This window comes from Kitasatospora sp. DSM 101779 (assembly GCF_025655475.1).
Lineage (GTDB): Bacteria > Actinomycetota > Actinomycetes > Streptomycetales > Streptomycetaceae > Kitasatospora.
This window is the reverse complement of record NZ_JAHTIK010000001.1, coordinates 2784043-2838324: the sequence shown is the minus strand read 5'-3', so window position 1 is coordinate 2838324 and position 54282 is coordinate 2784043. Positions and strand designations below refer to the sequence as shown.

Sequence of the window (54282 nt, the reverse complement as noted above, 5' to 3'; positions counted from 1 at the left end):
CGTCCGGCACGGCGCCCGGCCAGCCGCGACCGCCGGCGCCACCGCGCACCCAGGCGGCGGCCGCCGCCCACGACCTGCTGTTCTGCGCGGCCGCCCCCGCCCTCGCCGCGTCCGGCCTCGACGGCCAGCTGCGCGGCCAGGGGCTGCAGGGCTTCTACCGGTCCGGCATCCGCACCCTGGCACGAATGGAGCTCCGCCTCGGCGGCATCGAGCCGATGCCGCTCCAGGGTGCGCTCACCTCCGCCGCCGAGGCGCGCTTCGTCGGCAGCGTCCGCATCCCCGGCGACCCCGATCCGGACCCGGCGCTCACCGTCGAACGGCTGCGCCACGCCGACGGGACGGAGACGGTCACCGTCCGCAACGCCGGCGGGCGGCCCGCCCGCCTCCCGCTGGAGATCACCTTCGGCACGGACCTCGGCCTGCTCGGCGACATCGCGGCGGGCCAGCGCAACGCCGACCTGCCGAGCAAGGTGCAGTCGGCCGGTCTGCGCTGGGCCGGCCACGGTCGCAGCGCCACCGTCTCGGCGCGACCCACGCCGCACGCCGTCCTGGCGGGCGCGGGCGTACTCCGCTGGGACCTGGAGGTGCAGCCGGGCGCCCGCTGGTCGGTCGACCTGCAGGCCGAGCTGGAGAGTGTCCCGCCCGGGGGCCGCCCGCCCACCGGACGCGGCCAGGGCGTCCCACTGCCCTGGTCCGAACCCGAGGTGCGGTGCGACGACGCCCGGGCGCAGCGCCTCGTCCCCGCCTCGCTCGACGCGCTGGGCGCCCTGCTGCTCGCCGACGCCGACCGTCCGACCGACCTCTACGCCGCCTCCGGTGCGCCCTGGCGGTTCGGCCTGACCGCCTCCGACGCCCTGTGGGCCGCCCGCTGGACGCTGCCCTTCGGCACCCGGCTGGCGGCGGGGACCCTCCGAGCGCTGGCGCGCCGTCAGCACATTGGCCGTCAGAGCGGATCCGCTGCCGCACCGTCATCGGGCGGCCCTGCCGCTACGAGCCCGGGGGAGGGGCTGATCCCCGGCCCGATGCGGCACGGCGGCCCCGAGCTCCCGCCGACCTGCACCGCGACCGAGGCCACCCTGCTGTTCGTCACCGTGCTGGCGGAGGCCTGGCGATGGGGCCTGCCACGGCACGAGGTGATAGAGCTGCTGCCGGCGATGGAGCGCGCCCTGGCAGCGCTCCGCGCCTCCGTCGCCGAGGCGCCGGACGGGCCCGAGGGCTTCGTCGTCGACCTCGGCCGAGCCCTGGAGGAGAGGTCGAGCCGTACTGCGGTGGCCCGCTGCGAGGTGCAGGCGCAGGCGTACCGCGCGGCACTGCACGGCGCGGAGCTGCTCGCGGCCTTCGCCCGGCCCGGCGCGGCCGAATGGTTGAGCTGGGCCGCGGCGCTCCGGGAGCGTTTCCGGGAGCGGTTCTGGATCGACGACCTGGGTGGCGGGCGTCCCGCGGCGGCGCTGCTCGGCGGCGGGCGGACGGTCCCCGCGGTCGCCTCCTCCTTCGTCCACCTGCTCGACGTTGGTCTCTCCCGAGAGGGCGACCTGCACGAGGGCCTGCTCGACCGGGAGCAGACCAGGCTGCTCGCCCAGCGCCTGACGGCCCCGGAACTCGACTGCGGCTGGGGGCTGCGGACCCTCAGCGCCAAATCGCCGAGGTTCAACCCGCTCGGCCACCGCAGCGGTGCCGTGCGGGTGCACGAGACGGCGCTCGCCGTGGCGGGTCTCGCCGACGCGGGTTTCGAGCGCGAGGCGGGTCTGCTGCTGGAGGGCCTGCTGGGCGCGGCCGAGCACTTCGAGGGCCGCCTGCCGGAGATGTACGCGGGGGAGCAGCGGGTGACGGGGTGTCCGCCGGTGCCCCATCCGGCGGCCTGCCGGCCGGCCGCGTTGTCCGCGGCGGCCGGTATCCATCTCGTCCTGTCGATGGCGGGCATCCGGCCGGACGCCCCCGGCGGACGGGTGGTGGTCCGCCCGGCCTCCAGCACACCGCTCGGCGAACTGCAGCTCACCGGCCTGCGGGTGGCGGGCGAGCCGTTCTCCGCCCGGGTCAGCCGGATCGGCGTGGCCGTCGTCGAGGAGGCCTCGCCCCAACTCCAGCTGGGCGCCGGCTGAACCGCACCGCCGTCGCCGTCGCCTTCACCGCGGAGCCACTGTAGGACCGGGCCCGTGACGGGACGGCCCGTCCCGGCCCGTCCCGTCCCGGCCCGGCCCGGCACCGAGGCGATCGATCGGTCGGTCGGGGTCAGCCGTGCACGGGCGGCGGACTGCGACCGATCCGTACCGGAGTTGCCCGGCCCACGCAGGCACTCTGTGTTTATCGTCAGAGAGACGACTATCATCATCGCCATGTCGCGCTATGACCCGTCGGCCTTCCCTCCGTTCGCCGTCACCGTGGACCTGGTGGTGCTGACGGTCCGGGACCACGAACTGTGCGCGCTGCTGGTCAGACGGGGCGAGCCGCCCTTCCAGGGGTACTGGGCGCTGCCCGGCGGGTTCGTCCGCCCGGACGAGGGCCTCGCCGAGGCGGCCTCCCGTGAACTCGCGGAGGAGACCGGACTGCGCGCGTCCGCACCCGGCCAGTCCGCCGCGGGCGTGCACCTGGAGCAGCTCGCGACCTACGGCCACCCCCAGCGCGACCCGCGGATGCGCGTGGTCAGCGTCGCCCACCTGGTGCTGGCACCCGACCTGCCCACCCCGCGTCCCGGCGGCGACGCCAGCAGCGCCCGCTGGGCTCCCGTCCACGAACTGCTCGACGACGGCCCTGCGGACGGCGTTCCGCTCGCCTTCGACCACGGCCGGATCCTCGGCGACGGTGTCGAGCGCGCCCGCTCGAAGATCGAGTACTCCTCGCTGGCCACCGCCTTCTGCCCCCCGGAGTTCACGGTGGGGGAGCTTCGCCGCGTCTACGAGGCGGTGTGGGGCGTCGTGCTGGACCCGCGGAACTTCCATCGCAAGGTGACCGGCACCCCCGGCTTCCTGCTGCCGTCTGGCGGTACGACGACCCGGCAGGGCGGGCGTCCCGCGCAGCTGTTCACCGCCGGCGGCGCGACGGTCCTCAACCCGCCGATGCTCCGCCCCGAGGCCTGACCACCGGTCCCGGGCGGGCATCCGGTCCGCGCACCGCACAGGTTGCACGTGCCGGCGCACACACCACCGCCCGCACCGTCGTGCGCACACGGGACGGCCCGGGAGCGTGCTCGCACCCGTTCAGCACCCGCCAGAACCGTTCCGCCCCGGTTCGCCCCGCTTCGACCTGCTTCGCTCCCCTTCGACCTGCTCCGCCCCGCGCCGACCTACTCCGACCTACACAGGGTCGGAACTCGTAAAGCCGCGACCGCACTGACGATCGGTCAACACGCCATTCCCGTCACCTGATCGAGTGAGGTCGGTGGGCGCGCTCCCCCCTGGCTTCCGCAATGCCCGGAATCCTCCCTGCTGGGGCCTAGGGTGCTGGGCGCGGGCAGGCGGAGCGCCGCGCTCCCCCAGGGCCGGCGCACCCGGTCGGCCGAGGCGTGGGAGCAGGCAGCGATGATCCAGATCACCGGACTGACCAAGGTCCATCGGCGGGGCGGCCCGCCGGCGCTGCTCGACCTGACCTTCGACACCCGTCCCGGCACGGTCACCGCCCTGCTCGGCGACGAGGGCGCGGGCAAGACCACCGCGATCAGGCTCATGGTGGAGCTCGAACGCGGCCGCGGAGCAGCCCTGTTCGACGGCCGTACCTACCGCAGGCTGCCCCGTCCCGAGACCCGGGTCGGCCTGGTGCCGGAGACCGCGCCGTCCTGCCCCGGCCACCCCGGCCGGAGGGCCGCGGACCACCTACGGATGCTCGCCGCCGCGATCGGCGTGCCCGCACGCCGCGCCGACGACCTGCTGGAGCAGACCAGGCTCGCGGGCGTCGCCGCCCACCGGCTGCGTTCCTTCTCGCCGGGCATGAACCGCCGGCTCGCCCTGGCCACGGCCCTGCTCGGCGATCCGCAGGCCCTGCTGCTGGACGACCCGACGGCCGGCCTCTCGCCGCGCAGCACCGAGTGGCTGCACTCCTTCCTGCGCTCCTTCGCCGCGGCAGGCGGCACGGTGCTGATGACCACCTGCTCCCCGCTGGAGGCCGGGACGGTGTCCGACCGGGTGATCACCCTGGTGCGGGGGCGCCAGGCGGCGGACCAGAGCGCTGCGGACTTCCGCGGGACCCGGCTCTGCCCCGAGGTGGTGGTACGAGGGCCGCAGATGGCCCGGCTCGCCGACCTGCTGCTCGCTCAGGGCGCGCGCGTCCGGTCGGACGGCCGCTCCGGCATCGCCGTCGGCGGCCTCGCCCGCGCCGAGGTCGGCGAACTCGCGCACCGTCACGGCATCCTGCTCCACGAACTCACCGACCGTGCGATCGGCCGCCCGATGCCCCACACCGCGCTGCCCATCGGCTCCGGCCGCTCCGGCGAGGTCGTCCGTCTGCACCGCACCCCGCCTCCGCCGTCCCCGGCGCCATCCCTGTCAGCGCAGTCGTCGCTGTCATCCCCATCACCGTTGCCGCCGTTGTCACCGCTGTTCCCGGACCCGCCGGACGACGTCGGGACCGCCCGGCACCGTCCCGGGGCCCTGCCCACCGTCGGCGCCCCCGCCGCAGGCCCGCGCCCACGGCCGGTGCCCGCATCGGCCGAGTGCCCGCCACCCCCACCCCCACCCCTGCCGCTACCCCTGCCCTCGCCCACTCGGCCATACCTCCGAACGGACCGCCCGTCGGCACGAACAGCTGCACGAACGGCTGCACCCGCAGCGGCAACCACCACAGGACCCGCAGCGGCAACCTCCACAGGACCCGCAGCGGCACCCACACAGCCACCCACGCCCGCCGACGAGGACCCGCCGACCCGCCCCCTACCGCCGGTCCGGCCGGAGCAGGTCCTTCCCACGGCGGCGACCCCAACCGCGTACCCGCACCCCCACCCCCACCCCCACCTCCACCTGAACCCGAACCCGAACCCGGACGGGCTCTCCCGTCCGGAGTCCTACGCAGACCACCACCGGAGCGAGGCCCCGTGAACGCGCAGCCGTTCCACGCGCTGTCGTACGAGGTCCGGCGACTGCGCGGTCTGCGGTCGACCTGGCTGATCGCGGCCGCCGTACTGGTCGCCGGCGCTGCGGCGGCCGCCGTGGCGGTCCGCCAGCAGCTGCCGGGCCCGCTGTCGGCGGAGGCCGGGCTGCGGACGGTCGCCGCCGTCGTTCCGCTGTCGCCGCTGCCGGTCGCCGCACTGGGGGCGTGCCTCCTCGGTGCACTCTCCTACGCGCACGAGGTCGGACACCCGGGTCTGCCGGCCTCCCGGGTCGCCCTCTCCCGCCGGGCGGCACTGCTCCTCGCCAAGCTGCTGGTGATCGGCGGAGCCGCCCTGCTGCTGACCGCCGCCACCGTGCTGGTGAACGCCGCGGTGGTGTGGCTCGCCCTGCCCGCCGGCGTGGACGCCGGCGCGCTCCTCCCGGGTGCGACCCCGGGCCCGACCGCACACCCGGAAGCCGCCGCCCCGGCCTGGGGGGCCGTCCTGGAGGCCGCCCCGACGGTGGCCGGCCGGCCGCTCGGGATCTTCGCCGCGGTCGTGGTGCTGGCCGGGTGGGCCGGGCTGGTCGCCACCTCCCTGGTCCGGCAGGCCCGGGCGGGCCTGGTCCTGCTGGGCACGGTCGTCGTGCCCGGGGAGCTGTTCGCGGGCCTGCTGCTGCGCCGGTCCCCGGTCGGCGGCACCGCCTCGCCCGGGGGCCTGCCTGCCGTTCGCGACCTGCCCGTCGTCCATGACCTGCAGACATTGCTGCCGCTGCACAGCGGACTGGCACGGCTGCGCGTCCGCGACGGGCGCGCGGTGGCCGACGTCCTGCAGCTGCCGCTGCCCCTGCTGTTCGCACTGCTGCTGGTGCCGCCCGCACTCGGTCTGGCGGCCGCGGTCGCGCTCCAGCTCCGGCGTCGTGAGCTGTGAGGACGGACCCGGTGCGGGCCGCCGGTCCGCCCCGCGGGGCAGGACCGGAAGTGGTGTCCGACTGATCGAAAGAGGACGGACTGCCTGATAAGAAGTCAATGATCCAGCCGCAGACGATCACCCTTTCGTGTGCTTTTCACGAGAATCCTCAAGCCGGGTGGGGCGATCGCCGACAAAGGACGTGTGAGTACCCTTGCGCACCCCGCCATGACCACCGCCCGTCCGGCCGACACCATCGCCGCCGCCGAGATCGACCGCTTCCCCTACGCCGAACGGCCCGTCCCGCCCGCCCCCCGCTGGGAGGGCGCCGAGTCCGAGCTCGCCCGGGTCGGCCGCAAGACCACCAGCAGCCGCGGCCGCGGCCTGCACGGCCAGCTCGTCCAGCAGCTCGGCCAGATGATCGTCTCCGGTGACCTCGGCGCCGACCGTCCTCTCGTCCCCGAGGAGATCGGCCAGCGGTTCGAGGTCTCGCGCACCGTCGTCCGCGAATCGCTGCGCGTGCTGGAGGCCAAGGGCCTGGTCAGCGCCCGGCCGAACGTCGGCACCCGGGTTCGTCCGGTCACCGACTGGAACCTCCTCGACCCCGACATCATCGAGTGGCGCGCCTTCGGCCCGCAGCGCGACGAGCAGCGCCGCGAGCTGTTCGAGCTGCGCTGGGCGATCGAGCCGCTGGCCGCCCGCCTGGCCGCCGGCCACGGCCGCGAGGACGTCCAGCACCGCCTGGTCGAGCTGACCGAGATCATGGCCCACGCCGCCACCCAGGGCGACGGCGTCGGCTACGGCCGGGCCGACGCGGAGCTGCACGGCCTGGTCCTGCAGATGGCCGGGAACCGCATGCTGGAGCACCTCTCCGGCATCGTCTCCTGTGCCCTGCAGGTCTCGGGCGGCCCCGGTTCGACCTGCGAGCGCCCCTCGGACGCCGCGATCGGCCTGCACGTCCGGTTGGTCGACGCACTCGGTACGGGCGACGGCACCGCCGCCGAGACGGCCGTGCGGGCGCTGCTCACCGTCCATCCCGACATCGAGCACGCCGTCCCGGCGCCGCGCGAGCACTGAGCGGCGCGCCCGGCGCGCCCGTGGTCCCGCCCGGCCGCACCCCCGAAGCACGTGAGCGGGATCGCGGCCGTACCTCGCTCCACCGTCGCCGCACGGCCCTTCCGCCGCCCGAGCCCCGTCCCCCGGGGCGGCCGGAGGGCCGTGTCGCCCGGCGCCGGAGGGGGTCGGCAGCGGTTCCGCCGGTGGTGTGACCCGCGCCACGAACAGGATGCGTAACACTTGAGGGGTGGCAGCGATGTGTACGGAGCGGAAGCAGCTCCGGAATACCACCACCATGTCAGAATGCTGTGTTGGTCTGCGGCGCTGCTGCCGTCCCGCAAACCCAGTCCTCGTCCTCAAGTCCGAGTCGGTCGGAGTCGACCCCGCACGTGATCGTGCGTGATCGTCTCCCGTCCTCTCGTACGGTCGGGTACGGGTTCGAGTCCACTCATCGTCCGAGAGGTTGTTCGTGTCGGCCAGCACATCCCGTTCGCTCCCCCCCGAGATCGCCGAGTCCGCAGCACTGCTCGCGCTCATCGAGCGGGGCAAGGCCCAGGGGCAGATCGCCGGTGACGACGTGCGTCAGGCGTTCGAGGCGGACCAGATCCCGGTCACCAAGTGGAAGAACGTCATGCGCAGCCTCAACCAGGTGCTGATTGAGGAAGGAGTGGACCTCATGGTCAGTGCGGCCGAACCGGCCGGCTCCAAGCGCAAGAGCGTCGCGGCCAAGAGCACCACGAAGCGCACCGCGACCAAGACGGTCACCACTCGGACCCCGGCCGCCCCGGCCAAGCCGCCAGTGCGCATCGCACCGGCCGCCACGCCGGCCGCCCCCGTGGCCGCCCCGGCCGTGGTGGCCGCGGTCGCCGCCGAGGTCTCCGTGGTCGAGTCCGCGTCCGTCGAGGCGAAGCCCGCCGCGAAGAAGGTCGCCGCCCCGGCGAAGAAGGCCGCGGCGAAGAAGACCGCCGCGCCCGCCAAGAAGACCGCCGCCAAGAAGACCGCCTCCACCAAGACCGGCAAGGCCGGCGAGGAGGAGCTGCTCGGCGAGGAGGAGCTCATCGAGGAGGTGGCGCTGCCCGGCGACAAGGCCGAGGGCGAGCCCGAGGAGGAGTCGGAGGGCTTCGTCCTCTCCGACGACGACGAGGACGACGCCCCGGCCCAGCAGGTCGCCGTCGCCGGTGCCACCGCCGACCCGGTCAAGGACTACCTCAAGCAGATCGGCAAGGTCCCGCTGCTCAACGCCGAGCAGGAGGTCGAGCTCGCCAAGCGCATCGAGGCCGGCCTGTTCGCCGAGGACAAGCTGAGCCAGGCCGACAAGCTCGCGCCGAAGCTCAAGCGCGAGCTGGAGATCATCGCCGAGGACGGCCGCCGGGCCAAGAACCACCTGCTGGAGGCCAACCTCCGCCTCGTGGTCTCGCTGGCCAAGCGCTACACCGGTCGCGGCATGCTCTTCCTGGACCTCATCCAGGAGGGCAACCTCGGTCTGATCCGTGCGGTCGAGAAGTTCGACTACACCAAGGGCTACAAGTTCTCGACCTACGCCACCTGGTGGATCCGCCAGGCGATCACCCGCGCCATGGCCGACCAGGCCCGCACCATCCGCATCCCGGTGCACATGGTCGAGGTCATCAACAAGCTGGCCCGCGTCCAGCGCCAGATGCTCCAGGACCTGGGCCGCGAGCCCACCCCGGAGGAGCTGGCCAAGGAACTCGACATGACCCCCGAGAAGGTCATCGAGGTCCAGAAGTACGGCCGTGAGCCGATCTCGCTGCACACCCCGCTCGGCGAGGACGGCGACAGCGAGTTCGGTGACCTGATCGAGGACTCCGAGGCGGTCGTCCCGGCCGACGCGGTCTCCTTCACCCTGCTCCAGGAGCAGCTGCACTCCGTGCTCGACACCCTGTCCGAGCGCGAGGCGGGCGTCGTCTCGATGCGGTTCGGCCTGACGGACGGTCAGCCGAAGACGCTGGACGAGATCGGCAAGGTCTACGGCGTCACCCGCGAGCGCATCCGCCAGATCGAGTCGAAGACCATGTCGAAGCTGCGGCACCCGTCGCGTTCGCAGGTCCTGCGCGACTACCTGGACTGATCCCCCGGGGCCGTACGGCCCGGCCGCAGCCCGCCCGAAGGGGCCCGGAGCACCACGCTCCGGGCCCCTTCCGCATACCCGGACGCTCTCCACCCGCCGCCCCGCGCAGGCCGCACCCCCGGCCGCACCTGCCGGCCCGTCCCGGCTGCACCCCCGGCCGCACCTGCCGGCCCGTCCCGGCTGCACCCCCGGCCGCGCCTGCCGGCCCATCCCGGCTGCACCCCCGGCCGCACCTGCCGGCCCATCCCGGCTGCACCCCCGGCCGCACCGAGGCCGTCCCTCGTACGGGTGGCTGCAGGCACGGTGACGACACGTTGGGTGACGGCTCGACTACGCTGTGCCGGTTGTCCGTCGTCGAGCCAGCTTGGAGATCCGGTGCCCTCCCTGGACGTCCCCGCCATCCGGCCCCGCCCCCGTGACCTCGCCAGCGACCCCGGACGGGCGGCCGCGGCCCGTGTCGGCGGCCGCCGCACCCGCCGCGCGGTGGCCGTGGCGCTGCTGGCCTCCCTGCCAGCCTCGCTGGCGGTGCTCGGCGCGGCCGGCCCCGCCGAGGCGCAGCGCAGGATCGTCGGTGGCGCAGCCTCCTCCACCGCCGACCACCCGTGGATGGTCGCCGTCGCCAGCCGGCAGCAGTTCGGCAGCGGCCGGTCCGGGCAGTTCTGCGGCGGCGTCCTCGTCTCGGCCACCAAGGTGGTCACCGCCGCGCACTGCTTCTACGACGAGCGCACGGGCCACCGTGAGGACCGGCCGGGGTTGCAGGCCGTGATCGGCCGTGACGACCTGCGCACCCGGGACGGCCGGGAGGTCACCGTGCGGAGCGTGTGGATCGACCCCGGGTACGACTTCACCCACAACCTGCGGGACGTGGCGGTACTCACCCTCGCCGAGCCGCAGGCCGGCCGGCCGGTGATCGGCATGGTCGGCCAGGGCGAGACCGAGCCCTACGCCGCGGGCACCGAGGCGCGGGTCTACGGCTGGGGCGACACTCGCGGGAACGGCAGCTACTCGCCGACGCTGCGGTCGGTCGCCGTGCCGGTCGTCTCCGACGACGTGTGTTCGCGCGCCTACCCGGCGGGCGGGGACAGCCCGTACGACGCCCGGGTCATGGTGTGCGCCGGTACCGAGCAGGGCGGTCGGGACGCGTGCCAGGGCGACAGCGGCGGGCCGTTGGTGGTGGCGGGCCGGCTGGCCGGGCTGGTGTCCTGGGGAACGGGCTGCGCCGAGGCGACGCACCCGGGGGTCTACACCCGGCTCGCCGCGGTGGCGGACGATGTGCGCTCCGCACTCTGACGGTCACCGTCCGACGTGGTGTCAGTCCGCCCGCGGGCGGTGGCAGTCCGTGCGCGGAATCTGCCGTTCCGTAGGCGCGCCCTCACGGAAGGCGACGCCGGGCACGCAAAAGGGCCGGGCGGCAGGTCGTTCGACCTGCCGCCCGGCCCCGTGCCCGGGTGGACCCGGCTCGCCGACGGGGCGCTGCGGTCAGCGCTCGTCGTCGGAGGCCGTTGCGGGCGTCGTGCCCAGACGACCCGTCTCGTCCTGTATCTCCACAGAGATCTTCTTGAGCTCGGGCTCGAACTTCCGGCCGTGGTGGGCACAGAAGAGCAGTTCTCCGCCGCTGGCGAGGACAACGCGCAGGTAGGCCTGGGCGCCGCAACGGTCGCAGCGGTCAGCCGCGGTGAGCGGGCTCGCAGGGGTCAGAACAGTAGTCACGTCGCCTCTTCTCTAGCTCGACGAGCTGTCGTACCAGGGTGAACATCCAACCAGGTCGATTTCGTTCCCGCTCGTGGCTTTTCTTCTCTGAGGATTCTGCTGTGTTGATGAGGACGTGCCCCGGGGCCCGGCGGTTCATGCGTGCCGATTCCCGTGGCGGCCACCCCTCCTCGAACGCCCGATCGAGGCGATGTCCGAGGTCCGCGTAGCATAATCCTCTGCTGGGTTGGAGCATAAGCCCCGTCCCGAGCACCGGTAGCCTGCATCGCAGCAGCTCCGCCGCCTGCGCCCGGTGCCACGGTCCGCCAGGAACCGTGGTGGCAGGAGGAGATGGCGTCCCGGGGCGCCGGTGCCCGGCCAAGGTCGTGTTCGCGCAGCGCGTACAGGCTGCGACGGGCGCCACACTCCGCCGTCTCGCCCTGTGAGAGCGCGTCGGGGGCAAGGGGCCGTCCGCGCAGACGAGTCAGAGAACTTCATTGAGGAGTGCAACGCCGCATGAGTGCCGAATCAGTGCCGTCCGCCCTGCTGGCCAAAGACGACGGGTCCAACTACACCGCTCGGCACCTGCTCGTCCTCGAGGGCCTGGAGGCCGTCCGCAAGCGGCCGGGCATGTACATCGGGTCCACCGACAGCCGCGGCCTGATGCACTGCCTGTGGGAGATCATCGACAACTCGGTCGACGAGGCCCTCGGCGGCTTCTGCGACCGGATCGAGGTCCTGCTGCACGAGGACGGCTCGGTCGAGGTCCGTGACAACGGCCGCGGCATCCCGGTCGACGTCGAGCCGAAGACCGGCCTGTCCGGCGTCGAGGTCGTGATGACCAAGCTGCACGCCGGCGGCAAGTTCGGCGGCGGCTCCTACGCCGCCTCCGGCGGTCTGCACGGTGTCGGCGCCTCGGTCGTCAACGCCCTCTCCGCCCGCCTGGACGTGGAGGTCGACCGCGGCGGTCACACCCACGCGATCAGCTTCCGCCGCGGCACCCCCGGCCACTTCACCGAGCTCTCCCCGGACGCGCCGTTCGACGCCGCCTCCGGCCTCACCAAGAAGGGCAAGGCCCCGCGCGGCCGCACCGGCACCCGCATCCGCTACTGGGCCGACCGGCAGATCTTCCTCAAGGACGCCCGGCTCTCCCTGGAGAGCCTGCACGCCCGCGCCCGGCAGACCGCCTTCCTCGTCCCCGGCCTCACCATCATCGTCCGTGACGAGCGGCTGACGGAGAGCGAGACGGTCGACGAGGCGACCTTCCGCTTCGACGGAGGCATCGCCGAGTTCTGCGAGTTCCTCGCCCCCGACAAGCCGATCTGCGACGTGCTGCGGCTGCACGGCGAGGGCAACTTCAAGGAGACGGTGCCCGTCCTCGACGACCTCGGCCACATGACCCCGACCGAGGTCACCCGCCACCTCGGCGTGGACATCGCGCTGCGCTGGGGCGCCGGCTACGACACCACCATGCGCTCCTTCGTCAACATCATCGCCACCCCCAAGGGCGGCACCCACGTCACCGGTTTCGAGCGCTCCCTCGCCAAGACCGTCAACGAGGTGCTGCGCAGCGCCAAGCTGCTGCGCGTCGCCGAGGACGACATCTCCAAGGACGACGCCCTGGAGGGCCTCACCGCGGTGGTCACCGTCCGGCTCGCCGAGCCGCAGTTCGAGGGCCAGACCAAGGAGGTGCTCGGCACCTCGGCGGCCAACCGGATCGTCGCCGCCGTGGTCGCCAAGGAGCTGAAGGCCTTCCTCACCTCGGCCAAGAAGGACGAGAAGGTCCAGGCCCGCGCCGTCCTGGAGAAAGTCGTCGCCGCCGCGCGCACCCGGGTCGCCGCCCGCCAGCACAAGGAGGCGCAGCGCCGGAAGACCGCGCTGGAGACGTCCTCGCTGCCGGCCAAGCTCGCCGACTGCCGCAGCGACGACGTCGACCGCAGTGAGCTGTTCATCGTCGAGGGCGACTCGGCGCTGGGCACCGCCAAGCTGGCGCGCAACTCCGAGTTCCAGGCGCTGCTGCCGATCCGCGGCAAGATCCTGAACGTGCAGAAGGCCTCGGTGGCCGACATGCTCAAGAACGCCGAGTGCGCCTCGATCATCCAGGTCATAGGAGCGGGCTCCGGCCGCACCTTCGACATCGACCAGGCCCGCTACGGCCGGGTCATCTTCATGGCCGACGCCGATGTCGACGGCTCGCACATCCGCTGCCTGCTGCTGACGCTCTTCCAGCGGTACATGCGGCCGATGGTCGAGCAGGGCCGGGTGTTCGCCGCGGTGCCGCCGCTGCACCGGATCGAGCTGACCAACCCCAAGCGCGGCCAGGGCAAGTACCACTACACCTACTCGGACGCCGAACTGCGCCGCACCCTGCTGGAGTTCCAGTCCAAGGGGCTGCGCTGGAAGGACCCGGTGCAGCGGTACAAGGGCCTCGGCGAGATGGACGCGGACCAGCTGGCGGAGACCACCATGGACCCGCGCCACCGCATCCTGCGCCGGATCAACCTCGGTGACCTGGACGCGGCGGAGAAGACCTTCGACCTGCTGATGGGCAACGACGTGGCCCCGCGCAAGGAGTTCATCGTGGACTCCGCGGCGACCCTGGACCGCTCGCGCATCGACGCCTGAACGGCCGCAGGACGCCCGGTCCGGCGGATCCGGCCGCAGGCGCCTGCCTGTGCCGCCCGCCGGCCCCGGGCCCGTCCGCCGGCCCCGGGCCCGTCCGTCGCGCCGCGCCCGTCCGTCGCGCCGGGGGTTCTCCACCCGAGGGTGGAGAACCCCCGGCGCGTTGCCGTCGTGGATCTCGACCCGCGCTCCGAGGTGCGCGGAGCTCCCGGTCCGTAGCGTCGGAGGGGTCAGCCAGCCTCTCCACGGGAGCCCGCCATGCCGTCCCTCGCCGCCCTCGCCAACGTGCTGATCGCCCTTGCGGTGGTCGTCCTGGTGGTCACCCGCCAGATGAAGGCGCGCCGGATCGACACCGGGGGCCGCTTCTGGCTGGTGCCGCTGGTGCTGGCCGTGGTCGCGCTGCGCAACCCGGCGCTGATCGACCGCGCCCACGAGGCGGCGGCGGTGGCCGTGCTGGCCGGTTCGCTGGTGACGGTGCTCGCCATGGGCTGCGTCTGGGGGTGGACGGTGCGGCTGTGGCAGGAGGCCGACGGCACGGTCTGGGCGAAGGGCACCCGCGCCACGGTGGCCGCCTGGGCGGGCATGATCGTGCTGAGGATCGGCTGGTTCGCCCTCGGCGGCGCACTCCACGTGCACCAGAGCACCGACGTGCTGCTGCTGTCGCTGGGTGTGCTGCTGCTGGTCCGCGGTGCGGTGCTGAAGCTGCGGGTGGCGCAGACCTTCGAGCGGGCCGCCGCCCTCTGACCGTCCGGCTGACCGTCCGTGAGGAGCCGTAGGTGACGCTGGAGTTCTGGACCGGATGGCCCACCGGGAGCGTCCCGCATAGGGAGTCGTCGACCTGGCCGCGACGGGTGATCACCGTCGGCGGCCGGGTGGTCCTGCTGGTCGTGGTGGTGTGGGGCACGTTCTCCGCGGGCGGCTTTACCGGGTGGGCGGCCGTCGTCGCGGGCGGCTGGCTGGCGGAGTCGGCCGCGCTGCTGGCCGGGTTCCGGCTCGCCTCCCGGGCCCGCCGGCTGTGGCCCGCGCTGGCCTGCGCGGCCGGCCTGCTGGTGGTGGCCGCACTGGCGAAGGACGGCGGCGCGGACACCCTCGCCGGGGTGCTCTGGGCCGGTCTCGGCATCCTTGCGCTCGTCCGCCTGCCGCTGGCCGCCGGGTCCGCGGTCGCCGGCACCGCCCTCGTCTCGTACGCGCTGATGAGCGGCGAGGCGCTGGTCGCGGGGCTGACCACGGCCGGCGGCCTCGGCCTGCTGGGCTACCTGCTGCGGCTGGACGCCGAGGCGCGCGGCACCCAGCGGCGGCTGCTCGAACAGGAGCGGGCGGCCCGGGCGGCCGAGGCGGAGAGCGCCGCCCTCGCCGAACGGGCCCGGATCGCCCGGGAGATCCACGACGTCCTGGCGCACAGCCTCTCCGCGCAACTCGTCCACCTGGAGGCGGCCCGGCTGATGCTGGACCGCGACGCGGACCGCGCGCAGGTCCGCGAGCGGGTCGTGGCGGCCCGCAGGATGGCGCAGGAGGGGCTGGCGGAGACCCGGCAGGCGCTGTCCGCGCTGCGCGGCGAACTCACCCCGGTCGGCGACTTCCTGGTCGAGCTGACGGGCCGTGAGCAGGCCTCGCTGGCGATCGAGGGCACGCCGCGGCCGCTGCCCGCCGAGGCCGGTCTGGCGGTGCGCCGGGTGGCGCAGGAGGCGGTCACCAACGCCCGCAAGCACGCGCCGGGCGGCCGGGTCGCGGTACGGCTCGTCTACCTGCCGGACGCCGTCGACCTGGAGGTGCGCAACACCCGCACGACGCGCGGCGGCGCCCCGGAGGGTCTCGCCGACAGTGGCTCCGGGTACGGTCTGCTGGGGATGCGGGAGCGCGCCGAACTGCTCGGCGGTGAGCTGTCCGCCGGTCCCGAGGACGGAGGTTGGCGGGTGCTGCTGAGGGTGCCGGCGTGAGCGCGGGGCCGCTCACCAGGGTGGTCGTCGCGGACGACCAGACCGTGGTGCGCGAGGGCATCGTGATGCTGCTCGGTCTGCTGCCGGGGATCGAGGTGGTCGGCGCGGCCGCCGACGGCGACGAGGCGGTGCGCCTGGTCGCCGAACTCGCGCCGGACGTCGTGCTGATGGACCTCCGGATGCCGCGCTGCGACGGTGTCGAGGCGACCCGGCGGATCCGGGCCGGGCACCCCGGCACCGAGGTGGTGGTGCTCACCACGTACGCCGACGACGACTCGCTCTTCCCGGCGCTGCGGGCCGGCGCCCGCGGCTACCTGACCAAGGACGCCGGGGCGGAGGAGATCGCCCGGGCGATCGCGGACGTCCGTTCCGGTGCGGCCGGGCTGTCGCCGCAGGTGCAGCGGCGGCTGCTGGAGAGCCTCTCCGGGCAGCCCGCCGACCCGCAGCGCACGGACCCGCAGCCGCCGGGGCCGGAGCGGCCTCCCGCACGGGCTGGGCTGTCGGACGGACTGCCGGCCGGACTGTCGGCAGGACTGCCGGACGGGCTCACCGCGCGGGAGGCCGAGGTACTGGCGCTGATCGCGGAGGGGCTCTCCAACGCGGAGATCGCGGCCGAACTGTTCGTCAGCCCGTCCACGGTGAAGACGCACATCAACAACCTCTTCGCGAAGACCGCGGTACGGGACCGCGCGCAGGCCGTGGCGTACGCCTATCGGCATGGAATTTCCCGGAGTTCGTGAGCGCGGACCCCGCTCATCAGTTTGGGTGAACGTTCCTGCGTCGATTGGCGCAGCCGCGGATGCCGGTCCCATTCTGGTCGGGTCAGCGGCCGGAGGCTTCCGTTCCGGCGCCGAGCCGGACGCCGTGCGTGCGTCCCCGTCCAGGAGCGTTCGTGGCGCAGCAGCAGAGCTTCGACTGGTGGGACGGCCGTCTGCCGGGCCGGCCCGCCGCCCTGTGGGCCGGGGTGCCGGCGCAGGCCACCCCGTCCCCGTCCGCCTCGTCCGCCGCGGCCGCCGCGGGCGCCGGCGACGCACCCGCACCGGCGGTCCCCGCCCCCGGAGCGGTGGACGCCGCCGAGGTGTACCGGGCGGTGCAGTCCAGCGAGGCCTTCGCCCGGATCCGCCGCGACCACCGGGGTTTCGCCCTGCCGGCGACGGCGCTGTTCCTCACCTGGTACCTGTTCTACCTGGTCGCCCAGGCTGCCGCGCCGGAGCTGATGCGACGTCAGCTGGCCGGGCCGCTGAACGTCGCCTGGCTGCTCGCCCTCGGCCAGTTCGCCTCGACTTTCCTGCTCACCTGGCGGTACGCCCGCAACGCCCGCACCAAGCGGGACCGGGCCGCGCTGGAGCTGCGCTGGGACACCCAGGACCGGCTCCGGTGAGCGCCCGCGCCGCCCTCGCCGCGGGCGCCTGGTCGTCCGGCCGCCACGGACTCGCCGTCGCGCTGTTCGCCGTCGTCGTCCTGGTCACCCTGGGCATCACGCTGTGGGCCGGCCGCCGCGGCCGGGCCGCCGAGGACTTCTATGCCGGGGGCCGCGGCTTCAGCCCGCTGCAGAACGGCCTCGCCCTCTCCGGCGACTACCTGTCCGCCGCGTCCTTCCTCGGCGTGACCGGGCTGATCGCGCTGTACGGGTACGACGGCGTGCTCTACAGCATCGGCTTCCTGGTGGCCTGGCTGCTGGTGCTGATGCTGGTCGCCGAACTCGTCCGCAACGCCGGCCGCTACACCCTGGCCGACGTGCTCGCGGTGCGGATGCGCGCCCGGCCGGTCCGGGCCGCCGCGGGCACCGCAGGGCTCGTGGTCTCGCTGCTCTACCTGGTGGCGCAGATGGTCGGCGCGGGCAGCCTGGTCGCGCTGCTGCTCGGCACCGGGGACGGTCCGGCGAAGACCTGGACGATCGTCGGCGTCGGCGCCCTGATGATCGTCTACGTGACGGTCGGCGGGATGCGGGCGACCACCTGGATCCAGATCGTCAAAGCGGTGCTGCTGGTCGCGGGTTCGGTGCTGCTGACCGTCCTGGTGCTGGTCCGCTTCCACGGCGACCTCGCCGGGCTGATGCGGACGGCGGCCGAGCGCAGCGGCGCCGGTGACGCGTACCTGGAGCCCGGACTGCGCTACGGGGCGAGCCTCACCAGCCGGCTCGACTTCGTCAGCCTGGGCCTCGCCCTGGTGCTCGGCACCGCGGGGCTGCCGCACATCGTCTGCCGCTTCTACACCGTGCCGACGGCGCGGGCCGCCCGCCGCTCCACGATCTGGGCGATTGGCCTGGTCGGCGGCTTCTATCTGATGGCCGTGGTGCTCGGCCTCGGCGCCGCGGCCCTGGTCGGCTCGGCGGCGGTGCGGCGCGCCAACCCGGCCGGGAACACCGCCGTGCCGCTGCTCGCGGCCGAGCTCGGCGGCGGCCCGGGCAGCACCCGAGGGGTGCTGCTGTTCGCGCTGATCTCCGCCATCGCCTTCGCCACCATCCTCGCGGTGGTCGCCGGGCTGACCCTCGCCTCGTCCGCCGCCTTCGCCCACGACCTGTACGCCGGGGCGTGGCGGCGCGGCGACGGCACGCAGGTGACGGAGCGCCAGGAGGTGCTGGCGGCCCGGCTGTCCGCGGTGGCGATCGGTGCGCTGGCGATCGTGCTGAGCCTGTTCGCACAGCGGCTGAACGTGGCCTTCCTGGTCGGTCTGGCCTTCGCCGTGGCCGCTTCGGCGAACCTGCCGACCCTGTTGTACAGCCTGTTCTGGAGTCGTTTCACCACCCGTGGCGCGGTGTGGGCGGTGTACGGCGGGCTGGTGCCGGCGGTGCTGCTGGTGGTGTTCTCGCCGGTGGTGTCCGGTACGGCCGCCTCCGTGCTGCCGGGCGTGGACTTCCACCTCTTCCCGCTGGAGAACCCGGGTCTGGTGTCGATCCCGCTGGGCTTCCTGGCGGGCTGGATCGGCACGGTGACCTCCCGCGAACCGGCCGACCCGGCCCGCTTCGCCGAGATGGAGGTCCGCTCGCTCACCGGCGCCGGGGCGGTCTAGAGCTCCCCCACGGACGCTCCAGGCCTGACCGCGGCGCCGGTGACGGTGCCTCAGAGCGTGCAGTTGGTGCTGTGCAGCTCGGGCGCGTCGGCGGGGCCGCCGGTGGCGCAGACGATGGTGCGGTAGTCGGTGCGGACGGCCGGAGTGGTCAGCGAGAGCGTCCCGGTGCTGGCGACCAGCGTGGAGCTGGCCACCGTCTCCCAGGGGCGGCCCCAGGCGCGCTGGATCCGCACCTCGACGCGGAGCATGGTGGGCCGGGTATGGTCGGCGGTGTCGAGGCGGGCGGCGCCCACCACGCCCTCGGTGCTCGGCTGCTGCCAGACGCACGGCCGGGTGATCGACGCGGGGCATGCGGGCTGGGGCGCAGCAGCCGCGGTACCCGAGGTCAGGGTGCTGATCGTTGCCACAGCTGCGGCCAGGCCTGCGATACGTGAAATCATGGCTCTCGTTCTCCTTTGAATCAGAGCCTTGTCGGGGTTGCTGTGGCGACTATGTCATGTCCGTGACAGAATCGCCACCGTGAGTGCCCGACAAATGACCGAACGTCAGACGGCCGCCGCCCCAACGGCGTGGGAGACCGCGCGCGCCGCGGCCGGCCGGCCCCGCGACAGACCACGGGCGGGCGGGGCGTGCCCCGGGGCTCGTCCGACGGTCCCTAACGCCCGGCGGGGAGCCCGTACCGGTGCTCCGGCCGACCCGTGTCGCCGTACCGCAGGCCCAACCGCAGCCGCCCGTCCCGGGCCAGCTGCTTCAGGTAGCGCTGCGCCGTCGACCGCGACAGGCCGGTGGCGTCCGCGACCTCCTGGGCGGACAGCGGCTGCCCAGCGGCGCGCAGCGCCCCGAGCACCAGGTCCGTGGTCGGCGCGGAGTGCCCCTTGGGCAGCGCGGCCGGCGCGGCGGCGCTCCGCAGGGCCGCGAACATCCTGTCGACCTCGTCCTGGCCGGCCTCCCGGGTGGCCGCGCCGGCCAGGGCGTGGCGCAGTTCGGCGTACCCGGTGAGCTTCTCCCGCAGCCCGGCGAAGGTGAACGGCTTCACCAGGTACTGCAGGGCGCCGTGCTGCATCGCGGCGTGCACGGTGGTCACGTCCCGGGCGGCGGTCACCATCATCACGTCGCAGCCGATGCCGCCCTCGCGCAGCCGCCGCACCAGGGCGAGACCGGTCTCGTCCGGCAGGTGGTGGTCGAGCAGCACCAGGTCCACAGGGGAGCGCTCCAGGCTGGCGAGGGCCTCGGCCGCGCTGTGCGCCCGCCCGGTGACCCGGAATCCGGGCACCTTGGCGACGTACGCCGCGTGCACCTCGGCGACCCGGAAGTCGTCGTCCACCACCAGTACGTCGATCATGCCGTCTCCACCGGGTGCAGGGCCTCGGGCAGCTCCACCGTGAACCGGGCGCCGCCACGCGGCCCGGTGCCGACCGCCAGCCGGCCGCCGGACCGCTCCACCACCCGGCCGACCAGCGCGAGGCCCAGGCCGCGCGGCCGGTGCGCCGGGGCGTCCTTGCTCGTCCAGCCCTCCTCGAAGACCAGCGTGCGCAGCTCCTCGGGCACGCCGGGGCCGCTGTCCGCGACCTCGACCAGCAGGGTCGCGCCGACGGGCCGCAGCCGCACGTCCACCGCACCGGGGCCGGCGCCGACCGCGTCCAGCGCGTTGTCGACCAGGTTGCCGACCACCGTCACCAGCGCCCGCGCGTCGACGGCGGCGTCCGGCAGGTGGCTGTCCGCGGTGACGGCCAGCTCCACGCCCCGCTCGGCGGCGACCGCCGCCTTGCCCGCCAGCAGCGCGCCGACGTGCGGGTCCTGCACCTGCTCGGAGATCCGTGCGGTCAGCGCGGAGTGCGAGCCGGACTGCTCGGAGATGAACGCCGCAGCCTGCTCGTGCCGGCCGAGCTCCAGCAGGCCGAGCAGCGTGTGCATCCGGTTGGCGTGCTCGTGGTCCTGCGCCCGCAGTGCCTCGGTGAGACTCCGCGTGTTGTCCAACTCCCGGACCAGCGATTCGAGTTCGGTGCGGTCGCGGAGCGTGGTGACGGCGCCGCCGTCCGCGGTGGCCATCCGGTTCACCACCAGCACCCGGTCGTCGCGCACCGCCGGCAGGTCGGTGCCGGTGATCCGCCCGGTCAGGACGTCCGCCAGGCGGCCCGGCGGCAGCAGCGCGTCCACCGTCCGGCCGGCGCAGTCCTCCGGCAGCGCCAGCAGCCGCAGCGCCTCGTCGTTGGCCAGCCGGATCCGGCCCGCCCCGTCGAGCGCCAGCATGCCCTCCCGGATGCCGTGCAGCATCGCCTCCCGCTCGACGAGCAGCGCGGCGATGTCGGCGACCGCGATGTTGTGGGTGCGCCGCTTGAGCCCGCGGGCCAGCAGCAGCGTCGCCGCGAGACCCGCGGCCAGACCCGCGCCCGCGCACAGCAGGATGCCGTGCGCCATCGACAGCAGCCGGCGGCGGATCGAGTCGTCGCTGATCCCGACGGAGACCTCGCCGACGATCCTCCCGTCCGCGAGCCGCAGCGGCACCTTGCCGCGGGCGGTGCGGCCGAGCGTGCCGTCCTGGATCGCGGTGACCGACTCGCCGCGCAGCGCCGGTTCCGGGTCGGTGGACACCCGCAGCCCGATCCGGGACGGGTCGGTGTGCGACAGCCGGATGCCCTCGGTGTCGGTGATCACCACGAAGCTCGCGCCGGTCGCCAGCCGGATCTGCTCGGCGCCCTGCTGCGCGGTCCGCGAGTCCCGGGCGGCCGCCGCCCGGGCGAGCGCGTCGTCGGCGGCGGTGGCCTGGGCGATCGACAGGGCCCGCTGCATCGCGTTCCGGTCGAGCTCCCGGCTGACCGGCGCGAGGAAGAGGCCCGCGGTCACCGCGGTGACACCGACCGTGACCACGGTCTGGCTGAGCAGCAGCTGCGCGAAGACCCTGCGCGGCCAGTGCGGGCGCCTCATCGCGGGCTCCTTCCGTGCTCAGCGGGGGCGGGGTGGACGGTCACCCTACGTTTCGTCCGTATTTCGTGCCAGCCCCGCCCAGTCGTTGTAGCGGAAGCAAAAGGAGCAGAACAGCCCTCAACGCGGCAAAGCCGCGTTACGCCCGCAAGCCTCCCGCCGCGGCCGGTGCCGCTCGTAGCGTCCCGGAGCACAGCACCGAGCCGGCGACGACGCCGGCCGAGGAGGTAGGTGGTTCACGTGAGCCCGCACAAGGCCGGCGCCGTCCCGGCGATCGAGTTGACCGGGGCGACCAAACGCTTCCGGACGCCCTCCGGCACCCTGCACACCGCCGTCCGGGACCTCGACCTGACCGTCGCCCCCGGCGAGTTCGTCGCCGTCGTCGGCCCCACCGGCTGCGGCAAGTCCACCACGCTGACCCTGGTCAGCGGCCTGGAGGAGCCCACCGAGGGCGAGGTGAAGGTCTACGGCGAGCACGTCGACGGGATCAACCCGAACGTCGGCTTCGTCTTCCAGCAGGACGCCGTCTTCCCGTGGCGCACCGTGCTCTCCAACGTCACCGCGGGCCCGCGGTTCCGCGGCGTCGGCGCCGACGAGGCCCGCGAGAAGGCCCGCGACTGGCTCGCCCGGGTCGGCCTCGCCGCCTTCGAGGACCGCTACCCGCACCAGCTGTCCGGCGGCATGCGCAAGCGCGTCGCACTCGCCCAGACCTTCGTCAACGACCCGAAGATCCTGCTGATGGACGAGCCGTTCTCCGCGCTCGACGTGCAGACCAGGGCCCTGATGTCCGACCAGCTGCTCGAACTGTGGGCCGGCACCGGCTCCTCCGTCGTCTTCGTCACCCACGACCTCGACGAGGCGATCGCCCTCGCCGACCGGGTCGTCGTGATGACCGCCGGCCCGGCCACCGTCAAGGAGGTCTTCACCGTCGACCTGCCCCGGCCGCGCACCGTCGAGGCCGTCCGCCTGGAGCCCCGCTTCGTCGAGCTGTACCGCGAGATCTGGGCCTCCCTCGGCGAGGAAGTCCGCATCACCCGTGAGAGAGGAGCGGGTCGTGCCGCTTGAGACCGTCCCCGCCGACCCTGTGGCCGCCCCCGCTGCCACCCGCACCGAGGTTCGCGAGCGCGCCGCCCGCAACCGCCGCAACAGCGTGTTCGCCGCGCGGGCCGGCGTCCTCGTCGCCTTCCTCGGCCTGTGGGAGGTCTGTGCCCGCACCGGCGTGATCGACCCGTTCAACTTCTCCCAGCCGTCGAAGATCTGGGCCCAGATCTGGCAGTGGATCACCCACGGCACCGCCCAGGGCTCGCTCGGCGAGCAGATCGGCTACACCCTGTACGAGGCGCTCAGCGGCTGGGTGATCGGCGTCGTCACCGGTGTCCTGCTCGGCATCGCCCTCGGCCGGATCCGTTTCCTCGCCGACGTGTTCGGGCCCTACATCAAGGTCCTCAACGCGATCCCGCGGATCGTCCTCGCGCCGATCTTCCTGATCTGGTTCGGTCTCGGGCCGGCCTCCAAGGTCGCCTCCGCCGTCGTGCTGGTGTTCTTCCCGGTGTTCTTCAACGCCTTCCAGGGTGCCCGCGAGGTCGACCGCAACCTGGTCGCCAACGCCCGCATCCTCGGCGCCGACAACCGCAGGGTCACTCTGCAGGTGGTCATCCCCGCCGCCACCACCTGGATCTTCACCAGCCTGCACGTCAGCTTCGGCTTCGCCCTGATCGGCGCCATCGTCGGCGAGTACATCGGCGCCACCAAGGGCCTCGGTCTGATGGTCGCCGCCGCCCAGGGCACCTTCAACGCCGCCGGCGTGTACGCCGCGATGACCATCCTCGCCGTCGTCGCCCTGCTCACCGAGGGCCTGCTGACCTTCGCCGAGAAGCGGCTCTTCCGCTGGAAGCCCGCCGACTCCGGCGACGGCCGCTGAGCCGCACCCCCAGCCGCAGACCACCGCAGCACCCACCGCACAACCCCCTGCAGGACCCACCCCCTCGCAGCACCCCCGCGCACCCAGGAAGGCCCCCACCCATGCGCAGAACCGTCGCCGCCGCCCTCGCCGCCACCCTCCTCCTGCCGCTGGCCGCCTGCGCCAACGACGCCGCCTCCACCTCGCACAACGGCGCCGCCCCGGCCGGCCCCACCGTCGAGGGCCCCAAGGTCAAGATCATGGTCGGCGGCCTCGACAAGGTCATCTACATGCCCGCCATGCTCACCCAGCGGCTCGGTTACTTCGCCGAGGCCGGCGTCAACGTCGAGCTGATGAGCGAGCCCGCCGGCGTCAACGCCACCACCGCCCTCCTCGCCGGGGACGTCCAGGGCGCCGTCGGCTTCTACGACCACACCATCGACCTGCAGGCCAAGGGCAAGAGCGTCGAGTCCGTCGTCCAGTTCTCCCAGGCCCCCGGCGAGGTCGAGGTCGTCTCCGCCAAGCAGGCCGCCGCCATCAAGAGCGGCGCCGACTTCAAGGGCCGCAAGCTCGGTGTCACCAGCATCGGCTCCTCCACCGACTTCCTCACCAAGTACCTCGCCGTCAAGAACGGCGTCGACACCAGCCAGTTCAGCCCCATCGCCGTCGGCGCCGGCCAGACCTTCATCGCCGCCATGCAGCAGGGCTCCATCGACGCCGGCATGACCACCGACCCGACCGTCGCCAACATCGTCTCCAAGAACATCGGCACGGTGCTGTACGACATGCGCACCCCCGAGGGGTCCAAGGCCGCGCTCGGCGGCCTCTACCCCTCGTCCTCGCTGTACATGAACACCGCCTGGGTGAACAGCAACAAGGACACCGTGCAGAAGCTCGCCAACGCCTTCGTCAAGACCCTCAAGTGGATGAGCACCCACACCCCCGAGGAGATCGCCGCGAAGATGCCCGCCGACTACGCGCAGGGCGGCGCCGAGCAGTACGCGGCCGCCATCAAGGCCACCCTGCCGATGTTCACCACCGACGGCGTCATGCCCGCCGACGGCCCGAAGACCGTGCTCGCCGTCCTCGGCGCCTTCCACCCCGACGTCAAGGGCAAGGAGGCGAGCATCGACCTCGGCAAGACCTACACCACCGAGTTCGTCACCAAGGCCGCCGGCTGACCCGGCCACGCGACCTGTGACGGCCCCCCGCCCTCCCGGACAGCGGGCGAGGGGCCGTCACAGCCGTTCCACCGGCCCCGCCACCATCCGCGACGGCAGCCCCGCAGCCTTCCCGCAGCTCTCCGGACGCGGCGGCTCCGACACCCCCTCCGACACCGGAACCCGCCAGCCGCGGCCGTCCACGTGCCGCACCTCCACCGACCAGCCGCCGTCCACCGCGGCCTGGCGCACCGTCAGCGCCTCCGCCGAGGTCTCGCCCACCGCCAGGCGCACCGCGTGCTCCGCCGCCTGACCCGGACGCTCCCAGCACGACCGGCCCCGCGAGAACTCCGGCACCGTGTGCCCCGCCGCCGTCGACGCCAGCACCTCCTTCGCCGCCGCCCCCGACAGCCGCCCGTACGCGTACCCGAACGGCAGCACCAGCATGGTCGGCGAGAACCGGTGACCGCCCAGATGCGTCACCTCCCACACCTCGCCCAGGCCCGACGCCGCCAACTCCGCGGCCAACGGCCGCCCCAGCAGCGCACAGCACCGGTCCCGGCGGCCGTTCGTGCAGACCAGCGCGATCGGGCCGCCGTCGTGCTCCACCCCCAGACCGCCGTGCACCCCCGCACCCAGCGCCGCGAAGTCCAGACCCAGCAGCTCCGCCGGATCCGCCACCGACCATCGCCGCACCCACGACCGGCCGGGCACCGTGTGCGCCACGACCACCTGGTGCCGCGCGTCCGGCCGGGCGTCCGCATGACGGCCCGGCGAACGCACCAGCGCCACCCGCACCCCCGACCCCGCCGCGGCCGCCTCCAGCGCAGCCCCCACCGCGGTGTCCAGATGGCTCTCCACCAGCGCCTTCGCCCCCCACGGCCCGGCCTGCTCGACCAGCAGCCAGGTCGACGCCGTCGCCGCGGTCGCGGCCAGCGGCTCGGACAGTTCCAGCGACAACGTCGCACAGGTGCTCACCCAGGCAAGCCTACCCTCGCCACCCCCGGCGGCCACGGCGGCGAAGCACCGCCCCGCCCGCACCACCGGCCCGCCGACAACGCCGACGGGGGCGCCGCCGAAGCAACGCCCCCGTCCACGAAAACCGGCCCTACATCCGGGCGCCGACCGCCGCGACCTGCCCCGACACCGGCGAACCCGAACCGTCCCGGCGCGGATCCCGCTCCGGCAGCACCACCGGCGAACCGTTCGCCGCAGCCGCCAACGCCGGAGCCGCACCCGCCCACGCGAACGCCAGCACGTCCTCACCCCGCAGGAACCGCTGGCAACGGACACCGCCCGTCGCCCGGCCCTTGCGCGGATAGACCTCGAACGGCGTCACCTTCCACGTCGTCTGCTCACCGCCCGACAATGTGCCCGACGCCGCCGCCACCGACAGCACCACCGCGTCCGCACCCGGATCCACCGCCGTGAACGACAGCACCCGGGCCCCCTCCGACAGCTTGATGCCCGCCATACCCCCGGCCGGGCGACCCTGCGGCCGGACCTGACCCGCCGGGTACCGCAGCAACTGCGCGTCCGAGGCGATGAAGACCAGATCCTCCTCACCCGTCGCCAACTCCACGGCACCGACGACCTCGTCACCCTCCCTGAGGGCGATCACCTCGAACTCGTCCTTGTTCGCCGGCCACTCCGGCACCACCCGCTTCACCACACCCTGCGCCGTGCCCAGCGCCAGACCCGGCGAGGACTCGTCCAGCGTCGTCAACGCCAGCGCCCGCTCCCCGGCCTCCAGCCGCAGGAACTCCGACACCGCCGCCCCACCGGCCAGCGACACCGCGCCGCCCGGCGGCAACTGCGGCAGATCGATCACCGGCAGCCGCAGCACCCGGCCCGCCGTCGTCACCAGACCCACGTCGGCCCGCGCCGTCGCAGCCACCGCCGACACGACCACGTCGTGCTTCGCCCGCTGCTCCGACACCTCCACCGACTCGCCGTCCGCCGTCCGCGCCAGCAGACCCGTCGACGACAGCATCACCCGGCACGGATCGTCCGCCACCTCCAGCGGCACGGACAGCGCCGCACTCGGCAGCGCGCCCGCCTCCAGCAGCACCGTCCGCCGCGGCGAACCGAACTGCTTCGCCACCGCACCCAGCTCGGACGACACCACGCTGCGCAGCCGGGAGTCCGACTCCAGGATCTCCGTCAGCTCCGCGATCTCCGCCGTCAGCTTCTGCTGCTCGTCCTCCAGCTCCACCCGGTCGAACCGGGTCAGCCGCCGCAGGGGAGTGTCCAGGATGTACGCCGTCTGCACCTCCGACAGCGAGAAGCGCTCGATCAGCCGCTCCTTCGCCTGCGCCGCGTTGTCGCTCGACCGGATGATCGCGATCACCTCGTCGATGTCGACCAGCGCCACCAGCAGGCCCTCGACCAGGTGCAGCCGCTCCTGGCGCTTGCGCCGCCGGAAGTCACTGCGCCGACGCACCACCTCGAAGCGGTGGTCGACGTAGACCTCCAGCAGCTCCTTCAGACCCAGCGTCAGCGGCTGCCCGTCCACCAGCGCCACGTTGTTGATGCCGAAGGTCTCCTCCATCGGCGTCAACTTGAACAGCTGCTCCAGCAGCGCCTCCGGCACGAAGCCGTTCTTCACCTCGATCACCAGGCGCAGACCGTTCTCACGGTCCGTCAGGTCCTTGACGTCCGCGATGCCCTGCAGCTTCTTCGCGTTGACCAGGTCCTTGATCTTCGCGATCACCTTCTCCGGCCCGACGCCGTACGGCAGCTCGGTGACCACGATCCCCTTGCGGCGCGCCGTCACGCTCTCGATCGACGTCGTCGCCCGGATCTTGAACGTCCCGCGGCCGTTCTGGTACGCGTCCCGGATCCCCGACAGGCCCACGATCCGGCCGCCCGTCGGCAGGTCCGGGCCCGGCACGAACCGCATCAGCGTGTCCAGGTCCGCGCTCGGGTGCTTGATCAGGTGCCGGGCCGCCGCCACGACCTCGGACAGGTTGTGCGGCGGCATGTTCGTCGCCATGCCGACCGCGATGCCCGAAGTACCGTTCACCAGCAGGTTGGGGAAGGCCGACGGCAGGACCAGAGGCTCCTGCTCACTGCCGTCGTAGTTCGGCCCGAAGTCGACGGTGTCCTCGTGGAGCGACTCCACCAGCGCCATCGACGCCGCCGTCAGCCGCGACTCCGTGTACCGCATCGCGGCCGGCGGGTCGTCGTTGCCCAGCGAACCGAAGTTCCCGTGCCCGTCGATCAGCGGCAGCCGCATCGAGAACGGCTGCGCCAGACGCACCACCGAGTCGTAGATCGACGCATCGCCGTGCGGGTGCAGCCGACCCATCACCTCGCCCACCAGACGCGCGCACTTCACGTGCCCGCGCTCCGGGCGCAGACCCATCTCGTTCGCCTGGTACAGGACCCGCCGTTGCACGGGCTTCAGACCGTCCCGCGCATCGGGCAGCGCGCGCGAGTAGATCACCGAATAGGCGTACTCCAGGAACGAGCCCTGCATCTCGTCCACCACGTCGACATCGAGAATCCGCTCCTCGAAGTCACCGGGCGGCGGGGTGGGCGAACTGCGGCGGGCCATCGCGGCGGGGCTCCTTGCGTGTCGGGCTTGCGTGTGTCGAACGGCGGCCGACCAGCGGCCGCCGCGTCGAACCCTACGGGGGCACGGCGCCCCCCATTGTGGACCCTCCCACCCACAGCCACGCCCACCCCCGCCGACCCGGACCGCACCGCCCCCGCCCGGCCCGCACTCCGTCCGCCCGCGTACCCGCCCCGCCGCGTCCGCCCCTGGCGAACGCCGCCCCTGCGCGGACACATCCCGGGCCCCCGCGCGTTGCACCACAATGGGGGCACGCACACAGCCCCCGACCTGCACAACCACCAGGGAAGGACCCACAGCGCATGGCCCAGCCGGCCCCCGCCTCCCACCGAGGCCTCGCCATCACCGAACACCGCCTGGCCAACGGCCTGCGCGTGGTGCTCTCCGAGGACCACCTCACCCCGGTCACCGCCGTCTGCCTCTGGTACGACGTCGGCTCCCGCCACGAGGTCAAGGGCCGCACCGGCCTCGCCCACCTCTTCGAGCACCTGATGTTCCAGGGCAGCCGCAACGTCTCCAACAACGGCCACTTCGAACTGGTCCAGGGCGCCGGCGGCTCCCTCAACGGCACCACCAGCTTCGAGCGCACCAACTACTTCGAGACCATGCCCGCCCACCAGCTCGAACTCGCCCTCTGGCTCGAGGCCGACCGCATGGGCTCCCTGCTCGACGCCCTCGACGACGCCTCCATGGAGAACCAGCGGGACGTCGTCAAGAACGAGCGCCGCCAGCGCTACGACAACGTCCCCTACGGCACCGCCTTCGAGAAGCTCACCGCCCTCAGCTTCCCCGACGGCCACCCCTACCACCACACCCCCATCGGCTCCATGGCCGACCTCGACGCCGCCACCCTCGAGGACGCCCGCGCCTTCTTCCGCACCTACTACGCCCCCAACAACGCCGTCCTCTCCATCGTCGGCGACCTCGACCCCGAGCAGACCATCGCCTGGGTCGAGAAGTACTTCGGCAGCATCCCCGCCCACAACGGCAAGCAGCCCCCGCGCGACGGCACCCTCCCCGACACCATCGGCCGCGAACTGCGCGAACTCGTCGAGGAGGACGTCCCCAGCCGCGCCCTGATGGCCGCCTACCGCCTCCCCCACGACGGCACCCGCGAGGCCGACGCCGCCGACCTCGCCCTCACCATCCTCGGCTCCGGCGAGTCCAGCCGCCTCTACAACCGGCTCGTCCGCCGCGACCGCACCGCCGTCACCGCCGGATTCGGCCTCCTGCGCCTCGCCGGCGCCCCCAGCCTCGGCTGGCTCGACGTCAAGACCAGCGGCGACGCCACCCTCGACGCCGTCGAGACCGCCGTCGACGAGGAACTCGCCCGCTTCGCCGCCGAAGGCCCCACCCCCGAGGAACTCGAGCGCGCCCAGGCCCAGATCGAGCGTGAATGGCTCGACCGGCTCACCACCGTCGCCGGCCGCGCCGACGAACTCTGCCGCTACGCCGTCCTCTTCGGCGACCCCGCCCTCCTCAACGAGGCCCTCCCCAAGGTCCTCGACATCACCGCCGAAGAAGTCCGCGCCGTCGCCGCCGCCCGCCTCCACCCCGAGAACCGGGCCGTCCTCGCGTACGAGCCCACCACCACCGGCCCCGACGCCGACGACACCACCGAGCAGGAGACGGCCGCGTGACCAGCCAGATGACCTTCCACCCGCAGCCCACCGCCGGCACCCCCAGCCCCTGGGCCTTCCCGGCACCGCAGCGGCTCACCCTCGGCAACGGCATCACCGTCCTGCACTGCCACCGCCCCGGCCAGCAGCTCGTCGCCGTCGACCTCGTCGTCGACGCCCCCCTCGCCGCCGAGCCCACCGGCCTCGACGGCGTCGCCAACATCCTCGCCCGCGCCCTCAACGAAGGCACCGAGCACCACACCGCCGAGGAATTCGCCGGTGAACTCGAACGCGCCGGCGCCACCCTCGACGCCCACGCCGACCACCCCGCCATCCGCGTCAGCCTCGAAGTCCCCGCCTCCCGCCTGGAACGCGGCCTCACCCTCCTCGCCGACGCCCTCCGCGCCCCCGCCCTCCCCGAGGACGAGATCGAACGACTGGTCGCCAACCGGCTCGACGAGATCACCCACGAACTCGCCAACCCCGCCCGGCGCGCCGCCAAGGCCCTCTACGCCGCCCTCTTCGACGCCACCGACCGGCTCTCCCGCCCCCGCAGCGGCACCGCCGACACCGTGCGCACCATCGACCGGGCCGCGGTCCACGCCTTCTACCGGGCCCACGTCCGGCCCGGCACCACCACCGCCGTCGTCGTCGGCGACCTCACCGGCACCGACCTCCCCGCCCTCCTCGAGAACACCCTCGGCACCTGGACGGCCGACGCCGCCGAGCCCTCCGTCCACGCCCCCGTCGCCGCCGACGACAAGGGCCGCGTGATCATCGTCGACCGGCCCGGCTCCGTCCAGACCCAGCTCCTGATCGGCCGCATCGGCCCCGACCGCCACGACCCCACCTGGGCCGCCCAGATCCTCGGCACCTACTGCCTCGGCGGCACCCTCACCTCCCGGCTCGACCGCGTCCTGCGCGAGGAGAAGGGCTACACCTACGGCGTCCGCGCCTTCGCCCAGCCGCTGCGCTCCGCCGCCGACGGCTCCGGCCGCGCGCTGCTCGCCATCAGCGGCTCCGTCGACACCGCCTCCACCGCGCCGGCCCTCGCCGACACCTGGACGATCCTGCGCACCCTCGCCGCGGAGGGCCTCACCGACGCCGAGCGCGACGAGGCCGTGCAGTTCCTCGTCGGCGTCGCCCCGCTGAAGTACGAGACGGCCGGCTCGGTCGCCGCCACCCTCGCCGACCAGGTCGAGCAGTACCTGCCCGACGACTACCAGGCCGAGGTCTACCGGCAGCTCGCCGAACTCGGCACCGAGGCCGCCACCGAGGCCGTCGTCGCCGCCTTCCCGCCGGACCGCCTGGTCACCGTGCTGGTCGGCGACGCCGCCGTGATCGGCGACGCCGTCCGCGACCTCGGCATCGGCGAGGTCACCGTCGTCGCCAACTGACGTACGGCGGCGCGGGCCCGGCGGAGCATCAGCTCCGCCGGGCCCGCGCCCTTTATTGCATTGCGCGGCACCGAGCCGGCGTGGGTAGATACTCCCGCAGCCGCACACCGCGGCCGAAGCACACAGCGCGAGAGGAGGCGGTCACCATGCGGGTCGAGCGCGACTACCGATGCTCCCCACGACCGTCCTCCGGCCGCACCACCGCCTGAGCGCGGCCCCACGGACTTCCCCGAGCCGCGCCGGGACCCATCGCGCGGCACCCCCCTACGCTGGAAACAAGCGACCTGTGGAGGTCGAACCACCATGTCGTACACCGAGGTACCCGGCATCCGCGTGCCCATCCGGATGTGGACCGACCCGGCCACCGTCGAGGGCCAGGCCATGCAGCAGCTGCGCAACATCAGCTCGCTCCCGTGGCTGCACGGCCTCGCCGTGATGCCGGACGTCCACCTGGGCAAGGGCGCGACGGTCGGCTCCGTGATCGCCATGAAGGGCGCCGTCTGCCCGGCCGCGGTCGGCGTGGACATCGGCTGCGGCATGACCGCGGTCAGGACCTCGCTGACCGCGAAGGACCTGCCGGACGACCTGTCCCGGCTCCGCTCCAAGATCGAGCAGGCCATCCCGGTCGGCCGCGGCCTGCACACCGACCCGGTCGACCCGGGCAAGCTGCACGGCCTCGCCACCGGCGGCTGGGACCGCTTCTGGGACGGCTTCGACGGCATCGCCCCCGAGGTCCTCTGGAAGCGCGAGCGGGCTGCGCAGCAGATGGGTTCGCTCGGATCCGGAAATCATTTTATCGAGGTATGTGTCGATGCGACCGGTTCGGTCTGGCTGATGCTGCACTCCGGATCGCGCAACATCGGCAAGGAGCTCGCCGAGCACCACATGGGCGTCGCCCGCTCGCTGCCGCACAACCAGGGCCTGATCGACCGCGACCTCGCGGTGTTCATCGCGGACACCCCGCAGATGAACGCCTACCGCCAGGACCTGTTCTGGGCGCAGGACTACGCCAAGCGCAACCGCGCGATCATGATGGCGCTCTTCCAGGACGTCGTCCGGCGGGAGTTCCCGAAGGCGAAGGTGGCCTTCGACCAGATGATCAGCTGCCACCACAACTACGTGGCGGAGGAGCGGTACGACGGCGTCGACCTGCTGGTCACCCGCAAGGGGGCGATCCGGGCCGGCTCCGGCGACTACGGGATCATCCCGGGCTCGATGGGCACCGGTTCGTACATCGTCCGTGGTCTCGGCAACGACGCCGCGTTCAACTCGGCCTCGCACGGCGCCGGCCGCAAGATGAGCCGCACCGCGGCCAAGAAGCGGTTCACCACCCGCGACCTGGTCGAGCAGACCAAGGGCGTGGAGTGCCGCAAGGACTCGGGCGTCGTCGACGAGATCCCGGGTGCGTACAAGTCCATCGAGAAGGTGATGGACCAGCAGCGCGACCTGGTCGAGGTGGTCGCCCACCTCAAGCAGGTCGTCTGCGTGAAGGGTTGAGCTCAGGCCGGGGTGCGCGGGCAGCGCACCCCGGCCTTCGGGCGTTGCGGCAGAAGAAGTCCGCCGGTGATTCGCTCGCGGTGGTCGGACCCACATGGGGCAGGTCCTTGGCCGTGCGCCCCAGTGACCCGTCGGCGTCGATCAGCCCGCGCAGGTGGTCGCGTTCCGGGAAGGGGTGCTCGGGCGGTGCCACGGTGTGCGACTTGCGGCCGGCCGGAAGGCCCAGTTCGACGAGGCGCTCACGGAACTCCCGGGCGTGGGCGGTCCAGATGACCGAGACGTGCTCGTTGGCGAAGTCGGTGGCCCGGGTGCGGTGGCGGATGCTGCCGGGCCAGGGGCGGATCCCGCTGGAACGCCTCCGGGAGGGGCGAGTCGCGCGCGGACAGTTCCACGCTGATTCGTCCGCGGTTGCGGGTGCCGGCGTACAGGTGCCCGTCCGCCTGGAGGAAGCCGAACATGTAGGCGTGGTCGGGGTTTTCGAGGTCGAATCCGGTCATGGCGCCGAACTCCGTCTGCTGGTGCCCGCAGTGCGGCGGTTCGTTGGCGGATCATCCGATGGTGTGGTTGTCCTCGAGTCGAAATGTCGGATTCCGGACCCGGGCGGGGTGCTGCGGGAGGCCGGGGACACAATGGCCGCGTGGACTACCAGGGACTTCTGCGGGAATCGATGGAGACCGCCCTCGCGGCACCGGCGCGCGGGCGGGCGGCGGACTACATCCCGGCGCTGGCGCAGGCCGATCCGGAGGCCTTCGGGATGGCGATCGCGACGGTGGACGGCGGCGTCTTCGGGGTGGGCTCCTACGAGGAGCCGTTCTCGATCCAGTCGGTGTCGAAGCTGTTCACGCTGGCGCTCGCGCTGGCGGAGGGCGACGACGGGCTGTGGCGCGGGGTGGGCCGGGAGCCGTCCGGGAACCCGTTCAACTCGCTGGTGCAGCTGGAGACCGAGCAGGGGATCCCGCGCAATCCGTTCATCAACGCGGGGGCCCTGGTGGTGACGGACCGTCTGCTGGAGCTGACGGGCGATGCGGTGGGTGCCGTCCGGGAGTTCCTGCGGCGGGAGTCCGGGAACGACGCGGTGGCCACGGACGACACGGTGGCGGCCTCGGAGGCGCGGCACGGGCACCGCAACGCGGCAATGGCGCACTTCATGGCGAGCTACGGGAACCTGCGCAACCCGGTGGACAGCGTGCTGGCGCACTACTACGCGCACTGCGCGATCACGGCGAGCTGCCGGGACCTCGCGCTGGCGGGCCTGTTCCTCGCGCGGCACGGGGTGCGGGTGGACGGTTCGCGGCTGCTGACCCGCAGCGAGGCGAAGCGGATCAACGCGGTGATGCTGACCTGCGGGACGTACGACGCGGCGGGGGAGTTCGCGTACCGGGTGGGACTGCCGGGCAAGAGCGGCGTCGGCGGTGGCGTGCTGGCGGTGCTGCCGGGCCGGGGCGCGGTGTGCGTGTGGAGCCCGGGCCTGGACGCGGCGGGGAACTCGGTGCTGGGGGTGGCGGCGCTGGACGCGCTGACCACCGCGACCGGCTGGTCGGTGTTCTAGCCGGAGCGGAGGAACGCGAAGGGGTGCACCCGGCGGGAACGCCGTGGTGCACCCCTTCGTCGTGTCGGTCCGCGGGTCAGGCCGCGGGGAGCTCGTCGAGGCCCTCCTGGACGAGCTTGGCGAGGCGGTCGAGGGCCTGGTCGGCGCCGTCGGCCTCGGAGACCAGGACCACGGTCTCGCCGCCCGCGGCACCGAGGGCGAGCAGGCCGAGCATGGAGCCGGCGTTCACGGGGTTGCCGCCGTCCTTGGCGATGGTGACGGGCACGCCCGTGGAGGTGACGGCGCGGACGAAGATGGAGGCGGGACGGGCGTGGAGGCCTTCGGCCCAACCGACGGTGACGCGGCGCTCTGCCATGGGACGTGCCTTTCGGTGCTGGGTGGAGCCAGTTGTCTAGACCAGTGTCGCACGTCCGTCGCACGTCCGGAACGGTGCGGCGACCGGCAGTCCCACCTTGGCCCCGCCGGTCGGGAACCGCCGGTCGGCCGGCGCCGGGCGGCTCGCCGCGGGCCCCGCCGGATAACCTGGCGGTTGTGGACGACTCCGGGACTTCACCGAGCACCGAACCGAGCACCGAACCGAGCACCGAACCGAGCACCGAACCGAGCACCGAACCGAGCACCGAACCGAGCACCGAACCGAGCACCGACCGGGCCGACGAGACCGGCTACCCGCAGCACTGGGAGGCCGACGTCCTGCTGCGCGACGGCGGCGCGGCCCGGATCCGGCCGATCACTCCGTCCGACGCCGAGCGGCTGGTCGAGTTCTACGACCAGGTCTCCGACCGGTCGAAGTACTTCCGCTTCTTCGCCCCGTACCCGCGGCTCTCCGACAAGGACGTGCGGCGCTTCACCCACCACGACTACGTGAACCGGGTGGGCCTCGCGGCGGTGGTGCGGGACCGGTTCATCGCCACCGTCCGCTACGACCGGATCGACGGGAACGGCCGCCCCTCGACCACAGGCACGGACGCCGAGGTGGCCTTCCTGGTGCAGGACGCCCACCAGGGGCGCGGGGTCGCCTCGGCGCTGCTGGAGCACATCGCGGCGGTCGCCCAGGAACGCGGCATCCGCCGGTTCACCGCGGAGGTACTGCCGGAGAACCGCAAGATGGTGAAGGTCTTCACCGACGCCGGCTACACCCAGCACCGCAGCTTCGCCGACGGCGTGGTGCACCTGGAGTTCGACCTGGAGCCGACGGCGGCCTCGCTGGCGGTGATGCGCGGCCGGGAGCACCGGGCCGAGGCCCGCTCGGTGCAGCGGCTGCTGACGCCGCGCTCGGTGGCGGTGGTCGGGGTGTCGCGCAATCCGCAGTCGGTCGGGCGCGGCCTGCTGCGCAGCCTGGCCGGGTTCCGCGGCGAGGTGTACGCGGTGAACCGGAGCGCGCCGGTCGGGACGGTGCTGGACGGGGTGCCGGTGCACCGGTCGCTGCTGGAGATCCCGGGGCCGGTGGACCTGGCGCTGGTGGCGGTGCCGGAGGCGGCGGTGCCGGCGGTGGTGGCGGACTGCGGTGCGCACGGGGTGCAGGGCCTGGTGGTGGTGACGGCCGGGTACGCGGAGACCGGCCCGGAGGGGCGGGACCGGCAGCGGGCGCTGGTGCGGCAGGCGCGGGCGGCGGGGATGCGGGTGGTGGGCCCGAACGCGTTCGGGCTGGTGTCGACGGATCCGGAGCGGCCGCTGAACGCGTCGCTGGCGCCGGTGCTGCCGGCCCGCGGCCCGTTCGGGGTGTTCTGCCAGTCGGGGGCGATCGGGGTGGCGCTGCTGGAGGCCGCGCACCGGCGGGGTCTCGGGGTGTCGTCGTTCGCCTCGGTGGGGAACCGGGCGGACCTGTCGGGCAACGACATGCTGCAGTTCTGGGAGGAGGACGCCGCCACCGAGGTGGTGCTGATGTACATGGAGTCGTTCGGCAATCCGCGGAAGTTCACGCGGATCGCGCGGCGGCTGGCGGCGTCGAAGCCGGTGGTGGTGGTGAAGGGCGCGCGGCACACGGGGAGCCTGCCGCCGGGGCACGCGGTGCAGCCGGCGTCGAGCCGGCTGCGGGACGCGACGGTGGACGCGCTGTTCCGGCAGGCAGGGGTGGTGCGGGTGGAGACGATCACCGATCTGTTCGACACGGGGGAGCTGCTGGCGGGGCAGCCGCTGCCGGCGGGCGACCGGGTGGCGGTGGTGGGGAATTCGGATTCGCTGGGCCTGTTGACGTACGACGCGTGCCTGGGCAGCGGCCTGCGGCCGCGCTCGCCGGTGGACCTGACGACGGCGGCGACGGGGGAGAACTTCCGGATCGCGCTGGGGACGGCGCTGGGCGATCCGGGGGTGGACGCGGTGATCGCGGTGGCGATCCCGCCGATCGGGGTGCACGGCGGCGGTGCGCCGGAGCCGGACGACGAGCCGGAGGTCGCGGCGGCGCTGCTGGACGCGGGGGTGCGGGCGCGGGAGCTGGGCAAGCCGCTGCTGCTGACGCACCTGGCGCTGGGGGGTCTGGCGGAGCGGTTGCGGGCGGGGCGGATCCCGTCGTTCCCGGCGCCGGAGCGGGCGGTGCACGCCCTGGCGAACGCGGTGCACTACGCCGAGTGGCGGCGGCGCAGCGCGGAGGCGGAGCGGACGGCGCGGATCCCGGAGCTGGCGGGGGTCGACGAGGCGAGGGCGCGGGCGCTGGTGGAGGGGGCGCTGGGGACGCGGCTGGCGGTGGCGGCTCGGACGCAGCCGGGCGGTGCCCGGTTCACGTTGCCGGATGCGGACGCGGAGGCGCTGCTGGGCTGCTACGGGATCGCGGTGCGGCCGGTGCTGCCGGCGCCGGACGAGGAGTCGGCGGTGCGGGCGGCGCGGCGGTTGGGGTACCCGGTGGCGTTGAAGGCCACGGCGGACCACCTGCGGCACCGGCCGGACCTGGGGAGCGTCCGGCTGGACCTGGACGGCGAGGAGGGGCTGCGGCGGGCCCACCGGGAGTTGGACGCGCTGCTGGGCGGGGCGGCGCAGGCGCGGCTGGTGGTTCAGCAGCTGGCGCCGCGCGGGGTGGACACGGTGATCGGTGCGGCGGTGGATCCGGCGGTGGGCGCGATCCTGAGCTTCGGCCTGGCGGGGGCGCCGGCGGAGCTGCTGGGCGATCTGGCGCACCGGTTGGTGCCGGCGACGGACCGGGACGTGGCGGCGCTGATCCGGGAGGTTCGGGCGGCTCCGCTGCTGTTCGGCTGGCGGGGGGCGGATCCGGTGGACACGGGGGCGTTGGAGGAGCTGCTGTTGCGGGTGTCGCGGCTGGTGGACGACCTGCCGGAGGTGGCGTCGGTGGATCTGGAGCCGGTGGTGGTGGCGCCGCAGGGCCTGGCGGTGCTGGGGGCGGTGGTGCGGATCGCGCCGCTGCCGGTGCGGACGGATCTGGGTCCGCGGGCGATGAGCAGCCTGTAACCTTGCTTGGCTGCGCCGCTCGGCGGCGCTGACCAGCCCCCCGCAGGGCGGGCCCGGCAAGGCGGGTCCGGAAGCTCGGCGCAGTGCCGCCCGCTTCGTCGGCGGGACATGCCAGGATGGAGACATGGCCAAGACCGGTACCACCACCACGCAGGACCTGCGGTCCGCGATCGAGCGCAGCGGCTACTACCCGGCCCTGGTGTCCGAGGCCGTGGAGTCCGCGGTGGGCCCCGAGCCGATCAGCTCCTACCTGGTCCACCAGGAGACGACGTTCGACGCGAACGAGGTGCGCCGGCACGTGACGGTGCTGGTGCTGACGCCGTCGCGCTTCGTGGTGAGCCACACGGACGAGCAGAACGGCGATGCGGCGACTCCCGTCCCGTACGCGACGACCTCGACCGAGAGCGTCCGGCTGGACCGGATCAACTCGGTGGTGCTGAGCCGCATGGTGGCGAATCCGGAGACGTACACGCCGGGGACGCTGCCGCGCGAGGTGGTGCTGACGATCGGCTGGGGTGCGGTGCAGCGGCTGGACCTGGAGCCTGCGGGCTGTTCGGATCCGAACTGCGACGCGGACCACGGGTACACGGGTTCGGCGACGGCGGACGACCTGTCGCTGCGCGTGTCGGAGGCGGGCGACGGTCCGGAGACGGTGGCGCAGGCGCTGGTGTTCGCGCGGGCGCTGTCCGAGGCGACGATCGCCGACCGGGTCTGAGGCCGCCGTCACGCATGCTCGGTTACGACGCTTTCGAGATTCTGGATCCTTCGGACGCTCCGGCTCCGGCGTACGGCTGCGGTTCGCTGGCGGATCTGCTGCCGGCCGTGGCGGCGGGCCTCGGCGTGCCCGGTTTCGAGAGCGGGCTGCTGCTGGAGCCGGCGGACCGGGTGTGCGTGTTCCTGGTGGACGGCATGGGCTGGGAGCTCGTGCGCCGGCATCCGGAGTACGCGCCGTTCCTGACGTCGCTGTCGGCGGGGGCGAGTCCGATCACGGCGGGGTTCCCGTCGACGACGGCGACCTCGCTGGCCTCGGTGGGGACGGGTCTGACGCCGGGGGTGCACGGCCTGGCCGGGTACACGGTGCGGGTCCCGGGCCGGAACGAGCTGATGAACCAGCTGCGCTGGGTGCCGCCGGTGCCGCCGCGGGAGTGGCAGCCGCATCCGACGGTGTTCGAGCGGGTGGCGCAGGCGGGCGTGGCGACGGCGCAGGTGTCGTCACCGTTGTTCGCGCAGACGCCGTTGACGCAGGTGGCGCTCTCGGGCGGGACGTTCCTCGGCCGGACGACCGGCGAGGAGCGGATGGACCTGGCGGCGGGCTGGCTGGCGGAGAACGACCGTGCGCTGGTGTATACGTACGTGAGCGAGCTGGACGGGGCGGGGCACCGGTTCGGTGTGGACTCGGACGAGTGGCGGATGACGCTGAACACGGTGGACCGGCTGGTGAAGCGGCTGGCCGAGCAGTTGCCGCCGCGGTCGGCGCTGTACGTGACGGCTGACCACGGCATGATCGACATCGCGCCGGAGGACCGGGTCGACTTCGACGAGGACTGGGAGCTGTCGGCGGGCGTGGCGCTGCTGGGCGGCGAGGGCCGGGCGCGGCACGTGTACGCGGTGCCGGGTGCGGCGGCGGACGTGCACACGGTCTGGAGCGAGGTGCTGGGCGACCGGATGTGGGTGGCCACCCGGGAGCAGGCGGTGGCGGCGGGCTGGTTCGGTCCGGTGGTGGACGAGCGGGTGCTGCCGCGGATCGGTGACGTGGTGGCGGCGGCGCGCGACGACATCGCGGTGATCGCCTCGCGGAACGAGCCGGGGGAGTCCTCGATGGTCGGCCTGCACGGGTCGATGACCGCGGTGGAGCAGCTGGTGCCGCTGCTCGACGTCCGTACCTGATGCTGTCCGCACCGTTCTTCCCACGATCGAAAGGCCCTCGTCCCACCCATGGCTGAACTGGTGTTCTTCTCGGGCACGATGGACTGCGGCAAGTCGACGCTGGCGCTGCAGATGGACCACAACCACGCGGCGCGCGGCCGCCAGGGCATCATCTTCACCCGGCACGACCGGGCGGGCGCGGCGACGATCTCCAGCCGGCTGGGGCTGCGCGCGGACGCGGTGGAGGTCGCCGACGACTTCGACTTCCAGGCGCACGTGGTGCACCTGCTGTCGGCGGGCGGCAAAGCGGACTACCTGATCTGCGACGAGGCGCAGTTCTTCTCGGCGGAGCAGATCGACCAGTTGGCCCGGGTGGTGGACGAACTCGGCATTGACGTCTACACGTTCGGCATCACGACGGACTTCCGGACGAAGCTGTTCCCGGGCTCGCAGCGGCTGATCGAGCTGGCGGACCGGGTCGAGGTGCTGCAGGTGGAGGCGCTCTGCTGGTGCGGGGCGCGGGCGACGCACAACGCGCGGACGGTCGGCGGGGTGATGGTCGTCGAGGGCGCGCAGGTGGTGGTCGGGGACGTGGCGGTCTCGGAGGACCAGATCGGCTACGAGGTGCTGTGCCGGCGCCACCACCGGCGGCGGCTGACGGCGGCGACGGCCCGGGCGTCGGTGCTCTCCCCGGACGTGCTGCCGTTCGAGGGCTGACGGTCCCTCGGGGGCGCCGCGGCTTGCCACAATGGCAGGCATGACCTCTTCGGGTGTTTCCCCGCTGATCTCCGTCGACGAGCTGGCCGCCGCCCTGGCGGGGCCGCTGCCGCCCGTCCTGCTCGACGTCCGCTGGCAGTTGGGCGGCCCGCCCGGTGCGGGCGAGTACGCGGCCGGGCATCTTCCCGGTGCGCACTACCTGGACCTGGACACCGAGCTGGCCGCCGCGCCGGGGCCGGCGGGCCGGCATCCGCTGCCCGATCCGGAGGTGCTGGGTGCGGCGCTGCGCCGGGCCGGGGTGTCGGCGGGCCGTGCGGTGGTGGTGTACGACGCGGGGCCGGCGACGTCGGCGGCGCGGGCCTGGTGGCTGCTGCGCTGGGCGGGGCACGACGGGGTGCGGGTGCTGGACGGCGGTCTGGCGGCGTGGCGGGCGGCGGGCCGGCCCGAGTCGGTGGAGCGGCCGGCCGACGGGGCGGGCGACTTCGTGCCCGCGCCGGGGTCGCTGCCGACGGTGGACGCGGACGGCGCGGCGGAGCTGGCGCGCAAGGGCGTGCTGCTGGACGCCCGGGCGGGCGAGCGGTACCGGGGCGAGGTGGAGCCGATCGATCCGCGGGCGGGGCACGTCCCGGGCGCGGTGTCGGCGCCGACGACCGAGAACGTGAGGGCGGACGGCACCTTCCGTCCGCGGGCGGAGCTGGCGGCCCGCTTCGCGGCGCTCGGCGCGGACGGCTCGGTGCCGCTCGGCGTGTACTGCGGGTCGGGGGTGACGGCGGCGCACGAGCTGCTGGCACTGGAGAGCGCGGGGATCACCGGTGCGGCGCTGTACCCGGGGTCGTGGAGCGAGTGGTCGGGCGACCCGGCGCGTCCGGCGGCGACCGGGGAGCTCCCGGGCTGAGCGCACAGAAGGGGCGGCCTCCCGTACGGGTGGCCGCCCCGACCTGTTCGTGGCCCGGCTACTCCTGCTTCTTGCGCCGGCTGCCGAAGACGATCTCGTCCCAGCTGGGCACGGTGGCGCGGCGGCCGGGGCGGACGCCGTCGGCCTCGGCCTGCCGGTCGGTGGTGCCGACCAGTCGCTCGCGGTGCGGGGCGACCGCCCGCGGCATGAGGATGTCGGCGTAGGCCGAACCGGCGCCGACGCTGGCGGCGGGCGCGGCCGGCTCCTCGGCCTCCTCCGGCTCCTCGGCGGTGACCGGCTCCGGTGCGGGGCCGATCGCGAGGTCGCCGCGGTAGGCGGGCACCACGTCGAGCAGGCTGGTCAGCGAGTCGCGGTTCTCCGCGGACGCCTCCCGGGCCTCGCGGACCTCCCGGCCGGACATGATCCGGTCGGCGGAGGGCCGCTCGATCATCGCGCGGGCCGGCCGCTCCTGGGGGAGCCGGGCGATCCGCGGGATGAACGGGAAGACCGAGTCCTCGTCGCGGTCGACGTTCTCGCCGATCAGGGCGCGCGCCTCGTCGTCGTTCGGCTGGACCAGCCGGCGCGGGGGGTCGTACGTCCAGCTGGCGCGGCGGTGCTCGCCGTCCGCGCGGTAGCTGAGGATGACCTCCCAGGTGCCGTCGTCGCGGCGCCAGGAGTCCCACCGCTCGGTGTCCTTCTCGGCGGCGCGCAGGGTCAGCCGCTCGGCGACCGCCTCGCCGAGCTGCGGGCCGGTGGACTCGCCGTGCCGGCGGATCGCGGTCTTGCGGGCGCGCTCGGCCATGAAGGCGCGTTCGGCCAGCACCGGGCCCTCGAAGCGGCGGACCCTCTCGACGGAGATCCCCGCGGCCTGTGCGACCTCCTCCGCGGAGGCACCGGCTCGTATCCGCGCCTGGATGTCACGGGGCCGCAGGTGGCTCTCGACCTCGATCTCGATCTGGCCGAGGCGCGGCCGGTCGCCGCGGACGGCGGCGCGCAGCCGCTCGTCGATGGGAAGGGTGTACTCCGTGCTGTCGGCAGCCTTGAGCACCAGCCGTGTGCCGTCGTTGCTGACGGCCACGACGCGCAGTTCGGGCACGGTTACCTCCCGGGTGGTGCCTGCCGACGTCACCTGCGTCGCTGCTCCCGTACTGAGTGTGGCCTGCCCGCCTGCGACTGGCCACAACCTTGCAGAGTTACCCGGCGTGTCGGGCTCACGCCCGGGCACGCCGCTGTGGCACGGTTGCCTGTTCGCCACGTCGCCGGTCGACGTCGCGCCCGGGCCCCTCGGCCGCTGTCAGACGGGCAGTCAACAGGAACGCCGAAGGCTCAGGCCCAACGAACAGTACTCCATTCGTGGCACCCAGCGGGGCGGCTCGCCGCTCAAGTCTCCCCCGATTCACCGGAATCTCAAGAGCGGCCACACCGTAGAGCGGTTCTCGATCGCCGAACGGTGATCATCTTCACATATATCGACCGGGTCGAAGCAGAATTTCGCCCGTTGTGTCCCGTGCCGTGCAGGATCGACAGAATTGTTCGAGTCTCCGGCACGTGACCGAGGAAACTGCTTCCGATCCTCCGTCAGTCCCCGAGCACCCGGCGGAGGTAGTCGTTGGCGAACACCCGACCCGGGTCGACCTTGTCCCGCAGCTCCGTGAAGTCGCCGAAGTGCGGGTACGCACCGGCGAGGTACTCGGCGTCCCGGGTGTGCAGCTTGCCCCAGTGCGGGCGGCCCTGGTGGGCCGTCATGAGCCGCTCCACCTCGGTGAAGTAGCCGCTGTCCGCGGTGCCCCGGTAGAGGTGGACGGCGATGTAGACGCTGTCGCGGCCGCTCGCGGTGGACAGCCACAGGTCGTCGGCGGGCGCCACCCGGACCTCCACCGGGAAGCTGATCCGCCAGTCGGAGCGCTCCACCAGCGCCTTGAGCTCGCGCAGCACGGTGGTCGCGGCCTCCCGCGGCACGGCGTACTCCATCTCGATGAAGCGGACCTTGCGCGGGCTGGTGAACACCTTGTACGCGGTGTCGGTGTAGGTGCGCTCCGACCAGGCCCGGCCGGCGACCTGGGCGATGGCCGGGATCGTCGCGGGGAAGCGCCGGCCGAACCGGCAGACGCCCTCCCAGACGGTGTTGGACAGGAAGTCGTCGTCCAGCCAGGCCCGGAATCCCGGCAGCGGCGCGGCCGGGCCCGCGCTGCGGTTGTTCCGCTTGGTGGTGCACAGATCGGTGTGCGGGAACCAGTAGAACTCGAAGTGCTCGTTGCCCGAGGCCAGGTCGTCGAAGCCGGCCAGCACCTCGTCGAAGCGCATCGGCTTCTCGTGCGCGGTCAGCAGGAAGGCCGGCTCCACGGCGAAGGTCAGCGCGCTGACCACGCCGAGGGCGCCGAGGCCGAGCCGGGCGCCCTGGAAGAGCTCCGGGTCCTCGGCGGGGGAGCAGGTGCGGACGCTGCCGTCGGCGAGGACGATCTCCACCGCGCGGATCTGCGCGGCGAGCGAGCCGGAGTCCCGGCCGGTGCCGTGGGTGCCTGTGCTGGTGGCGCCGGCGACGGTCTGCACCTCGATGTCGCCCATGTTGGTCAGCGACAGCCCGGCGGCGGCGAGCAGCCGGTTGAGGCGGGAGAGCGGCAGCCCGGACTCGACGGTGACCGTGCCGGCCTCGCGGTCCAGCGAGCGGACGGCGGTCAGTGCGTCCGGGCGGACGAGCACGGCGTCGCCGGCCGAGGCGATCGCGGTGAACGAGTGGCCGGAGCCGACGGCCTTGACCCGCTGCCCCTGCTCGGCGGCCCGGCGCACCGTCTCGGCGATCTCCTCGGCGGAGCCGGGCGTGACCACGCGGGCGGGCCGGGCGGTCTGGTTGCCGGCCCAGTTGCGCCAGGTGCCGGTGGTGGTGCCGTGGGGCATGCCGAGTGCCTCCTGCTCACGAACTACCAGTGGGTAGGGTGAGCGTAGTCACTCGGGTGCCGCCGGTCCATGCCCCGAAGGTCCCCGTTCGGCCCGTGGTCACCGGGCCGCGGGGGTGCGTATCGGCTCCGGTTCGGGGGACCGCAGCCCGCCGCGCAGCCGGGGCAGCCCGGCCAGGGCGGCGACCGCGGCCAGCAGGGCGGCCGTGACGGGCACCCAGTAGGCGGTGGCGGCGCCGGCGGCGTCCACCACCCAGCCCGCCACCGAGGAGCCGATCGCGACGCCGATCGCGAGACCGGTGGTCGTCCAGGTCATCCCCTCGGTGAGCTTGGCGGCCGGGACGAGCCGCTCCACCAGCGCCATGGCGGTGATCATCGTCGGGGAGATGGACAGGCCCGCGACGAACAGCGCGGCGCCGATGCCGACCAGACCGGCCGTGCCGTGCAGCAGCGCGGCGGCCACCACCAGCGGCAGCATGCCGGCCGCCATCGCACCGACCCCGCCGAGGAACCGCCCGGCCAGCGACCCGCGCGGCTTGAACGCGCCGAAGACCACCCCGGCCAGGCAGGAGCCCAGCGCGTACACGGCGAGCACCAGGCTGGAGGCGGCGGTGTGGCCCTGCTCCTTGGCGAAGGCGACGGTGACCACCTCGACCGCGCCGAAGATCGCCCCGGTGGCGACGAAGGTCAGCACCAGCACCTGCAGCCCCGCCGAGCGGATCGCCGAGCCGCCCTCGTGGTGCGAGGCCGGGTGGACGGGCGGCTCGGTGGACCGCTGCGCGGTGAACCACACCACGCCGACCAGCAGGAAGACACCCGCCAGGGCGACGCCGGCCTCCGGGAAGAGCGAGGTGGCGAGCCCGATGGACAGGATCGGCCCGACGATGAAGCAGACCTCGTCCATCACCGCCTCGAAGGAGTACGCGGTGTGCAGCCGGTCGGGCCGGTCGCTGTACAGGTGCGCCCAGCGGGCGCGGACCATCGAGCCGGTGCTCGGCATGACGCCCATGCCGGCCGCGAAGAGGAACAGCGTCCAGTCGGGGGCGCCGAGCCGGGCGCTGGCCAGCAGACCGGTCGCGGCGGCCATGGTCACCGCGGTGGCCGGCAGGGCGACCCGCCGCTGCCCGTACCGGTCGACCAGACGGGAGACCTGCGGGCCGAGCACCGCCGCGGACACCGCGAGGACGGCGGAGACCGCACCGGCGATCCCGAACGAACCGCGGAGCTGGGCGAGCATCGTGACGATGCCGATGCCGGTCATCGAGATCGGCAGGCGCGACACGAAGCCGCTGGAGGAGAAGGCCAGACTGCCGGGAGCGGCGAAGATCTGGCGGTAGCTGGACAGCACTGGTGCTCCGCAGGAGTGGGTAAGGAACGTCGTTCGTATGGACAGCTTACGAACAGCCTGCACCTGCCCGCGAAGACATTTGCCGGCGGACGGGTGGCCCGTCACCGGCCGGACACCGCCGGGTGGCAGGATCGGAGCCATGCCCGACTCGCGCACCTCCACCGACCACGCCCCCTACGACGCGCTGCTGCTGCTCTCCTTCGGCGGCCCGGAGGGACCAGAGGACGTCGTGCCGTTCCTGGAGAACGTCACCCGCGGCCGGGGCATCCCCAAGGAGCGTCTCGTCGAGGTCGGCAAGCACTACTTCCTGTTCGGAGGGGTCAGCCCGATCAACGAACAGAACCGCGAGCTGCTGGCCGCGCTGCGCAAGGACTTCGCCGACCACGGTCTCGACCTGCCGGTCTACTGGGGCAACCGGAACTGGGCGCCCTACCTGGCCGACACCCTGAAGGAGATCGCCGCCGACGGCCACCGCCGGGTGCTCACCCTCGCCACCAGCGCCTACGCCGGCTACTCCGGCTGCCGCCAGTACCGCGAGAACCTCGCCGACGCCCTCGCCGGCCTCGCCCGCGACGGCCTGCCCACGCTGCGCGTCGACAAGCTCCGGCACTTCTACAACCACCCCGGCTTCGTCGGCCCGATGATCGACGCGACCCTCGCCGCCCTCGGCGAACTGCCCGAGGAGGTCCGCGCCGGGGCGCATCTCGTGTTCACCACGCACTCCGTACCGAACGCCATGGCCGACAGTTCCGGCGCCCCCGACGACCCGGCCCGCGGCACCCCCGGCGGCGCCTACGTCGCCCAGCACCTCGACGTCGCCCGGCTGGTCGCGGAGGCCGTCGCCGGGGCCACCGGCGCCGCCGACCGCCCCTGGGAGCTCGTCTACCAGAGCCGCAGCGGCGCCCCGCACGTCCCCTGGCTGGAGCCGGACGTCTGCGACCGGCTGGAGGAGCTCCACGCCGCAGGCGCGCCCGCGGCGGTGATCGTGCCGATCGGCTTCGTCTCCGACCACATGGAGGTCAAGTACGACCTCGACACCGAGGCCGCCGCGAAGGCCGCCGAGCTCGGCCTGCCGGTCGCCCGCGCGGCCACCGTCGGCGCGGACCCGCGGTTCGCCGCCGCCGTCCGCGAACTCGTCCTGGAGCGCGCCGCGGTCGAACGCGGCGCCGCGGTCGAACGCCGCGCCCTCGGCGCCCTCGGCCCCAGCCACGACGTCTGCGCCGCGGCCTGCTGCCCCAACCCGCGCGCCCCCCGGCCCGCGGCCGCCGAACAGTGACCAGCACCCCGAACCCGGGAGGACCCCGCGTGACCGGCACCGTGCCGACCGACCCGCCGCCGATCCACCCGCTCGCGGCCGAACTGCTCGCCGTCGCCGAGGAGGCCGCCCGCGCCGCGGGCGAGCTGCTGCACCGCGGCCGCCCGGCCGACCTCGGCGTGGCCGCCACCAAGAGCAGCCCCGTCGACGTGGTCACCGAGATGGACCTCGCCTCCGAGAAACTCGTCCAGGAGCTGATCGCCGCCCGCCGCCCCGAGGACGGCTACCTCGGAGAGGAGGGCACCGACCGGCCCGGCTCCAGCGGCGTCCGCTGGGTCGTCGACCCGCTCGACGGCACCGTCAACTACCTCTACGGGCTGCCCTCCTGGGGCGTCAGCGTGGCCGCCGAACTGGACGGCGAGGCGCTCGTCGGGGTGGTCGCGGTGCCCGCCCGCGGCGAGCTCTTCCGGGCCGTCCGCGGCGGCGGCGCCGACCTCGACGGCCGCCCGCTCGCGGTGCGCCCCGCCCCCCCGTGGGGGCAGGCCCTGGTCGCCACCGGCTTCAACTACGTGCAGGCCGAACGGGCCCACCAGGCCGAGGTGCTGCTCGCCCTGATGCCGGAGGTCCGCGACATCCGCCGGGCCGGCGCCGCCGCCGTCGACCTGTGCGACCTCGCGGCCGGCCGGGTCGACGCCTTCTACGAGCGCGGCCTCAAGCCCTGGGACATGGCGGCCGGCCTGCTGATCGCCCGCGAGGCCGGCGCCCTGGCCGGGGGCCGCCCCGGCCTGCCCGCCGACGGCGACCTCGCCGTGGCCGCCGCCCCCGGCGTCTTCGAGCCGCTCCAGGACCGCCTGGACGCCCTCGGCGCCTGGCACGGCTGACGGGGGCCGGGACACGGCGAAGGGCCCGCCACCACCCCGTGGGGGGACGGTGACGGGCCCTTCGGGCCGAGGGCGAGCCCTCGCGGCCGGGTGCGCCCGGGCAGTGAATGGGCCCTGGCACGCGGGAGGTGCCAGGGCTCGCTGATTCGAACTGCGATGTGGTGCTGCTGTGGTTCCGGTGGTGCGGAGCCCCGCGGGGGCGGGGCGGGTGTCGGTCCTGCAGCCGGATCAGGCAGCCGACCGGTGCATCTCGTGCACCGGGTCGACGCCGTGCTCGGCGGCCAGCCGACGCAGGTCCTCCAGCTCGGACTGCTCGACCTCGGCCAGGAACTCGTCCCCGGACTCGAGAGCGCGGTGGAGATCCTGCTCGGCGTTCTGTATGCGCTGCAGGATTCCGGCGGTGAAGGCGTCCATACGGCCCCCTTGCTGTGTCGGACGGGCACGGGCCCGCATGCTCCCCGGTTCGGTGGACGTGCCACGGGACGCCGAACGATCCGGACGCTGCCGGCCCCGGTGGGCGCGGAGACGGCTCGCCGGCCGCTCCCGATGACGTGATCCCCCGATCCGGTGCGGATGAGCACGCGGCGGGTGGGTGCGATCCGCGCACGGCGCGATCGCGTGTGAGCTTGTCCTCCCCAACCGCGCGCCGGGGAAACCTCCCCGCCGCCGGAAAGTTGCCCGTGTCACAGTCCAACCGGAGGGAACGCTTTCGGTCCGCCCCGGCGGCCGGCCCACGCCCGGGAAGTCCCCGCAGGTCAACCTACCGGAAGCAGCCCGCAGCGGCCCGGAATCGGCCGCTTACAGCTGCTTTACCCGCGGACCAGGCAGGATGGAGGCACCGTCGGAGCCTGGCCGCAGGGCGCGGCTCCGCGCCCGGCGCACCACGGCCCGCACGGGCGGACAGCACGGCCGGGCCGATCGGATGAAGGGACAACCACCGTGCGGGTACTCGTCGTCGAGGACGAGCAGCTGCTCGCCGAGGCCGTCGCCACCGGGCTGCGCCGCGAGGCCATGGCCGTCGACGTCGTCTACGACGGGGAGGCGGCCCTGCAGCGGATCGCCGTCAACGACTACGACGTGGTCGTCCTCGACCGCGACCTCCCGCTCGTCCACGGCGACGACGTGTGCCGCCGGGTCGTCGAGCAGGGCCTCGCGACCCGCGTCATCATGCTCACCGCCTCCGGCGACATCAGCGACCGCGTCGAGGGCCTGGAGATCGGCGCCGACGACTACCTCCCCAAGCCGTTCGCCTTCAGCGAACTCGTCGCCCGGGTACGGGCGCTGGGCCGCCGCGCCACCGTCCCGCTGCCGCCGGTGCTGGAGCGCGCCGGCATCAGCCTCGACCCCGGCCGCCGCGAGGTGCTCCGCGAGGGCAAGCCCGTCCAGCTCGCTCCCAAGGAGTTCGCCGTCCTGGAGGTGCTGATGCGCGCAGGCGGCGCCGTCGTCTCCGCCGAGCAGCTCCTGGAGAAGGCCTGGGACGAGCACACCGACCCCTTCACCAACGTCGTCCGCGTCACCGTGATGACCCTGCGCCGCAAGCTCGGCGACCCGGCCGTCATCGTCACCGTGCCCGGCTCCGGCTACCGCATCTGACCCGGCCACCGGCGGGACCGGCCGCACCGGCCGCCCGCCCGAGCCCCCGCCCCGCCGGCACCGCCGGCACGGCAACCGCCCACCGCAGCACCCGAGAGGACAGGCCATGACCACCCCGCCCCCCGCCGGCGGGGCCCCCGGCGCGCCCGCCGGCGGCCCGGGCCCGGTCACGCGGCACCAGGCCCGCACCCCGTTGGGTGCGGCCGCGGAGCAGGAGACCGCGAGCCACTACCACCCGGGCGACGGCCTGTTCGCCTGGCTGTCGCTGCGCCCCACCGTGCGGATCAGGCTGACCCTGCTCTACGGCGGGATGTTCCTGATGGCCGGCGTCGTCCTGCTGCTGCTGATGTACTACTTCGTCCGCGAGGCCATGCAGAACGCCACCCTGCCCTCGCTGCGGCTGGGCCCCGGTGTCTCCCTCACCACCCCCGACGGCGACGTCATCCGCAGCCAGACCGAACTCACCGCCTGGCTCAACCACTACCAGGACCTCCAGGCCGAGCACTCCCTCAACACCCTGCTGCGCAAGGCCCTCACCGCCCTGATCTGCCTCGCCGTGATCGCCTTCGCGGCCGGCTACGCGATGGCCGGCCGGGTGCTGCGCCCGCTCGGCCGGATCACCCGCACCGCCCGCGAGGTCGCCGGCTCCGACCTGCACCGCCGCATCCAGCTCGACGGCCCCGACGACGAGCTGAAGGAGCTCGCCGACACCTTCGACGACATGCTGGACCGGCTCGACCGGTCCTTCGACTCCCAGCGCCGCTTCGTCGCCAACGCCTCGCACGAACTCCGCACCCCGCTGGCGATCAACCGGACCCTGCTGGAGGTCCAGCTCGCCGACCCGGAGGCCTCGCCCGAGGTGCAGCAGCTCGGCAAGACGCTGCTCGCCACCAACGAGCGCAGCGAGCAGCTCGTCGAGGGCCTGCTGCTGCTCGCCCGCAGCGACAACGAGATCACCGACCGGCGCCCGGTCGAGCTCTCCGAGGTCGCCCTGCGGGCCCTGGAGCAGCTGAGGCCGGAGGCGGCGACCCGCGAGGTCGAGCTGCGCTCCGAACTCCACCCGGTGACGGTCTCCGGCAACGGCGTGCTGCTGGAGCGGATCGCGCTCAACCTGCTGCAGAACGCGGTGCGCTACAACACCCCGGACGGCTGGGTGGAGATGTCCACCAGCCCGGCCCCGGGTGGCGTCGGCGAGCTGATCGTCTCCAACACCGGCCCGGTGGTGCCCGGCTACGAGATGGAGCACATCTTCGAGCCGTTCCGCCGGGTGAAGGGCGCCGACCGCACCCGCAGCGACAAGGGCGTCGGCCTCGGCCTGTCCATCGTCCGCTCGGTGGTCCGCGCGCACGGGGGCACCATCGAGGCCGCTCCGCGGCCCGGTGGCGGCCTCACGATCCGGGTGCGCATCCCCGGGCCCTGAGCGCCTCCCGCCCCGCTGAACCCCTTCCACAGGCCCTTCAGGGCTCCTTCAGGGTTCCTTCGGGACCCTTCCGGTGCCCTCCCGGTGCCCTTCCCCCCTCCGCCGTCGTCCGGGACCTCTCCGGGCGGCGGCGGAGGCCGTTCACGCCCGCCGCCGCACCCGGCCGCGCCGCTCCGTGCGCGACCGATCACCGACCGCCCTCCGTGCCCCCTCCAGTCGTGTCAAGACGACATAAGCGCTGGCAGGGGGCGGCTTGTCTTTTGCCGCCGAAACAACTTACGGTGTCGTAACCTACGCAGCCGTAGGTGGGTCGACCCGGGACGGCCGCCGCGTCCGCCTCCGCGCTCGTGCCACCCGCCCCCGTCCCCGTTCCGCCACCGTCCGCGCCGCCGCCGTCGGCCCATCCCCGCCCGACGCGCCGGACGCCGCACACAGGAGCACCAGCCGTGACCATCGCACCCGTCCAGCGCACCGCCCCGCCCGCGTCGACCGCCTGGAGCGACGCCAAGCTGATCCTGGCCCTCGAAGAGGTCGTCGAGAACGAGCTGAACCGACACCTCAAGGTCGCCAAGGAGTGGATGCCCCACGAGTACGTGCCGTGGGGCCAGGGGCGGGACTTCGACGGCGTGCTCGGCGGCGAGGCGTGGGCGCCCGAGCAGTCCAAGGTGACGCCGCTGGCGCGGATCTCGCTGGTGGTCAACCTGCTCACCGAGGACAACCTCCCCAGCTACCACCACGAGATCGCGACCATGTTCGGCCGCGAGGGCGCCTGGGGCACCTGGGTGCACCGGTGGACGGCCGAGGAGGGCCGGCACGGCATAGCCATCCGCGACTACCTGCTGGCCACGCGCGCCGTGGACCCGGTCGAGCTGGAGCGGGCCCGCATGGCGCACATGTCGGAGGGCTTCGAGTCCGACAACGCGCACAGCATGCTGCACTCGGTCGCCTACGTGGCCTTCCAGGAGCTCGCGACCCGCATCGCCCACCGGAACACCGGCCACCACTCCGGCGACCCGCTGTGCGACCAGCTGCTGGCGAAGATCGCCAACGACGAGAACCTGCACATGGTCTTCTACCGCAACCTGCTGAAGGCCGCGCTGGAGATCGCCCCGGACGAGGCGATGAACGCCATCACCGAGGTCGTCACCAACTTCCGGATGCCCGGCCACGGCATGCCCGGCTTCGAGCGCTCCGCCGCCCAGATCGCCATCGGCGGCGTCTACAACCTGCGCATCCACCACGACGACGTGCTGCAGCCCGTGCTGCGCAACCTGAAGGTCATGGAGATCACCGGGCTCGGCGGCTCCGGCCAGCAGGCCCAGGAGCAGCTCGGCGCCTTCCTGGACGGCCTGGACGCCCAGGCCACCAAGTTCGACGAGCGCCAGGCCGCACTGCTCGCCCGCCGCGCCGCCGCGGCCGCCGCGAGGGCCTGACCCGGGCGCTGTCGCGAGGGCGTCCGCGGGGCTGTCCGGCGCACCGGGAATGTCCGGGATCCTCCGGAAAGGTGTGAGATGTGACCAAGTTCACATCGGGCCATTCGATGCATCCCCGCGGCGCCGCCCGGCACTCGCCCTGCGGCCGGGCGCCGTGGCGCAGGGTGACCGTCGCGGAGCCTCCTGCAAATGTCGATCTGTCGCCAAATGCGCTGTGGCCAGGGTCAATTGGTGAAGGAACGGCAGGGCGGCCGCTACCCAAGGTAGTCGCCCGGAGCCGTTCCCGACCCGTCCGGGCCGACCACCCGGTGCAGTGTTCGAACCCCGTTCGGTCACCCCAACGGGTCCGAAACTGGGTGTCGATTGAGTAACGGGGCTTGAAGTAAGGCAAAATCTCCGCCTCGGGTCGGGCACAAGACCGACCCCCCATGCGTTACGTGCGCTGGAGATACCGCACACACCCAAAGGGGGAGAGCGAAACATGGCTACGGACTACGACACCCCACGCAAGACCGATGACGACCTCAACGAGGACAGCATCGAGGAACTGAAGGCGCGGCGGAACGAGAAGACGACCGGTTCGGTCGACATCGACGAGTTCGACGCGGCGGAGGGTCTGGAGCTCCCCGGCGCCGACCTCTCGAACGAGGAGCTGTCGGTCCGGGTGCTGCCGCGCCAGGCCGACGAGTTCACCTGCATGAGCTGCTTCCTGGTGCACCACCGCAGCCAGCTCTACAGCGAGAAGAACGGTCAGCCGATCTGCCGGGACTGCGGCGCCTGAGCACGGTGCGGATTGGCCCGGGCCCGACGCCTCACCGTCGGCCCGGAAGGCCACCCCGCCGGCCCTGGGCAGCGAGGCCGGAGGCAGCAGACGCGGGCCCCGCAGGGGGTTCGCACCCGCAGGCCGGGCGCCTGCGACCACAGGAGCAATGGGACGGTCCGCCACCCGCGGAGCCGTCCCTCCTCCGTTTCCGGGCCCTCGGCGGTGCGTCCGCCCGGGCCCGGCGGCCGTTCCGGCGCGGCTCAGCGCTGGGCGGCCCGGCGGGCGCCCTGCAGTGCGTCGGCGAGCTTCTGCGGCGAGCGGGTGGACAGGTACAGGTACGGCGTCGGGTCGGACGGGTCGGTGACCTCCACCCGCAGCGCAGTCGGCACGTAGCTGCGCAGCAGCATGAAGGCCCGCGGGTCCGCCTTCACCCCGCGCCAGGCGACCGCCTCCGCCGGGGTGAGTACCTCGGCGGCGCCGAGCGCGTCCACCGGGATGCGGGCCTGCCCCGCCACCAGCGAGCCCTGGACCACCCGGATCCGGGCCGAGCCGTAGGAGCTGAGCGCGGCCGCCGCGGCGGCGATGCCGACCACCAGGCCGATCAGCGCCCCGAGGGCGCTGAAGCGCAGCAGGACGAGGCCGAGGGACAGGCCCGTCACGAGCGGGAGCAGCCACCAGGACCGCGGGACGGTGAGGCGTTCGTCGTACATGCCCCCTATTGTGGGCGCCCGCACGGCCCCTTCCGCGCACGCCCCTCCCGTCCTTTGCTACTGGCGGGTAGCATCGCGAGCGTGACCGGTTCCACCGCCCCCGCCGCCGCGCCGCAGAGCGCCGGTGCGCCGCTGCCCCGCCCCGCCGCCCCGACGCCGACCACACCGCCCGACGACGCCGTGCTGCCGCCCCGCGCGCCCGGTGCCCCGGCCCCCGGCACGCCGATCGGGCCCCACTACGACCTCTGCTTCGGCTGCGGGCCGCAGCGGGCCGACGGACTGCAGCTGACCGCGGTGGCCGGCGAGGGCCTCACCGTGGACGCCAGGTTCACCGTCCGCCCGGTTCACCAGGGCGGCCCCGGACTCGCCCACGGCGGCCTGCTCACCACCGCGATGGACGAGACGCTCGGCACCCTCAACTGGCTGCTGCACGCCCCCGCGGTGACCGGCCGGCTGGAGACCGACTTCGTCCGCCCGGTGCCGGTCGACACCGAGCTGCACATCCACGCCTGGGTGACGGGCGTGCACGGCCGCAAGGTCTACAGCGCGGCCGAGGGACGCATCGGCGGCCCCGACGGGCCGGTCGCCATCCGGGCACAGGCGCTCTTCATCCAGGTGAAGCTGGAACACTTCACCACGCACGGTCGTCCCGAGGACATCAAGAAGGCCTTGGACGACCCGGACCTGTTCAAGCGCGCCAGAGCCTTCGAGGTGAACCCGTGACCAGCACTGCCCGTCCGCCGGTGGACGTCCTGATCCGGCGGATCGACGCCGATCTCCCCATGCCAGGCTACGAGCACCCCGGCGACGCCGGTGCCGACCTGCGCACCACCGTCGACGCCGAACTCGCCCCCGGGGAGCGGGCCGTCCTCCCCACCGGTGTCGCCATCGCGCTGCCGGACGGTTACGCGGCGTTCGTGCACCCGCGTTCGGGCCTCGCAGCTCGTTGCGGAGTTGCCCTTGTGAACGCCCCGGGGACGGTCGATGCCGGGTACCGTGGTGAGATCAAGGTGATCGTCGTCAACCTGGACCCGCACGAGGCCGTCAGCTTCCGTCGAGGGGACCGCATCGCCCAGCTGGTCATCCAGCAGGTGGAGCGGGCGCGTTTCCACGAGGTGGCCGAGCTGCCCGGGTCGGCGCGAGCCGAAGGCGGGTTCGG

At 73.6% G+C, this 54282-nt stretch carries 46 protein-coding genes (1 of these 46 only partly in view); 33 read left to right on the top strand and 13 right to left on the bottom strand.

Annotated elements, in window-relative coordinates; all coding sequences use genetic code 11:
• The 7 genes from KSNIM_RS13055 to KSNIM_RS13025 all read left to right on the top strand — a co-directional run.
• A partial coding sequence (locus KSNIM_RS13055) for a glycogen debranching N-terminal domain-containing protein (protein ID WP_411543702.1) occupies positions 1 to 2099 on the top strand: 2099 nt, incomplete at its 5' end.
• Positions 2100 to 2333: 234 nt separating this feature from the next.
• Positions 2334 to 3074 (top strand): NUDIX hydrolase, encoded by a 741-nt coding sequence (locus KSNIM_RS13050; protein ID WP_263103402.1) that lies wholly within the window; start codon positions 2334 to 2336, stop codon positions 3072 to 3074.
• A 441-nt stretch (positions 3075 to 3515) separates the two neighbouring features.
• Positions 3516 to 5024: an ABC transporter ATP-binding protein gene (locus KSNIM_RS13045; protein ID WP_263103401.1), complete on the top strand. Its 1509-nt coding sequence runs from the start codon at positions 3516 to 3518 to the stop codon at positions 5022 to 5024.
• Positions 5021 to 5944 carry a hypothetical protein gene (locus KSNIM_RS13040; RefSeq protein ID WP_263103400.1) on the top strand — a complete coding sequence of 308 codons (924 nt, stop codon included), beginning with the start codon at positions 5021 to 5023 and terminating at the stop codon, positions 5942 to 5944. Before KSNIM_RS13045 ends, KSNIM_RS13040 begins: the two co-directional genes overlap by 4 nt.
• A 129-nt stretch (positions 5945 to 6073) precedes the next feature.
• Positions 6074 to 7000: a FadR/GntR family transcriptional regulator gene (locus tag KSNIM_RS13035; RefSeq protein ID WP_317634013.1), complete on the top strand. Its 927-nt coding sequence runs from the start codon at positions 6074 to 6076 to the stop codon at positions 6998 to 7000.
• A 442-nt stretch (positions 7001 to 7442) separates the two neighbouring features.
• A complete protein-coding gene (locus KSNIM_RS13030) occupies positions 7443 to 9068 on the top strand; it encodes an RNA polymerase sigma factor (protein ID WP_263103398.1) in 1626 nt (541 codons plus the stop codon).
• A gap of 375 nt (positions 9069 to 9443) precedes the next feature.
• A complete protein-coding gene (locus KSNIM_RS13025; RefSeq protein WP_263103397.1) occupies positions 9444 to 10358 on the top strand; it encodes a S1 family peptidase in 915 nt (304 codons plus the stop codon).
• Positions 10359 to 10547: 189 nt separating this feature from the next.
• Here KSNIM_RS13025 and KSNIM_RS13020 read toward each other — a convergent pair whose 3' ends face one another.
• Positions 10548 to 10778, bottom strand: coding sequence for a hypothetical protein (locus KSNIM_RS13020; RefSeq protein ID WP_263103396.1), 231 nt, complete (start codon positions 10776 to 10778; stop codon positions 10548 to 10550).
• A 495-nt stretch (positions 10779 to 11273) separates the two neighbouring features.
• On the opposite strand from KSNIM_RS13020, the gene KSNIM_RS13015 reads away from it, so the two are divergent.
• The 6 genes from KSNIM_RS13015 (at position 11274) to KSNIM_RS12990 (ending at position 18328) form a co-directional block, all read left to right on the top strand.
• A complete protein-coding gene (locus KSNIM_RS13015) occupies positions 11274 to 13382 on the top strand; it encodes a type IIA DNA topoisomerase subunit B (protein ID WP_263103395.1) in 2109 nt (702 codons plus the stop codon).
• A gap of 255 nt (positions 13383 to 13637) precedes the next feature.
• Positions 13638 to 14123 carry a CcdC protein domain-containing protein gene (locus tag KSNIM_RS13010; RefSeq protein ID WP_263103394.1) on the top strand — a complete coding sequence of 162 codons (486 nt, stop codon included), beginning with the start codon at positions 13638 to 13640 and terminating at the stop codon, positions 14121 to 14123.
• Positions 14124 to 14155: 32 nt separating this feature from the next.
• Positions 14156 to 15316 (top strand): sensor histidine kinase, encoded by a 1161-nt coding sequence (locus KSNIM_RS13005; RefSeq protein WP_411543701.1) that lies wholly within the window; start codon positions 14156 to 14158, stop codon positions 15314 to 15316.
• A gap of 65 nt (positions 15317 to 15381) precedes the next feature.
• Entirely contained in the window at positions 15382 to 16056 is a 675-nt protein-coding gene (locus KSNIM_RS13000; protein ID WP_411543861.1) for a response regulator, read from the top strand.
• Between the two features lie 152 nt (positions 16057 to 16208).
• A complete protein-coding gene (locus KSNIM_RS12995) occupies positions 16209 to 16697 on the top strand; it encodes a DUF485 domain-containing protein (protein WP_263103391.1) in 489 nt (162 codons plus the stop codon).
• Complete coding sequence (locus KSNIM_RS12990; protein WP_263103390.1) at positions 16694 to 18328, top strand: cation acetate symporter; 1635 nt, start codon at positions 16694 to 16696, stop codon at positions 18326 to 18328. The genes KSNIM_RS12995 and KSNIM_RS12990 overlap by 4 nt, the downstream gene beginning before the upstream one ends.
• Positions 18329 to 18378: 50 nt before the next feature.
• Here the strand turns inward: KSNIM_RS12990 and KSNIM_RS12985 are convergent, their stop codons facing one another.
• The 3 genes from KSNIM_RS12985 to KSNIM_RS12975 all read right to left on the bottom strand — a co-directional run bounded on the left by KSNIM_RS12985 (position 18379) and on the right by KSNIM_RS12975 (position 21253).
• On the bottom strand, positions 18379 to 18768 hold the full coding sequence (locus KSNIM_RS12985; protein ID WP_263103389.1) for a hypothetical protein: 390 nt from the start codon (positions 18766 to 18768) through the stop codon (positions 18379 to 18381).
• A 215-nt stretch (positions 18769 to 18983) separates the two neighbouring features.
• Positions 18984 to 19670, bottom strand: coding sequence for a response regulator (locus tag KSNIM_RS12980; RefSeq protein WP_263103388.1), 687 nt, complete (start codon positions 19668 to 19670; stop codon positions 18984 to 18986).
• Complete coding sequence (locus tag KSNIM_RS12975; RefSeq protein WP_263103387.1) at positions 19667 to 21253, bottom strand: sensor histidine kinase; 1587 nt, start codon at positions 21251 to 21253, stop codon at positions 19667 to 19669. Before KSNIM_RS12975 ends, KSNIM_RS12980 begins: the two co-directional genes overlap by 4 nt.
• Before the next feature lie 237 nt (positions 21254 to 21490).
• On the opposite strand from KSNIM_RS12975, the gene KSNIM_RS12970 reads away from it, so the two are divergent.
• From KSNIM_RS12970 to KSNIM_RS12960, 3 genes are all read left to right on the top strand, one after another.
• The gene (locus KSNIM_RS12970; RefSeq protein ID WP_263103386.1) at positions 21491 to 22315 is read left to right on the top strand and encodes an ABC transporter ATP-binding protein; all 825 of its coding nucleotides are present in this window, start codon (positions 21491 to 21493) and stop codon (positions 22313 to 22315) included.
• The gene (locus KSNIM_RS12965) at positions 22305 to 23171 is read left to right on the top strand and encodes an ABC transporter permease (RefSeq protein WP_411543700.1); all 867 of its coding nucleotides are present in this window, start codon (positions 22305 to 22307) and stop codon (positions 23169 to 23171) included. Before KSNIM_RS12970 ends, KSNIM_RS12965 begins: the two co-directional genes overlap by 11 nt.
• Positions 23172 to 23272: 101 nt before the next feature.
• Positions 23273 to 24331: an ABC transporter substrate-binding protein gene (locus KSNIM_RS12960; RefSeq protein ID WP_263103385.1), complete on the top strand. Its 1059-nt coding sequence runs from the start codon at positions 23273 to 23275 to the stop codon at positions 24329 to 24331.
• Positions 24332 to 24388: 57 nt separating this feature from the next.
• Here KSNIM_RS12960 and KSNIM_RS12955 read toward each other — a convergent pair whose 3' ends face one another.
• Positions 24389 to 25288, bottom strand: coding sequence for a sucrase ferredoxin (locus tag KSNIM_RS12955; RefSeq protein WP_263103384.1), 900 nt, complete (start codon positions 25286 to 25288; stop codon positions 24389 to 24391).
• 130 nt (positions 25289 to 25418) lie between these two features.
• A complete protein-coding gene (locus KSNIM_RS12950; RefSeq protein WP_263103383.1) occupies positions 25419 to 27869 on the bottom strand; it encodes a DNA topoisomerase (ATP-hydrolyzing) subunit A in 2451 nt (816 codons plus the stop codon).
• Positions 27870 to 28189: 320 nt separating this feature from the next.
• Here KSNIM_RS12950 and KSNIM_RS12945 point away from each other — a divergent pair, with 320 nt between their 5' ends.
• The 3 genes from KSNIM_RS12945 to KSNIM_RS12935 all read left to right on the top strand — a co-directional run bounded on the left by KSNIM_RS12945 (position 28190) and on the right by KSNIM_RS12935 (position 32400).
• Positions 28190 to 29527, top strand: coding sequence for a M16 family metallopeptidase (locus tag KSNIM_RS12945; protein ID WP_263103382.1), 1338 nt, complete (start codon positions 28190 to 28192; stop codon positions 29525 to 29527).
• Between the two features lie 8 nt (positions 29528 to 29535).
• The gene (locus tag KSNIM_RS12940; protein ID WP_263107935.1) at positions 29536 to 30903 is read left to right on the top strand and encodes a M16 family metallopeptidase; all 1368 of its coding nucleotides are present in this window, start codon (positions 29536 to 29538) and stop codon (positions 30901 to 30903) included.
• 303 nt (positions 30904 to 31206) lie between these two features.
• Positions 31207 to 32400: an RtcB family protein gene (locus KSNIM_RS12935; RefSeq protein WP_263103381.1), complete on the top strand. Its 1194-nt coding sequence runs from the start codon at positions 31207 to 31209 to the stop codon at positions 32398 to 32400.
• Positions 32401 to 32639: 239 nt separating this feature from the next.
• Here KSNIM_RS12935 and KSNIM_RS12930 read toward each other — a convergent pair whose 3' ends face one another.
• Positions 32640 to 32897: a hypothetical protein gene (locus KSNIM_RS12930; RefSeq protein ID WP_263103380.1), complete on the bottom strand. Its 258-nt coding sequence runs from the start codon at positions 32895 to 32897 to the stop codon at positions 32640 to 32642.
• A 140-nt stretch (positions 32898 to 33037) separates the two neighbouring features.
• On the opposite strand from KSNIM_RS12930, the gene KSNIM_RS12925 reads away from it, so the two are divergent.
• Positions 33038 to 33949 carry a glutaminase gene (locus tag KSNIM_RS12925; protein WP_263103379.1) on the top strand — a complete coding sequence of 304 codons (912 nt, stop codon included), beginning with the start codon at positions 33038 to 33040 and terminating at the stop codon, positions 33947 to 33949.
• A gap of 76 nt (positions 33950 to 34025) precedes the next feature.
• Here KSNIM_RS12925 and KSNIM_RS12920 read toward each other — a convergent pair whose 3' ends face one another.
• Positions 34026 to 34304, bottom strand: coding sequence for an HPr family phosphocarrier protein (locus tag KSNIM_RS12920; protein ID WP_263103378.1), 279 nt, complete (start codon positions 34302 to 34304; stop codon positions 34026 to 34028).
• Between the two features lie 338 nt (positions 34305 to 34642).
• Here KSNIM_RS12920 and KSNIM_RS12915 point away from each other — a divergent pair, with 338 nt between their 5' ends.
• The 5 genes from KSNIM_RS12915 to KSNIM_RS12895 all read left to right on the top strand — a co-directional run bounded on the left by KSNIM_RS12915 (position 34643) and on the right by KSNIM_RS12895 (position 40826).
• On the top strand, positions 34643 to 37348 hold the full coding sequence (locus KSNIM_RS12915) for a bifunctional GNAT family N-acetyltransferase/acetate--CoA ligase family protein (RefSeq protein ID WP_263107934.1): 2706 nt from the start codon (positions 34643 to 34645) through the stop codon (positions 37346 to 37348).
• A 124-nt stretch (positions 37349 to 37472) separates the two neighbouring features.
• Entirely contained in the window at positions 37473 to 38063 is a 591-nt protein-coding gene (locus KSNIM_RS12910; protein WP_263103377.1) for a DUF5998 family protein, read from the top strand.
• Positions 38064 to 38077: 14 nt separating this feature from the next.
• Complete coding sequence (locus KSNIM_RS12905) at positions 38078 to 39235, top strand: alkaline phosphatase family protein (protein ID WP_263103376.1); 1158 nt, start codon at positions 38078 to 38080, stop codon at positions 39233 to 39235.
• A gap of 48 nt (positions 39236 to 39283) precedes the next feature.
• Complete coding sequence (locus KSNIM_RS12900; protein WP_030277373.1) at positions 39284 to 39931, top strand: thymidine kinase; 648 nt, start codon at positions 39284 to 39286, stop codon at positions 39929 to 39931.
• A gap of 40 nt (positions 39932 to 39971) precedes the next feature.
• Positions 39972 to 40826, top strand: a complete 855-nt coding sequence (locus KSNIM_RS12895) for a sulfurtransferase (RefSeq protein WP_263103375.1) — start codon at positions 39972 to 39974, stop codon at positions 40824 to 40826.
• Between the two features lie 58 nt (positions 40827 to 40884).
• On the opposite strand, the gene sepH is transcribed toward KSNIM_RS12895, so the two are convergent.
• The 3 genes from sepH to KSNIM_RS12880 form a co-directional block, all read right to left on the bottom strand.
• Entirely contained in the window at positions 40885 to 41955 is a 1071-nt protein-coding gene (sepH, locus tag KSNIM_RS12890) for a septation protein SepH (protein WP_263103374.1), read from the bottom strand.
• A 449-nt stretch (positions 41956 to 42404) separates the two neighbouring features.
• Positions 42405 to 43721: a D-arabinono-1,4-lactone oxidase gene (locus KSNIM_RS12885; protein WP_263103373.1), complete on the bottom strand. Its 1317-nt coding sequence runs from the start codon at positions 43719 to 43721 to the stop codon at positions 42405 to 42407.
• A gap of 99 nt (positions 43722 to 43820) precedes the next feature.
• Positions 43821 to 45068: an MFS transporter gene (locus KSNIM_RS12880; RefSeq protein ID WP_263103372.1), complete on the bottom strand. Its 1248-nt coding sequence runs from the start codon at positions 45066 to 45068 to the stop codon at positions 43821 to 43823.
• A gap of 139 nt (positions 45069 to 45207) precedes the next feature.
• Here KSNIM_RS12880 and KSNIM_RS12875 point away from each other — a divergent pair, with 139 nt between their 5' ends.
• Together KSNIM_RS12875 and KSNIM_RS12870 are read left to right on the top strand one after the other, a co-directional pair.
• A complete protein-coding gene (locus KSNIM_RS12875) occupies positions 45208 to 46344 on the top strand; it encodes a ferrochelatase (RefSeq protein ID WP_263103371.1) in 1137 nt (378 codons plus the stop codon).
• Positions 46345 to 46373: 29 nt separating this feature from the next.
• The gene (locus KSNIM_RS12870; RefSeq protein WP_263103370.1) at positions 46374 to 47204 is read left to right on the top strand and encodes an inositol monophosphatase family protein; all 831 of its coding nucleotides are present in this window, start codon (positions 46374 to 46376) and stop codon (positions 47202 to 47204) included.
• 228 nt (positions 47205 to 47432) lie between these two features.
• On the opposite strand, the gene KSNIM_RS12865 is transcribed toward KSNIM_RS12870, so the two are convergent.
• The gene (locus KSNIM_RS12865; protein ID WP_263103369.1) at positions 47433 to 47618 is read right to left on the bottom strand and encodes a hypothetical protein; all 186 of its coding nucleotides are present in this window, start codon (positions 47616 to 47618) and stop codon (positions 47433 to 47435) included.
• 525 nt (positions 47619 to 48143) lie between these two features.
• Here KSNIM_RS12865 and KSNIM_RS12860 point away from each other — a divergent pair.
• From KSNIM_RS12860 to KSNIM_RS12845, 4 genes are all read left to right on the top strand, one after another.
• Positions 48144 to 48797, top strand: a complete 654-nt coding sequence (locus KSNIM_RS12860; RefSeq protein ID WP_263103368.1) for a response regulator transcription factor — start codon at positions 48144 to 48146, stop codon at positions 48795 to 48797.
• A 106-nt stretch (positions 48798 to 48903) separates the two neighbouring features.
• Positions 48904 to 50217, top strand: a complete 1314-nt coding sequence (locus KSNIM_RS12855) for a sensor histidine kinase (RefSeq protein ID WP_263103367.1) — start codon at positions 48904 to 48906, stop codon at positions 50215 to 50217.
• Between the two features lie 446 nt (positions 50218 to 50663).
• On the top strand, positions 50664 to 51650 hold the full coding sequence (locus tag KSNIM_RS12850; protein WP_263103366.1) for an acyl-ACP desaturase: 987 nt from the start codon (positions 50664 to 50666) through the stop codon (positions 51648 to 51650).
• A 481-nt stretch (positions 51651 to 52131) separates the two neighbouring features.
• On the top strand, positions 52132 to 52431 hold the full coding sequence (locus KSNIM_RS12845; protein ID WP_030277357.1) for a DUF4193 domain-containing protein: 300 nt from the start codon (positions 52132 to 52134) through the stop codon (positions 52429 to 52431).
• Positions 52432 to 52673: 242 nt separating this feature from the next.
• Here the strand turns inward: KSNIM_RS12845 and KSNIM_RS12840 are convergent, their stop codons facing one another.
• Entirely contained in the window at positions 52674 to 53123 is a 450-nt protein-coding gene (locus KSNIM_RS12840) for a DUF3093 domain-containing protein (protein ID WP_263103365.1), read from the bottom strand.
• Positions 53124 to 53255: 132 nt separating this feature from the next.
• Here KSNIM_RS12840 and KSNIM_RS12835 point away from each other — a divergent pair, with 132 nt between their 5' ends.
• Positions 53256 to 53846: a PaaI family thioesterase gene (locus KSNIM_RS12835; protein WP_263107933.1), complete on the top strand. Its 591-nt coding sequence runs from the start codon at positions 53256 to 53258 to the stop codon at positions 53844 to 53846.
• Positions 53843 to 54282, top strand: the 5' portion of a protein-coding gene (gene dut, locus KSNIM_RS12830) for a dUTP diphosphatase (RefSeq protein ID WP_263103364.1). The gene runs 28 nt beyond the window's last position; only the first 440 of its 468 coding nucleotides appear in the window; it begins with the start codon at positions 53843 to 53845; the stop codon falls past the right edge of the window. Before KSNIM_RS12835 ends, dut begins: the two co-directional genes overlap by 4 nt.

Bases quoted from the DNA above. Each gene is read 5' to 3' on its own strand.
- KSNIM_RS12945 (WP_263103382.1), top strand. From the start codon at position 28,190: ATGGCCCAGCCGGCCCCCGCCTCCCACCGAGGCCTCGCCATCACCGAA.
- KSNIM_RS13015 (WP_263103395.1), top strand. From the start codon at position 11,274: ATGAGTGCCGAATCAGTGCCGTCCGCCCTGCTGGCCAAAGACGACGGG.
- KSNIM_RS12935 (WP_263103381.1), top strand. From the start codon at position 31,207: ATGTCGTACACCGAGGTACCCGGCATCCGCGTGCCCATCCGGATGTGG.
- KSNIM_RS12875 (WP_263103371.1), top strand. From the start codon at position 45,208: ATGCCCGACTCGCGCACCTCCACCGACCACGCCCCCTACGACGCGCTG.
- KSNIM_RS12960 (WP_263103385.1), top strand. From the start codon at position 23,273: ATGCGCAGAACCGTCGCCGCCGCCCTCGCCGCCACCCTCCTCCTGCCG.
- KSNIM_RS12920 (WP_263103378.1), bottom strand. From the start codon at position 34,304: ATGGCAGAGCGCCGCGTCACCGTCGGTTGGGCCGAAGGCCTCCACGCC.
- KSNIM_RS13000 (WP_411543861.1), top strand. From the start codon at position 15,382: ATGCTGCTCGGTCTGCTGCCGGGGATCGAGGTGGTCGGCGCGGCCGCC.
- KSNIM_RS12895 (WP_263103375.1), top strand. From the start codon at position 39,972: ATGACCTCTTCGGGTGTTTCCCCGCTGATCTCCGTCGACGAGCTGGCC.
- KSNIM_RS12840 (WP_263103365.1), bottom strand. From the start codon at position 53,123: ATGTACGACGAACGCCTCACCGTCCCGCGGTCCTGGTGGCTGCTCCCG.
- KSNIM_RS12975 (WP_263103387.1), bottom strand. From the start codon at position 21,253: ATGAGGCGCCCGCACTGGCCGCGCAGGGTCTTCGCGCAGCTGCTGCTC.
- KSNIM_RS13045 (WP_263103401.1), top strand. From the start codon at position 3,516: ATGATCCAGATCACCGGACTGACCAAGGTCCATCGGCGGGGCGGCCCG.
- KSNIM_RS12900 (WP_030277373.1), top strand. From the start codon at position 39,284: ATGGCTGAACTGGTGTTCTTCTCGGGCACGATGGACTGCGGCAAGTCG.
- KSNIM_RS12845 (WP_030277357.1), top strand. From the start codon at position 52,132: ATGGCTACGGACTACGACACCCCACGCAAGACCGATGACGACCTCAAC.
- KSNIM_RS12905 (WP_263103376.1), top strand. From the start codon at position 38,078: ATGCTCGGTTACGACGCTTTCGAGATTCTGGATCCTTCGGACGCTCCG.
- KSNIM_RS12910 (WP_263103377.1), top strand. From the start codon at position 37,473: ATGGCCAAGACCGGTACCACCACCACGCAGGACCTGCGGTCCGCGATC.
- KSNIM_RS12855 (WP_263103367.1), top strand. From the start codon at position 48,904: ATGACCACCCCGCCCCCCGCCGGCGGGGCCCCCGGCGCGCCCGCCGGC.
- KSNIM_RS13010 (WP_263103394.1), top strand. From the start codon at position 13,638: ATGCCGTCCCTCGCCGCCCTCGCCAACGTGCTGATCGCCCTTGCGGTG.
- KSNIM_RS12940 (WP_263107935.1), top strand. From the start codon at position 29,536: ATGACCTTCCACCCGCAGCCCACCGCCGGCACCCCCAGCCCCTGGGCC.
- KSNIM_RS12980 (WP_263103388.1), bottom strand. From the start codon at position 19,670: ATGATCGACGTACTGGTGGTGGACGACGACTTCCGGGTCGCCGAGGTG.
- KSNIM_RS12930 (WP_263103380.1), bottom strand. From the start codon at position 32,897: ATGACCGGATTCGACCTCGAAAACCCCGACCACGCCTACATGTTCGGC.
- KSNIM_RS13050 (WP_263103402.1), top strand. From the start codon at position 2,334: ATGTCGCGCTATGACCCGTCGGCCTTCCCTCCGTTCGCCGTCACCGTG.
- KSNIM_RS12985 (WP_263103389.1), bottom strand. From the start codon at position 18,768: ATGATTTCACGTATCGCAGGCCTGGCCGCAGCTGTGGCAACGATCAGC.
- KSNIM_RS12885 (WP_263103373.1), bottom strand. From the start codon at position 43,721: ATGCCCCACGGCACCACCACCGGCACCTGGCGCAACTGGGCCGGCAAC.
- KSNIM_RS12950 (WP_263103383.1), bottom strand. From the start codon at position 27,869: ATGGCCCGCCGCAGTTCGCCCACCCCGCCGCCCGGTGACTTCGAGGAG.
- KSNIM_RS12865 (WP_263103369.1), bottom strand. From the start codon at position 47,618: ATGGACGCCTTCACCGCCGGAATCCTGCAGCGCATACAGAACGCCGAG.